At 63.1% G+C, this 56,049-nt stretch carries 57 protein-coding genes and 1 tRNA gene (1 of these 58 only partly in view); 25 read left to right on the forward strand and 33 right to left on the reverse strand.

Annotated elements, in window-relative coordinates; translation table 11 throughout:
* Nucleotides 1-203 precede the first annotated feature (203 nt).
* From JMJ54_RS16990 to JMJ54_RS17000, 3 genes are read right to left on the reverse strand one after another with little or no spacing between them, the layout of a single operon-like run.
* Nucleotides 204-1,640, reverse strand: coding sequence for an NAD(P)H-hydrate dehydratase (locus tag JMJ54_RS16990; protein ID WP_203539753.1), 1,437 nt, complete (start codon nucleotides 1,638-1,640; stop codon nucleotides 204-206).
* Between the two features lie 3 nt (nucleotides 1,641-1,643).
* Nucleotides 1,644-2,249, reverse strand: a complete 606-nt coding sequence (locus JMJ54_RS16995) for a nucleotidyltransferase family protein (protein WP_203539754.1) — start codon at nucleotides 2,247-2,249, stop codon at nucleotides 1,644-1,646.
* A 10-nt stretch (nucleotides 2,250-2,259) separates the two neighbouring features.
* Nucleotides 2,260-4,572: a penicillin-binding protein 1A gene (locus JMJ54_RS17000; protein WP_203539755.1), complete on the reverse strand. Its 2,313-nt coding sequence runs from the start codon at nucleotides 4,570-4,572 to the stop codon at nucleotides 2,260-2,262.
* Nucleotides 4,573-4,789: 217 nt separating this feature from the next.
* Between JMJ54_RS17000 and JMJ54_RS17005 the strand changes: the two genes are divergently transcribed.
* From JMJ54_RS17005 to aroB, 7 genes are read left to right on the forward strand one after another with little or no spacing between them, the layout of a single operon-like run.
* A complete protein-coding gene (locus tag JMJ54_RS17005) occupies nucleotides 4,790-5,818 on the forward strand; it encodes a pilus assembly protein PilM (RefSeq protein WP_308438027.1) in 1,029 nt (342 codons plus the stop codon).
* Nucleotides 5,815-6,405 (forward strand): PilN domain-containing protein, encoded by a 591-nt coding sequence (locus JMJ54_RS17010; RefSeq protein WP_203539756.1) that lies wholly within the window; start codon nucleotides 5,815-5,817, stop codon nucleotides 6,403-6,405. Before JMJ54_RS17005 ends, JMJ54_RS17010 begins: the two co-directional genes overlap by 4 nt.
* Nucleotides 6,406-6,415: 10 nt before the next feature.
* Complete coding sequence (locus JMJ54_RS17015) at nucleotides 6,416-7,048, forward strand: type IV pilus inner membrane component PilO (RefSeq protein WP_203539757.1); 633 nt, start codon at nucleotides 6,416-6,418, stop codon at nucleotides 7,046-7,048.
* A gap of 14 nt (nucleotides 7,049-7,062) precedes the next feature.
* Entirely contained in the window at nucleotides 7,063-7,587 is a 525-nt protein-coding gene (locus JMJ54_RS17020) for a pilus assembly protein PilP (RefSeq protein WP_203539758.1), read from the forward strand.
* Nucleotides 7,584-9,650, forward strand: coding sequence for a type IV pilus secretin PilQ (locus JMJ54_RS17025; RefSeq protein ID WP_203539759.1), 2,067 nt, complete (start codon nucleotides 7,584-7,586; stop codon nucleotides 9,648-9,650). Before JMJ54_RS17020 ends, JMJ54_RS17025 begins: the two co-directional genes overlap by 4 nt.
* Before the next feature lie 49 nt (nucleotides 9,651-9,699).
* Nucleotides 9,700-10,236 (forward strand): shikimate kinase, encoded by a 537-nt coding sequence (locus JMJ54_RS17030; RefSeq protein WP_239000169.1) that lies wholly within the window; start codon nucleotides 9,700-9,702, stop codon nucleotides 10,234-10,236.
* Complete coding sequence (gene aroB, locus JMJ54_RS17035; protein ID WP_203539760.1) at nucleotides 10,229-11,311, forward strand: 3-dehydroquinate synthase; 1,083 nt, start codon at nucleotides 10,229-10,231, stop codon at nucleotides 11,309-11,311. Before JMJ54_RS17030 ends, aroB begins: the two co-directional genes overlap by 8 nt.
* Nucleotides 11,312-11,356: 45 nt before the next feature.
* Here aroB and JMJ54_RS17040 read toward each other — a convergent pair whose 3' ends face one another.
* On the reverse strand, nucleotides 11,357-12,553 hold the full coding sequence (locus JMJ54_RS17040) for a YihY family inner membrane protein (RefSeq protein ID WP_203539761.1): 1,197 nt from the start codon (nucleotides 12,551-12,553) through the stop codon (nucleotides 11,357-11,359).
* 59 nt (nucleotides 12,554-12,612) lie between these two features.
* On the opposite strand from JMJ54_RS17040, the gene wrbA reads away from it, so the two are divergent.
* Nucleotides 12,613-13,221: an NAD(P)H:quinone oxidoreductase gene (gene wrbA, locus JMJ54_RS17045; RefSeq protein WP_203539762.1), complete on the forward strand. Its 609-nt coding sequence runs from the start codon at nucleotides 12,613-12,615 to the stop codon at nucleotides 13,219-13,221.
* Entirely contained in the window at nucleotides 13,218-13,592 is a 375-nt protein-coding gene (locus JMJ54_RS17050) for a DUF2069 domain-containing protein (protein WP_203539763.1), read from the forward strand. The genes wrbA and JMJ54_RS17050 overlap by 4 nt, the downstream gene beginning before the upstream one ends.
* Before the next feature lie 204 nt (nucleotides 13,593-13,796).
* On the opposite strand, the gene JMJ54_RS17055 is transcribed toward JMJ54_RS17050, so the two are convergent.
* Complete coding sequence (locus JMJ54_RS17055; protein WP_203539764.1) at nucleotides 13,797-15,587, reverse strand: 2-isopropylmalate synthase; 1,791 nt, start codon at nucleotides 15,585-15,587, stop codon at nucleotides 13,797-13,799.
* 131 nt (nucleotides 15,588-15,718) lie between these two features.
* Nucleotides 15,719-16,483 carry a CDP-diacylglycerol--serine O-phosphatidyltransferase gene (gene pssA, locus JMJ54_RS17060; RefSeq protein WP_203539765.1) on the reverse strand — a complete coding sequence of 255 codons (765 nt, stop codon included), beginning with the start codon at nucleotides 16,481-16,483 and terminating at the stop codon, nucleotides 15,719-15,721.
* A gap of 157 nt (nucleotides 16,484-16,640) precedes the next feature.
* On the opposite strand from pssA, the gene asd reads away from it, so the two are divergent.
* The 7 genes from asd to JMJ54_RS17095 all read left to right on the forward strand — a co-directional run bounded on the left by asd (nucleotide 16,641) and on the right by JMJ54_RS17095 (nucleotide 23,321).
* A complete protein-coding gene (gene asd, locus JMJ54_RS17065; RefSeq protein WP_203539766.1) occupies nucleotides 16,641-17,489 on the forward strand; it encodes an archaetidylserine decarboxylase in 849 nt (282 codons plus the stop codon).
* Between the two features lie 330 nt (nucleotides 17,490-17,819).
* Nucleotides 17,820-18,272, forward strand: coding sequence for a FapA family amyloid fibril periplasmic chaperone (locus JMJ54_RS17070; protein WP_203539767.1), 453 nt, complete (start codon nucleotides 17,820-17,822; stop codon nucleotides 18,270-18,272).
* Nucleotides 18,273-18,299: 27 nt separating this feature from the next.
* On the forward strand, nucleotides 18,300-18,914 hold the full coding sequence (locus tag JMJ54_RS17075) for a FapB/FapC family functional amyloid domain-containing protein (protein WP_203539768.1): 615 nt from the start codon (nucleotides 18,300-18,302) through the stop codon (nucleotides 18,912-18,914).
* Nucleotides 18,915-18,986: 72 nt separating this feature from the next.
* The gene (locus JMJ54_RS17080) at nucleotides 18,987-19,868 is read left to right on the forward strand and encodes a FapB/FapC family functional amyloid domain-containing protein (RefSeq protein WP_203539769.1); all 882 of its coding nucleotides are present in this window, start codon (nucleotides 18,987-18,989) and stop codon (nucleotides 19,866-19,868) included.
* Between the two features lie 1,119 nt (nucleotides 19,869-20,987).
* Nucleotides 20,988-21,869, forward strand: a complete 882-nt coding sequence (locus JMJ54_RS17085; RefSeq protein WP_203539770.1) for a FapB/FapC family functional amyloid domain-containing protein — start codon at nucleotides 20,988-20,990, stop codon at nucleotides 21,867-21,869.
* A gap of 54 nt (nucleotides 21,870-21,923) precedes the next feature.
* On the forward strand, nucleotides 21,924-22,604 hold the full coding sequence (locus tag JMJ54_RS17090) for a C39 family peptidase (protein WP_203539771.1): 681 nt from the start codon (nucleotides 21,924-21,926) through the stop codon (nucleotides 22,602-22,604).
* A gap of 24 nt (nucleotides 22,605-22,628) precedes the next feature.
* Entirely contained in the window at nucleotides 22,629-23,321 is a 693-nt protein-coding gene (locus JMJ54_RS17095) for a hypothetical protein (RefSeq protein WP_203539772.1), read from the forward strand.
* Between the two features lie 12 nt (nucleotides 23,322-23,333).
* Here JMJ54_RS17095 and JMJ54_RS17100 read toward each other — a convergent pair whose 3' ends face one another.
* The 7 genes from JMJ54_RS17100 to ilvB all read right to left on the reverse strand — a co-directional run bounded on the left by JMJ54_RS17100 (nucleotide 23,334) and on the right by ilvB (nucleotide 31,968).
* A complete protein-coding gene (locus tag JMJ54_RS17100) occupies nucleotides 23,334-24,734 on the reverse strand; it encodes a sigma-54 dependent transcriptional regulator (RefSeq protein WP_203539773.1) in 1,401 nt (466 codons plus the stop codon).
* Between the two features lie 43 nt (nucleotides 24,735-24,777).
* A complete protein-coding gene (locus tag JMJ54_RS17105) occupies nucleotides 24,778-26,118 on the reverse strand; it encodes a transporter (RefSeq protein WP_203539774.1) in 1,341 nt (446 codons plus the stop codon).
* A gap of 230 nt (nucleotides 26,119-26,348) precedes the next feature.
* On the reverse strand, nucleotides 26,349-27,746 hold the full coding sequence (bcaP, locus tag JMJ54_RS17110; RefSeq protein WP_203539775.1) for a branched-chain amino acid transporter BcaP: 1,398 nt from the start codon (nucleotides 27,744-27,746) through the stop codon (nucleotides 26,349-26,351).
* Nucleotides 27,747-27,963: 217 nt separating this feature from the next.
* On the reverse strand, nucleotides 27,964-28,530 hold the full coding sequence (locus tag JMJ54_RS17115; RefSeq protein ID WP_203539776.1) for a GNAT family N-acetyltransferase: 567 nt from the start codon (nucleotides 28,528-28,530) through the stop codon (nucleotides 27,964-27,966).
* Nucleotides 28,531-28,599: 69 nt separating this feature from the next.
* The gene (gene ilvC / locus JMJ54_RS17120) at nucleotides 28,600-29,616 is read right to left on the reverse strand and encodes a ketol-acid reductoisomerase (RefSeq protein WP_189461796.1); all 1,017 of its coding nucleotides are present in this window, start codon (nucleotides 29,614-29,616) and stop codon (nucleotides 28,600-28,602) included.
* 81 nt (nucleotides 29,617-29,697) lie between these two features.
* Nucleotides 29,698-30,189, reverse strand: coding sequence for an acetolactate synthase small subunit (ilvN, locus tag JMJ54_RS17125; protein WP_203539777.1), 492 nt, complete (start codon nucleotides 30,187-30,189; stop codon nucleotides 29,698-29,700).
* Between the two features lie 12 nt (nucleotides 30,190-30,201).
* Nucleotides 30,202-31,968 carry a biosynthetic-type acetolactate synthase large subunit gene (ilvB, locus tag JMJ54_RS17130; protein WP_203539778.1) on the reverse strand — a complete coding sequence of 589 codons (1,767 nt, stop codon included), beginning with the start codon at nucleotides 31,966-31,968 and terminating at the stop codon, nucleotides 30,202-30,204.
* A 423-nt stretch (nucleotides 31,969-32,391) separates the two neighbouring features.
* Between ilvB and JMJ54_RS17135 the strand changes: the two genes are divergently transcribed.
* The 9 genes from JMJ54_RS17135 (at nucleotide 32,392) to JMJ54_RS17175 (ending at nucleotide 37,956) form a co-directional block, all read left to right on the forward strand.
* A complete protein-coding gene (locus JMJ54_RS17135; RefSeq protein ID WP_203539832.1) occupies nucleotides 32,392-32,961 on the forward strand; it encodes an RNA polymerase sigma factor in 570 nt (189 codons plus the stop codon).
* 12 nt (nucleotides 32,962-32,973) lie between these two features.
* Nucleotides 32,974-33,345: a DUF3619 family protein gene (locus JMJ54_RS17140; RefSeq protein ID WP_203539779.1), complete on the forward strand. Its 372-nt coding sequence runs from the start codon at nucleotides 32,974-32,976 to the stop codon at nucleotides 33,343-33,345.
* Complete coding sequence (locus JMJ54_RS17145) at nucleotides 33,324-33,710, forward strand: DUF3106 domain-containing protein (RefSeq protein WP_203539780.1); 387 nt, start codon at nucleotides 33,324-33,326, stop codon at nucleotides 33,708-33,710. Before JMJ54_RS17140 ends, JMJ54_RS17145 begins: the two co-directional genes overlap by 22 nt.
* Before the next feature lie 2 nt (nucleotides 33,711-33,712).
* Nucleotides 33,713-34,270: an RDD family protein gene (locus JMJ54_RS17150; protein ID WP_203539781.1), complete on the forward strand. Its 558-nt coding sequence runs from the start codon at nucleotides 33,713-33,715 to the stop codon at nucleotides 34,268-34,270.
* 365 nt (nucleotides 34,271-34,635) lie between these two features.
* Nucleotides 34,636-35,472 (forward strand): hypothetical protein, encoded by an 837-nt coding sequence (locus JMJ54_RS17155; protein WP_203539782.1) that lies wholly within the window; start codon nucleotides 34,636-34,638, stop codon nucleotides 35,470-35,472.
* A gap of 106 nt (nucleotides 35,473-35,578) precedes the next feature.
* Entirely contained in the window at nucleotides 35,579-35,896 is a 318-nt protein-coding gene (locus tag JMJ54_RS17160; protein WP_203539783.1) for a hypothetical protein, read from the forward strand.
* 88 nt (nucleotides 35,897-35,984) lie between these two features.
* On the forward strand, nucleotides 35,985-36,371 hold the full coding sequence (locus tag JMJ54_RS17165) for a hypothetical protein (protein ID WP_203539784.1): 387 nt from the start codon (nucleotides 35,985-35,987) through the stop codon (nucleotides 36,369-36,371).
* Nucleotides 36,372-36,396: 25 nt separating this feature from the next.
* The gene (locus JMJ54_RS17170; protein WP_203539785.1) at nucleotides 36,397-37,098 is read left to right on the forward strand and encodes a C39 family peptidase; all 702 of its coding nucleotides are present in this window, start codon (nucleotides 36,397-36,399) and stop codon (nucleotides 37,096-37,098) included.
* 201 nt (nucleotides 37,099-37,299) lie between these two features.
* Nucleotides 37,300-37,956, forward strand: a complete 657-nt coding sequence (locus JMJ54_RS17175) for a hypothetical protein (RefSeq protein WP_203539786.1) — start codon at nucleotides 37,300-37,302, stop codon at nucleotides 37,954-37,956.
* Nucleotides 37,957-38,039: 83 nt separating this feature from the next.
* Here JMJ54_RS17175 and JMJ54_RS17180 read toward each other — a convergent pair whose 3' ends face one another.
* From JMJ54_RS17180 to JMJ54_RS17275, 20 genes are all read right to left on the reverse strand, one after another.
* Nucleotides 38,040-39,500, reverse strand: coding sequence for a hypothetical protein (locus tag JMJ54_RS17180; protein ID WP_203539787.1), 1,461 nt, complete (start codon nucleotides 39,498-39,500; stop codon nucleotides 38,040-38,042).
* Nucleotides 39,501-39,570: 70 nt separating this feature from the next.
* Nucleotides 39,571-40,908 carry a sigma-54 dependent transcriptional regulator gene (locus JMJ54_RS17185; protein ID WP_203539788.1) on the reverse strand — a complete coding sequence of 446 codons (1,338 nt, stop codon included), beginning with the start codon at nucleotides 40,906-40,908 and terminating at the stop codon, nucleotides 39,571-39,573.
* Between the two features lie 360 nt (nucleotides 40,909-41,268).
* A complete protein-coding gene (lnt, locus tag JMJ54_RS17190) occupies nucleotides 41,269-42,759 on the reverse strand; it encodes an apolipoprotein N-acyltransferase (RefSeq protein WP_203539789.1) in 1,491 nt (496 codons plus the stop codon).
* Nucleotides 42,759-43,616 carry a CorC family transporter gene (locus JMJ54_RS17195; RefSeq protein ID WP_203539790.1) on the reverse strand — a complete coding sequence of 286 codons (858 nt, stop codon included), beginning with the start codon at nucleotides 43,614-43,616 and terminating at the stop codon, nucleotides 42,759-42,761. Before JMJ54_RS17195 ends, lnt begins: the two co-directional genes overlap by 1 nt.
* An 8-nt stretch (nucleotides 43,617-43,624) precedes the next feature.
* On the reverse strand, nucleotides 43,625-44,098 hold the full coding sequence (gene ybeY, locus JMJ54_RS17200; RefSeq protein WP_203539791.1) for an rRNA maturation RNase YbeY: 474 nt from the start codon (nucleotides 44,096-44,098) through the stop codon (nucleotides 43,625-43,627).
* A complete protein-coding gene (locus tag JMJ54_RS17205) occupies nucleotides 44,095-45,120 on the reverse strand; it encodes a PhoH family protein (RefSeq protein WP_203539792.1) in 1,026 nt (341 codons plus the stop codon). The genes ybeY and JMJ54_RS17205 overlap by 4 nt, the downstream gene beginning before the upstream one ends.
* 39 nt (nucleotides 45,121-45,159) lie before the next feature.
* On the reverse strand, nucleotides 45,160-45,582 hold the full coding sequence (locus tag JMJ54_RS17210; RefSeq protein ID WP_203539793.1) for an EamA family transporter: 423 nt from the start codon (nucleotides 45,580-45,582) through the stop codon (nucleotides 45,160-45,162).
* A 1-nt stretch (nucleotide 45,583) separates the two neighbouring features.
* Nucleotides 45,584-46,204, reverse strand: coding sequence for a UPF0149 family protein (locus JMJ54_RS17215; RefSeq protein WP_203539794.1), 621 nt, complete (start codon nucleotides 46,202-46,204; stop codon nucleotides 45,584-45,586).
* Between the two features lie 16 nt (nucleotides 46,205-46,220).
* A complete protein-coding gene (locus JMJ54_RS17220) occupies nucleotides 46,221-46,520 on the reverse strand; it encodes a hypothetical protein (protein ID WP_203539795.1) in 300 nt (99 codons plus the stop codon).
* A 70-nt stretch (nucleotides 46,521-46,590) separates the two neighbouring features.
* Nucleotides 46,591-47,943, reverse strand: a complete 1,353-nt coding sequence (gene miaB / locus JMJ54_RS17225; RefSeq protein ID WP_203539796.1) for a tRNA (N6-isopentenyl adenosine(37)-C2)-methylthiotransferase MiaB — start codon at nucleotides 47,941-47,943, stop codon at nucleotides 46,591-46,593.
* Nucleotides 47,940-48,308, reverse strand: a complete 369-nt coding sequence (locus tag JMJ54_RS17230; RefSeq protein ID WP_203539797.1) for a hypothetical protein — start codon at nucleotides 48,306-48,308, stop codon at nucleotides 47,940-47,942. The genes miaB and JMJ54_RS17230 overlap by 4 nt, the downstream gene beginning before the upstream one ends.
* A gap of 111 nt (nucleotides 48,309-48,419) precedes the next feature.
* Complete coding sequence (locus JMJ54_RS17235) at nucleotides 48,420-48,632, reverse strand: hypothetical protein (protein ID WP_203539798.1); 213 nt, start codon at nucleotides 48,630-48,632, stop codon at nucleotides 48,420-48,422.
* 30 nt (nucleotides 48,633-48,662) lie between these two features.
* Complete coding sequence (locus tag JMJ54_RS17240; protein ID WP_203539799.1) at nucleotides 48,663-48,929, reverse strand: GlsB/YeaQ/YmgE family stress response membrane protein; 267 nt, start codon at nucleotides 48,927-48,929, stop codon at nucleotides 48,663-48,665.
* A gap of 73 nt (nucleotides 48,930-49,002) precedes the next feature.
* Entirely contained in the window at nucleotides 49,003-49,539 is a 537-nt protein-coding gene (locus tag JMJ54_RS17245; protein ID WP_203539800.1) for a YfaZ family outer membrane protein, read from the reverse strand.
* Nucleotides 49,540-49,735: 196 nt separating this feature from the next.
* Nucleotides 49,736-51,718: a Fe(3+)-hydroxamate ABC transporter permease FhuB gene (gene fhuB / locus JMJ54_RS17250; protein WP_203539801.1), complete on the reverse strand. Its 1,983-nt coding sequence runs from the start codon at nucleotides 51,716-51,718 to the stop codon at nucleotides 49,736-49,738.
* 3 nt (nucleotides 51,719-51,721) lie between these two features.
* Complete coding sequence (locus tag JMJ54_RS17255) at nucleotides 51,722-52,567, reverse strand: ABC transporter substrate-binding protein (RefSeq protein ID WP_203539802.1); 846 nt, start codon at nucleotides 52,565-52,567, stop codon at nucleotides 51,722-51,724.
* Between the two features lie 11 nt (nucleotides 52,568-52,578).
* Complete coding sequence (locus tag JMJ54_RS17260; RefSeq protein ID WP_203539803.1) at nucleotides 52,579-53,343, reverse strand: ATP-binding cassette domain-containing protein; 765 nt, start codon at nucleotides 53,341-53,343, stop codon at nucleotides 52,579-52,581.
* Entirely contained in the window at nucleotides 53,336-54,988 is a 1,653-nt protein-coding gene (locus JMJ54_RS17265) for a multidrug ABC transporter permease/ATP-binding protein (protein ID WP_203539804.1), read from the reverse strand. The genes JMJ54_RS17260 and JMJ54_RS17265 overlap by 8 nt, the downstream gene beginning before the upstream one ends.
* A 370-nt stretch (nucleotides 54,989-55,358) precedes the next feature.
* A tRNA-Met gene (locus JMJ54_RS17270) sits at nucleotides 55,359-55,435 on the reverse strand.
* A gap of 44 nt (nucleotides 55,436-55,479) precedes the next feature.
* Nucleotides 55,480-56,049: the 3' portion of a class I SAM-dependent methyltransferase gene (locus JMJ54_RS17275; RefSeq protein ID WP_203539805.1), read on the reverse strand. Its footprint extends 609 nt past the window's final position; 570 of the gene's 1,179 nt are visible here — the last part of the coding sequence; its start codon lies beyond the right edge, outside the window; its stop codon occupies nucleotides 55,480-55,482.

The following is a 56,049-nucleotide window of genomic DNA, read 5'->3' on the forward strand; positions in this document are numbered from 1 at the left end:
CCATCCCGAACAGGACCGTGAAACGACTCAGCGCCGATGATAGTGCGGGTTCCCGTGTGAAAGTAGGTCATCGCCAGACTCCCAATGCAAACCCCCTGCAGCTACGCTGCAGGGGGTTTTTGCTTTGGATTTTGAGATTCAGCCCCGAAGCGACAAGCCACCGAATACCTTCGTGGCGGGGAGGCATGTGGTGCCGAACGAGTTTACCGATTGAGCAGGGTGCGGATTGGCTCGATCAGCTCGCTGGCGCAGAGTCCGAGTCCGTTCCGGTGCTGCATGCGCCAGTCGTCAGCGGCATGACCATGGACAAAGGCGCTCAAGCGGGCTGCATCGATCGGCGAAAGGCCTTGGAGCCAGAGCGAGGCAATCAGACCGCTCAGAATATCGCCTTGTCCTGCAGTCGCCAACGCACCGTTTCCACTACCGTTGATGCTGATTCCGGCGCAATCCGCGCAGATTGTTCCTGATCCTTTCAGCAAGACCGCGGTATTCAATCGTGCTTGCAGCTCGCGTGCGGCGGCTAGTCTGTCTTCTTGGACCTTGTTTGTCGGCAGGCCAAGCAGGCGCGCCGCTTCGGCGGGGTGGGGAGTAATGATTGAAGGTGCTGTCCGGGTGCGAAGCTGCTGTTGCAGCTCGGCTGCGCTGGAGAGCAGATTGAGCGCATCGGCATCGAGCAGGAGTGGCAAATCACTTGCCAGAAGTTGTTGCAGTAGTGCCTGCGCGGCCTGACTGCGCCCCAGGCCGGGACCGATGGCCGCAAGATCGAGATCGGAGCGCTTGACCAGGTCCGTCGCTGCCTGAAGCATCAGCTCGGGCTGAAGTACGTCAACACCGAGTACCGGATCCAGCAGTCCGAGATAAACCTTGCCGGCTCCGGATTTGGCCGCCATGCGCCCGGCCAGCAGGGCGGCACCCGTCATGCCAGCACTGCCGCCGAAGATGGCGAGTGTCCCGTACGTTCCTTTGTGGCTGACATGCTGCCGATGCAGCTGCGGCGCATTCGGTTGGGTGTCGATCAGTTGCGCATCCGCAGCGGGTCGGGCTGCGGTCGGGGGCAAGAGCTCGATCAGGTGGACTTCGCCGCAGTAATCCCGTCCGGCTGCAGTGTAATAACCCGGCTTGGCCCCGAGCATGCTCAGCGTATGGGTTGCGTGCAGTGCTACGGGGCTCGGTACGCCACGGTCGGAGTCGAGCCCGCTGGGGGCATCGATGGCAACGATGGGTTTGCCGAATCCGTCGATGGCTTCGAGCAGGCCGGTGATGCTGGTATCGAGCCTGCGGTTGAGGCCCAGACCGAACAAACCGTCGACGATGACGTCACACTCACTGAGTCCGGCGCTATCCACGACTTGCAGGCCGGATAGGGCCAGCAGCGCAGCATCGGGCGACGAAAGCGCCTTGCGCGCCAGGGGGACGAGGCAGTGCAGTGCTTGTCCGGCCTCACGAAGACGTCGGGCGCAGGCCAATGCGTCAGCGCCATTGTTGCCTGGGCCGACCAATACCCCGAAACGGCTGCCCCGATAACGAGCCAGCAACCACTGGGCGATGGACTTGCCAGCCAGCTCGATCAGCGGTGGTTCGTGCTGAGCGTAATCGGCCTCAAGGCGTCGTAACGTGGCCGACAGATACAACGGCGTCATTGTCTAGAGGTTGACGCTGGCCAGTTGCTCGGCATCGGCAATCAAACGACGTAACTGCTCGAGCCGGACGCGTTCCTCGCCGCGGATTTGTGTGCGTTCTGCATTGCGTGGGCGAACCGAGAGCCTGACCGCGATGCCGTCATGCTCAAGCAGGAGCGTCGGGTGATCGTCGTAACGCAAGTTGGCTGCGGCCGGACGGTAATCGACTTCGTGGTTGAGCAGGTACAGCTCGACACTCTTCGGGTCGTCGACATAGATGATCAGGTTGATGTCCGAAAGCGGCCCGGCCACACCGGATAGCACGGAGCCGGTAAGGTAAGGCGCGAACGCTTCGAGTAGCTGCATCACCTCGACCGCAGCCAGCCGCAGTGCCTGTAGGTGGTTGGCATGCTGGGGCTGGTAAATGGCACGGTAGCTGGCCAGTGCGCTTTCGATTTCCTGATTGGAAGGCAGTAGCGCGTGATCGACCAAGCCGAGCTGGCGTGCCGCCTTTTTCTTGGCCAGCGCGAAATCGTGCAGGTGATCCTCGGCGATCAGCTTGGCGGCGCGGTGGGCGATCTGTGCCCGTTGCGCCGCCGTGTGCCGGTCGGACAAAGCGTTCCTCGGCATGGCTTGCCTCCTAGAACAGCAGGTCCTTGATCTCGTCGATCGGCTGGGCTGCCGCGCCACCGTCTCCACCACCAAGGCCGAGTTCCGGATTGGTGTGCGTATATTCGCTGTAGAAGTACTCGGTTTGCGGGCCGCGGCTGGTATCGATCGTCTGGGTCACGATGCCTTCAGGTACAGGGTAATCGTATACCGGAACGTTGCGCAGCGCCTTGCTCATGAAGTTGATCCAGATCGGCAGGGCCAGCCGGCCACCGTACTCGCCACGTCCCAGCGTTTTCGGCTGATCGAAGCCGACCCAGGTGATGGCGACCAGACTGGGTTGATAGCCGGCAAACCAGGCGTCGCGCATGTCGTTGGTCGTACCGGTTTTGCCGTAGAGATCGGGGCGGCCGAGTGCCTTGTTGGCGCGTGCAGCGGTGCCGTAGCGGATGACGTCATGCAGCATGCTGCTCATGACGAAGGCGTTGCGAGCGTCGAGCGTGCGTTTGGCGTTCTGGCCGGCGACTTCGGGCTGCGTCTGCGCCAGCACCCGTCCACGTCCATCCTCGATGCGGTCGATGAAGTACGAATGCACGCGGTAACCGGTATTGGCAAAGACCGAATAGCCCTCGGCCATCTGCAGTGGCGTGACGCTGCCGGCGCCGAGTGCCATGGTCAGATAGGCAGGGTGGTCTTTCGGGTTGAAGCCGAATCGTGCCAGGTTCTGCTGGGCATACTGCGCGCCGATCGACTGCAGGATCCGGATCGACACCAGGTTCCGCGACAGCGTCAGCGCATTTCGTACCGTCATCATCCCCATGTACTTGCCGTCGTCGTTCTGCGGCTCCCACTTCTGGCCGCCGACTTGTTCGGGATTGATGACCAGCGGCGCGTCGTTGATCAGCGTTGCCGGCGTGACGCCGCGATCAAGTGCCGACGAGTAGATGAAGGGTTTGAAGCTCGAGCCCGGCTGGCGCATGGCCTGGGTGACGTGATTGAAGTGGCTGCGGCTGAAGTCGAAGCCGCCGACCAGCGAGCGGATTGCACCGTTCTGCGGATCCATGGCGACAAAGGCACCTTCAACCTGTGGCAGCTGACTGATCTGCCATCCCTTTGGACCCTGTTTGACGCGAATGATGGCGCCGGGTCGGATCCGGTTGGCTGGCGTGTTTTTCGCCGACAGCGCGGCGCGGGCGAATGCGAGGCCTTCTGCACCGATCTGCAGTTTCTCTCCCCCCTTCAGGTAGACAGATACACCCTGCGGCGATGCCGAAAGCACGACGCCTGCACGCAACTCGTCGTAATCGGGCGTGTCGGCCAGTGCTTCGTCCAGTGCCTCATCGTTGCCGCTGGCCAGTAGCGCTTCGTCGATGAATCCTTCGGGCCCCCGGTAGCCATGGCGTACATCGTAGTCGAGCAGCCCTTCGCGCAAGGCCTGATAGCCGTCGCTCTGCTGCTGGCTGTTCAGCGTGGTGTAGACCGAAAAACCTTGGGTGTAGGCGTCGTCCTTGTAGCGCTCAACCATCATCTGGCGGGCCATTTCGGCGACATATTCGGCATGCACGGCGTATTGCAGGCTGCCGCGCTTGAGCTCGAGCGGTGCTTGCAGTGCTTCCTGATACTGCTGGTCGGTGATGAACCGCAGTTCGTGCATTCTGCGCAACACATATTGCTGGCGCAGCGTCGCCCGCTTGGGATTGACGACCGGGTTGTATGCCGACGGGGCCTTGGGCAGTCCGGCGAGCATGGCGTACTGCGAGACGCTGAGCGCCTTCAAATCTTTACCGAAATAAGTCTGTGCTGCCGTGGCGAAGCCGTAAGCTCTTTGTCCGAGATAAATCTGATTGATGTAAAGCTCGAGGATTTGATCTTTGGAAAGATTGTGCTCGATTTTGAATGAAAGTAAGGCTTCGTTGAATTTGCGAGTGAAAGTTTTCTCGTTGGACAGGTAGAAATTGCGGGCAACCTGCATCGTGATCGTACTGGCGCCTGACTGCGAGTGACCGGAGACGATGTTGCCGAGCATGGCCCGTGCGACACCGATATAGTCGATGCCGCCGTGCTGATAGAAGCGTTCGTCTTCGGCTGCCAGTAATGCCTGTTTCATCAATTGCGGTACTTGATCGATTGGTGTGAAGGCGCGACGCTCCTCACCAAATTCGCCAATCAGCACGCGATCTGAGGTATAAACCCGCAGCGGGATTTTGGGCTGGTAGTCCGTGAGCGCATTGAGCGCCGGCAGGCGTGGGTAGGTGATCACCACCGCAAAAAAAACAAGGCCGGCCGTCACCAGAATCAGACCGATTAACGCACCGGCAACGAGCAGCAGAATTCGTTTTGTCATTGTCTGTTTATTCAAAAATTGACAGGGGTTAATTTACGCTAAAGCGGGATTGTTGCAAAAATAAAGCGCCAGTTCACGGTAACTTTACAGCCGTAAGAATCGACTGCTAGCATCGTAAATTAGAATTACCTGAAATTGCGCTAATTTCCTATTTTACAAGGGAAAACACGTGTTGAATCTCGACTTTCTGAAGCCAAAGTCACCGCCGTTGATCGGGGTGGACATTAGCTCGTCGGCAGTGAAGATGGTCGAACTGAGCCAGGCTGGGCGCAGCTTCAGTCTGGAGCGCTACGTCATCGAGCCCTTGCCCAAGGACGCGGTCAGCGACGGCAACATTGCCAATCCGGATGTGGTCGGTGAAGCCGTACGCAAGGCTTGGCGCCATCTGGACTCCCGTATCAAGAACGTGGCGATCGCGTTGCCGGCCGCCTCGGTGATCAGCAAGAAGATTCTGGTGCCTGCCGGTTTGTCCGAGCGCGACCTGGAAACACAGGTCGAAATGGAGGCGAATCAGTATATTCCGTTCTCGCTGGACGAGGTGAATCTCGATTTCCAGCGGCTTGGCCTCTCCGTTGCTGTGCCCGAGGAGGAGGAAGTGCTGATCGCCGCAGCAAAAAAAGAGAAGGTTGACGAGCGCGTGGCGGCAATCGAGGCTGCGGCGCTGAAGGCGGTGGTGGTCGATGTCGAGTCTTACGCGACGCAGGCTGCGTTCGAGCTGATGCGCCCGCAACTGCCCGGCCACGGTGAAAACCAGATCGTCGCCGTGGTCGACATCGGCTCGACGGCGATGCACATGAACATCTTCAAGGATGGCCAGTCGATCTACAGCCGTGATCAGGCCTATGCCGGCAACCAGCTGACGCAGGAAATCCAGCGCAAGTTCGGCATGTCGTCGGAGGAGGCCGAGCAGGCGAAGAAAACCGGTGGCCTGCCCGACAACTACGAGCCGGAAGTGCTCCAGCCCTTCATTGATACCTTGGCACTGGAAATTTCCCGCTCGTTGCAGTTTTTCTATACGTCGAGCAACTACAACTCGGTCGATCATATTCTGCTCGCTGGCGGTTGCAGCGCGATTCACGGCCTCGACGAAGCGGTGTCGAGCCGTGCGCAGGTCCCCAGCACGATGCGTGCGAATCCTTTCTTTGGCATGGCAACCGGCAAGATTCGTGGCAAGCAGATCCAGCTTGACGCTCCTTCCTTGCTGATTGCATGCGGTTTGGCGATGCGGAGGTTTGACCCGTCATGATCCGGATTAACCTTCTTCCTCATCGCGAGCAGAAGCGTGCCGCCCGGCAACGACGCTATATCGGCATGTTGGGTGTGAGCTTCCTTGCTGCCGTCGGCGTCGTGATTGCAGGGTTTGCTTTCTTCAATGCCCGCATCGAAACGCAGGAAGAGCGCAATCGCTTCATCACCGAAGAGAATGCCAAGCTCGACCGCGAAATTGCTGAAATCGAAAAGCTCAAGTCCGAACGCCAGGCGCTGCTTGACCGCAAGACGGTGGTCGAGCGGCTGCAGTCGAACCGTGCCGAGACCGTGCACGTCATGGACCAGCTGGTCCGGCAGACGCCCGAGGGCGTGTACCTCAAGGACGTGAAGCAGAATGGCGAGACGCTGGTGCTGGTCGGCTATGCGCAGTCGAACGCCCGGGTATCCACGCTGATGCGCAACCTCAACGATTCGGAAACGTTCGAGCAGCCGCTGCTGATTGAAGTGAAATCGGCGCAGGTCGGCAATCAGCGGCTGTCCGAGTTCACGCTGAACATCAAGATCACCCGCAGCGGTGCCGACGAGCAGGCCGCATCGCGACCGGCTGCCGCGCCGAGAGCATAAGGGGACAGGGATGACGCTCGACGAATTACGCAATCTTGATCCGAAGAACATCGGCGACTGGCCTGCTGCGGCACAGTTCGGCCTGCTGGCGATCGTGTTCGCCGCCGTGGTCGGTGTCGGCTACCTCTATGTCTGGAGCGACCAGATGCAGGCGCTCGACGATGGCCGCGCCAAGGAAGAACAACTGAAGACCGAGTTCCTCGACAAGAAGAAGAAGGCCATCAACCTTGAGGCTTACCGGCAGCAGCTGCTGGAAATCCAGCAGTCGTTCGGTGCCTTGCTCAAGCAGTTGCCGAACAAGTCGGAAATGGAAACGCTGCTGACCGAGGTGAACCAGGCCGGGGTCGGCCGTGGTTTGCAGTTCGAACTGTTCAAGCCGGGCACCGAGGTCAAGACGGCCGAGCTGGCCGAATTGCCGATCGACATTCGTATCGTCGGCAGCTTCCATGATCTGGCCGCATTCGTCAGTGACGTGGCGCAATTGTCGCGTATCGTCACGCTCGGCAACATTCAGCTGAGCAACGGCAAGGACGCCGATACGCTGGTGATGCAGGCCGTTGCCAAAACCTACCGCTCGCTCGACGATGCCGAGCTGCAGGCGATTCGCCAGGCGGAAGCCGACGCGAAGAAGAAGAAGCGCTAGGCGCAGGGGCACACATGAAAAGAACGATCATGCTGATGCTGGCGGCCTTGAGCCTGACCGGCTGCTTCGGGGAAGAGAACAGCGATCTCAAAGCGTGGATGAAGGAGCAGTCGGACGGCTTGCGGGGCAAGGTCGAACCGCTGCCCGAGGTCAAGCCTTACACACCATTCACCTACGACGCGTTTTCGCTGGTCGAACCGTTCCGTGCCTCCAAAATGGAAGTCGCCAAGCGTTCGAACAGTTCCGGACTGGCCCCGAACATGAACCGGCCGCGCGAAGTGCTCGAGAACTACGACCTGGAGAAGCTGCGTATGGTGGGTACGCTGCAACAGGGCAAGGTGATTCAGGCACTGATTCGTGCGCCGGACGGTAATCTGTACCGAGTCAAACCCGGTAGCTATATGGGACAGAATTTCGGGATGGTGACGGGGATTTCCGAGGGCGAAGTGAAGCTCAAGGAAATTGTCGAGGATAGCGGGGGAGATTGGGTCGAGCGGGAAACCGCGCTGACCCTGGATGACGCGGAGCAGAAAAAATGAAGAAATACATGATGCTGCAACGGGTGTGGGCGGTGTGCTGCGCGCTGGTGGCTACGGTTGCATTCGCGGCCGACAACAACATCACCAATGTCGAGGTGAGCAACCTCTCCGCTGAGAAGCAGGTGATCAAGCTGACCTTCAGCGGTCCGGCGCCGACGCCGACCAGCTTTTCGGTCAATACTCCGCCGCGGATCGCTCTCGACTTCGCCAATACCGGCAACCAGTTCGAAAAGAGTTCGATCCAGGTCAACGGCAGCGCATTGCGGCTGATCAACCTGGCCGAAGGCAATGGCCGGACCCGCATGGTGCTGAACTTGCAGAAGCAGGCGTCCTATCAGACCGAAGTCAACGGCAACACCTTGCTGGTGACCGTTGACGGCGCACAGGGTGGTGCGGTTGCCAAGCAGAAGGCGACGCAGTTTGCGCCGACCAAGGCCAGTGCGGGCGCCGACAGCGTTACCAACGTCGACTTCCGCCGCGGTACGACTGGCGAAGGCAAAATTGTTGTCGATCTGACAAGCCCGAATGTGGGGATCGATATCCGCCAGCAAGGTCAGACGCTGGTCGTCGAGTTCAACAAGGCCGCGTTGCCGAAAAACCTTGAACGCAGCATGGATGTGGCCGATTTCGGCACCCCGGTGCAGAAGGTCGACACCTACACCCAGGGCAACCAGACCAAGATGGTCATCCAGCCCAAGGGTGTGTGGGAATACTCGGCCTATCAGACCGAAAACCGCTTTACCGTCGAAGTGCGTGATACCAGCAACAGCAACAAGCTGGCCAACCTCAAGCCCAACTACAAGGGCGAGAAGCTGTCGCTGAACTTCCAGAGCGTTGAAATCCGTACGGTATTGCAGGTGATCGCCGAATTCACCGGCCTGAACATCATTACCAGTGACACCGTTAGCGGTAACCTGACACTGCGCTTGAAGGATGTGCCATGGGATCAGGCGCTCGACATCATCCTGCAGGCCAAGGGGCTTGATCAGCGACGCAACGGCAACGTGCTGTGGATCGCACCGCGTGATGAGCTGGCGGCCAAGGAAAAGCAGGAGCTTGAATCGAAGAAGCAGATCTCCGAACTCGAACCGACGCGGACCGAATACTTCAACCTCAAGTACCACAAGGCCGATGCGTTCGAGAAGATACTCAAGGACGAGAAGCAGAAGATCCTGTCGCCGCGCGGCAGCGCAGTGATCGATCCGCGGACCAACACGCTGATCATTCAGGATATCCCTTCCAAACTCGACCAGATTCGTGAACTGATCGGCAAGATCGATATCGCCGTACGGCAGGTGATGATCGAGGCGCGGATTGTCGAGGCGGAAGACGGCTTCAGTCGGAACCTCGGTGTGAAGTTCCATGGTATCGGCTGGAAGGGCGATGTAACTGGCGGTGGCGCGTTGACGACGAAGGACACGACTAATTCCGACGGAAGCAAGTCGTCACAGCCAGCAATTGCCGGCAACATCCCGTCGGTCAACCTGCCTGCGGCTGGCCTCAACGGCTTTGGCGCCGGCTCGATCGCGATGCTGATTGCTGGTAATGACGGGCTGCTGGGGCTGGAATTGTCCGCTCTGGAAGCCGACGGCAAGGGCAAGATTGTGTCCAGCCCGCGTCTGGTGACCGCCGACCAGGTCGAGGCGATTATCGAGGATGGTCAGGAGATTCCGTATACGGAAACGGCGCCCAACGGTGCAACCTCGGTCTCGTTCAAGAAGGCCACGCTGTCGCTGAAGGTGACACCGCAGATCACGCCGGATGGCAACGTGATCATGGACGTGAAGGTCAACAAGGACAGCCGTGGTCAGGACACGATTGCCGGTCCGGCGATCAATACCAAGCAGATCCAGACCAAGGTGCTGGTTGAAAATGGCGGTACGGTCGTGGTCGGGGGGATCTATATCCAGGACACCGGCAAGGATGTGACCAAGGTGCCGTTCTTGGGCGATATTCCGGTAGTGGGCTACCTGTTCAAGAACACGGCAACCCGTGACGCCAAGCGCGAATTGCTGATCTTCATCACCCCCAAGATCGTCGACTCGAATCTGACGTTGCGCTAAGGCGCATCCCCCGCCGTGGCCATGGGCTTGCGGCGGGGGTTTCGGTACAATGCCCGGCATGAAACTGCCAGGCAATTTTTTTCTGGTCGGCCTGATGGGCGCCGGCAAAACGACGGTTGGCCGCACTTTGGCGCGGGCAACCGATAAAACGTTTTACGACTCCGACCACGAGATCACCGCCCGTAGCGGCGCGCGGATTCCCACCATTTTCGAGCTCGAGGGCGAAGAGGGCTTTCGCAAGCGGGAAGCGGCGACGATCGCCGAGCTGACCGCCCTGCAGGGCATCGTGCTCGCGACCGGCGGTGGTGCCGTGCTCAATCCGGACAACCGGGATTGCCTGCGTCGCAACGGTTTCGTGATCTATCTCCGTGCCAGCGTCGACGATCTGTATGCGCGCACCTCGCATGACAAGAACCGGCCGCTGCTGCAAACCGAAAACCCCAAGCAGAAGCTGCAGGAACTGTTCGAGATCCGCGACCCGATCTACCGGGAGCTCGCCGATTTCGTCATCGACACCAGCAGCCAGACCGTCCAATCGCTGACGCAGCGCCTGCTGCGCGAACTGGAAAAAAAGCTCAATGCGTAACGTCCAAGTCGAACTTGCTCACGCGCCGTACGATATCCGCATCGGCCGCAATCTGCTGGATGACGTTGCAGCCATCGTCGCGCAGCTGCCGCAAAAGCGCGTGGCGATCGTCAGCAACGAGACGGTGGCGCCGCTGTACCTGCCGCAACTGCAGGCCGCGCTCGAGGCTGCGGACGTGCAGGTGCACACGGTGGTGCTGCCCGATGGCGAGCGCTTCAAGAACTGGGAAACGCTGAACCTGATTTTCGACGGCCTGCTGACCGCGCGCTGCGAGCGCAAGACGACGCTGATCGCGCTCGGTGGCGGCGTGATCGGTGACATGACCGGTTTTGCCGCTGCGGTTTACCAGCGTGGCGTGCCCTTCATCCAGATTCCCACGACGCTGCTGGCGCAGGTCGACTCGTCGGTCGGTGGCAAGACCGCGATCAACCACCCGCTGGGCAAGAACATGATCGGTGCCTTCTACCAGCCCCGGCTGGTGCTGGCCGATCTGGCGACGCTGGATACGCTGCCGGCGCGCGAGTTTTCGGCCGGCATGGCCGAAGTCATCAAGTACGGCCTCATCGACGATCTGGCGTTTTTCGAATGGCTCGAGGCCAATATCGACGCGGTGATGGCACGTGATGTCGACGCGCTCGAATACCTGATCGAACGCTGCTGCCAGAACAAGGCGCGTGTTGTCGCTGCCGACGAGCACGAGCATGGCCAGCGGGCGCTGTTGAATCTGGGCCACACCTTCGGTCACGCGATTGAGGCCGGCCTCGGGTATGGCGTTTGGCTGCACGGCGAGGCCGTTGCGGCCGGCATGGTGCTGGCAGCGCTGGCTTCGCACGCTCTGGGGCAGATCAGCGATGATGATCTGGCCCGGATCAGGGCGCTGCTCGAAAAGGCCGGCTTGCCGGTTGTTTCGCCGGCACTGGGCGAGGAGCGCTACCTGGAGCTGATGTCGCAGGACAAGAAGGTCGACGCAGGCAAGATCAAGTTCATCCTGCTCGAAAAGCTTGGCCAGTCCTATATTGGCGAGCTGAAAACCGAGACGATCAAGCAGGCGCTGGCGGCTGGCTGCGCCGCCTGATTCGTCCGTTGCCTGATCGAACAAGCCCCGCTGCGCGGGGCTTGTTCATTTCTGGCTGTCCAGCGTGTCGATGTAATCGGCCAGCGTGGCCGTCAGCGGCTGATGCATGGCGGCGATCGTGGGGACGAGCCCCGCCTCGACATTGGCGGTCAGTGGCGTGACGACCTGTTCGTAGATGTCGAGCAGGGTGATCCGGGCGATGGCGACGGCGATCAGCCATTCGCCATCGCGGCTGGCTTCGACCCAGCCGCGCAGCGACATGCGCTCGAGCAGGGCCTGCGTGGCATCGAGCCCGAGCCCGACGCGCCGGCGCAGGGTGTCGATATGCAGCACTTCACCATTGCTGTGCGCCTGTGCCAGCGTCATCAGGATGCGGACCGCCTGCTCGAAGCGCGTGCCGTGATGCCGGCCCCAGCGCCAGCCATCGCCATGCCAGTACGACAGCGATGCCGACAGCACCGCGCCGCCAAGGACGATCACCCAGCACAGGTACAGCCAGAGCAGGAAGATCGGAAAAGCGGCAAAGGCGCCGTAGAGCAGTTTGTACGCGCCGATCTGCTGGATGTAGAGGGCGAACAGTTTCTTCATCAGCTCGAGCAGCACCGTCGTCACCGCAGCAGCCGTCAGCGCATGGGCGCGCGGCACGTAGCAATTGGGTACCGCCAGATAAAGCAGCGCCAGCGATGCAAAACTCAGGGCGACCGGCGCGATGACGAACAGCCAGGTCGTCCCCAGTCCGTGTGATATCCACGACGTCAGCGACAGGCTGACGCCGAGGACCAGTGGTCCCAGCGTCAGTGCAGCCCAGTAAATCAGCGTGCGCGACAGCAGGCGGCGGGGCTTCTGCACGCCCCAGATTTCGTTCAGCGTTTTTTCGATCGTGAAGACCAGCAGCAGGGCGGTGATCGCCAGTGCCACCATGCCCAGCGCGGTGAGTTTTTCCGCGTTGTCGGAAAACTGCCGCATATAGGTCCCGACAACGCGGCCGGCGGTGTCGGGGATCAGGTTGGAAAGGATGAAGGCGCGGAAACGGCCGCTGTAGCTGCTGAACATCGGGAACGCCGAGAACAGCGTCAGCGCGATGGTGAACAGCGGCACGATCGCCAGCATCGTCGTGTACGCCAGGCTGCCGGCGGTTTGCATGCAGCGGTCGGCTACGAGGCGCTGGCCGACGAAACGGGCGAAGCCCGAAAGCCGGCGCCAGTCGGTAAGTTCATTCAGACGCGGAAAAGGTCGGCGCATCGATCGGAGTCAAGGTTTCAATCGTTTTATAATACCGCACCCCTCAATCCGGAGCCGCCATGCGCGACGTTCTTGTCCTGTATTACTCGACCCATGGCGCAACGCGCCAGCTGGCGCAGCTGATCGCGCGCGGCATCGAATCGGTGCCCGGCGTGCGTGCACGTGTCCGCACGGTTCCGAAAGTGTCGACCGTGTGCGAAGCGGTCGAGGCAACGATCCCGGACAGCGGTGCGCCCTATGTCGAACTCGCCGATCTGCAGGAGTGCATCGGCGTCGCCTTGGGTAGCCCGACGCGTTTCGGCAATATGGCTGCGCCACTGAAATACTTCCTCGACGGCACCGTCAACGACTGGCTCGCCGGCACGCTGATCGGCAAGCCGGCCTGCGTGTTCACCAGTACCGGATCAATGCACGGCGGCAACGAGACCACGCTGCTGTCGATGATGCTGCCACTGCTGCACCACGGCATGGTCATCGTCGGCACGCCGTACAGCGAGACCGCGCTGTCGACGACGACGACGGGCGGTACGCCCTATGGCGCCAGCCATATCGCCGGCCCCGAGAGCCGTGCGCCGATTTCCGACGCAGAGAAACAGCTGGCCATTGCCCAGGGCAAGCGGCTGGCCGGGATCGCGCTGCAACTGGCGTCGCCGGTGTTGCCGCAATGAGCCTGCAAAAACAACGTGATCTGGCCCGGATCGCCGCAGTCGGCAGCGTGGTCGCGCTGATCGCCCTGTGTCTGGCGTGGGAACTGGTACTGGCGCCGCTGCGTACCGGCGGTTCGACACTGGCGCTGAAGGCGTTGCCCCTGCTGTTGCCGCTGCGCGGCCTGATTCACGGTCGGCGCTATACCTACCAATGGACGTCGATGTTCATCCTGCTGTGGTGGGCCGAGGGGCTGATGCGGGTATGGAGTGATGCCGGACTGTCGCGCTGGCTGGCGGGAGGAGAGGTGGTGCTGGCGACGATCTGCTTTGTTGCCGTGTCGTACTATGCCAAGTGGACGCGGCCGAGCGTGCTGGCGGCGGAGGCGAAGTAGGCGGGACGAAAAAGAAGCGACCGGGCGCCTTGTCAAACGGCAAGCTTGTGGCTTGGGTTTGCAGGCGGATCGGGCTTCGTGGTGGGAAGCCCGCCGGACTCGCCTTGTGGGCAAGCCGGTTCCGGCGCAGTGTTTGGCCTGTATTTTTATTGCATGTACACCCGATGCCACTGCCGTCCCGGCATGGCATCGGTCGACGATGGTTTACACCGGTTGCGGGTGCGTGCGTTCGATCTTGCTGGCGAGCTTGTTGACCGCCGAGATGTAGGCCTTGGCGCTGGCGACCAGAATGTCGGTATCGGCGCCCTGGCCGTTGACGATGCGGCCGTCACGGCTCAGGCGTACGGTCACTTCGCCCTGGCTGTCGGTGCCTTGGGTGATCGCGTTGACCGAATACAGCTGCAGTTCGGCGCCGGTGGTCACCAGCGATTCGATGGCCTTGAACACGGCATCGACCGGGCCGTCGCCTTCGGCATCGGCGCGGCGTTCCTGGCCGGCTTCGGTCATCACCAGATTGGCCACCGGGGTCTCGCCGGTTTCCGACACGACCTTCAGCGACGTGAGGCGGTAGGTCTCCTGCTCGATGGCGATCAGTTCGTCCGACACCAGCGCGTGCAGGTCTTCGTCGAAAATCTCGCGCTTCTTATCGGCCAGCTCCTTGAAGCGGGCAAATGCCGCGTTCAGTGCTTCCTCGCTGTCGAGCACGATGCCGAGCTCGGCCAGCTTGGTCTTGAACGCATTGCGGCCCGAGAGCTTGCCCAGCGTCAGCCGGTTGGTCGCCCAGCCGACCGATTCGGCACTCATGATTTCGTAGGTTTCGCGGTGCTTGAGCACGCCGTCCTGGTGGATGCCCGACTCGTGCGAGAACGCGTTGGCGCCGACGATGGCCTTGTTCGGCTGCACCGGATAGCCGGTGACGGTCGACACGAGCTTGGAGGTCGGGACGATTTGCGTCGCATCGACGCGGGTTTCGATGCCGAAGATGTCGTGACGGGTTTTCACCGCCATGACGATTTCCTCGAGGCTGGCGTTGCCGGCGCGCTCGCCGAGGCCGTTGATCGTGCATTCGACCTGGCGTGCGCCGCCCATCACCGCGGCGAGCGAGTTGGCGACGGCCATGCCGAGATCGTCGTGGCAGTGGGCCGACCAGATCACGCTGTCGCCGCCCGGAGTCTTGGCAATCAGCTCGCGGAAGAAGCGTTCGGTCAGTTGCGGTACGGCGTAGCCGACGGTGTCGGGGACGTTGATGGTCCTGGCACCGGCCTTGATGACTTCGCCGAAAATGCGTGCGAGGAAGTCGATGTCCGAGCGCAAGGCGTCTTCGGCCGAGAATTCGATGTCGGCGGTGTATTCGCCGGCGATCTTCACCGCCTTCACGGCCGCGGCGACGACTTCGTCCGGGCTCATCCGCAGCTTCTTCTCCATGTGGATCGGGCTGGTCGCGATGAAGGTGTGGATGCGGCCCTTGGCGGCAGGGCGGATGGCTTCGCCGGCGGCGCGCACGTCACGTTCGTTCGCACGCGCCAGTGAACAGACGGTCGATTCCTTCACGGCTTCGGCAATCGCGCGGATCGATTCGGCATCGCCCGGACTGGCGGCGGCAAAGCCGGCTTCGATGATGTCGACACCGAGTTTTTCCAGCTGGCGGGCCACGCGGATCTTTTCTTCCCGCGTCATCGACGCGCCAGGCGACTGTTCGCCGTCGCGCAAGGTCGTGTCGAAAATGTACAAGCGCTCGCCCATGGCCGGTTCTCCCCAAGTGATCGACGCCGGCGTCGAGCCGGCCAGATAAGACTGGATGTTGAATTGATGCCCGCGGCTGGCAGCGAGCTGCGCGAGCTTGTTGAGCTGGGAGAGCGGCAGCGTGCCGCGTTCGCGCCACTTGTAGATCGCCGCACGCGAGACCGGGTCATCCGGAAAGGCGGTATTGAGCGCTTCGGCCAGCGGGCCGGGGCCGCCGAATTCGGCGATCAGGCGATCGATGTCCAATTGCACGCTGTTCTCCTCAGGTTTGAGTACACAGCGTATAAATTATCAGACTAAGTGTCAAACATTTCTCGACAAAAGCCCAAAAGAAAAGCGCCCCGGAGGGCGCCTTGTAGTGATGTGTTCTACTTTTTGTAGAATCAGTTCGGTGCTTGCAGCTTGTTCCGTCGCAGCAGTTGCCACAGCCAGTACACGTAGCCGGAGACGCCGTAGCCGACGAAGAACAGGAACAGCGCCAGCGCCGGTTTGGCGGCGAGCACGATCAGCACCAGAACCATGATCAGCATTGCGTAGAACGGCACGGTCTTGCGAACGTTGAATTCCTTGAAGCTCCAGAAGCGGACGTTCACGACCATCGACACGCCGGCGAGTAGCGTGATGGCCATGGCGACGAACGGCAGCAGGTGGGTCAGCGGTTCGATTTCCTCGGCGAATTCATGCACGTTCCACACCAGCCCGGCAACGATGCCTGCGGCGGCCGGGCTGGCGAGCCCCTGGAACCAGCGCTTGTCGACCACGCCGATGTTGACGTTGAAACGCGCCAGCCGCAGTGCCGCGCAGGCGCAGTAGACGAAGGCGATGATCCAGCCGGTCTTGCCGTAATCCTTGAGCATCCACTCGTAGGCGACCAGTGCCGGCGCAACGCCGAAGCTGACCATGTCCGAGAGGCTGTCGAGCTGGGCACCGAATTCGGATTGCGTATGCGTCAGCCGGGCAACGCGGCCGTCGAGGCCGTCGAGGATCATGGCGACGAAGATGGCGACGGCGGCGTGTTCGAAGCGGTTGTTCATCGCCTGAACGATGGCGTAGAAACCGGCGAACAGCGCACCCAGCGTGAACAGGTTGGGCAGCAGGTAAATGCTCTGGCGGCGCAGGTTCATCGGGCTCTTGGTGTTCAAGGTCATGGGGTTCTCTTGTGGTGGCGGCAGGCCGCCGGGATGTTGCAACACACAGAGTTTAATACGGTACGCCCCGATCGGGGAGGACGCCGGTACGGCGCGCGGTGATGGTGCTTCGGCTCTTGCGTTACAATCGCTGGTTTGATGAAACGCGGAGCGCTTCGTGTCCGAACGCTTGAAAGTCCTGTTGCAGTACGCCGTGCCCAAGCTGGCGCTCACCGTTTTCGCCGGCTGGGTGGCCACACCTGCGCGCGGCAGGGTGACAACCTGGATCATCCGCCGTTTCGTGGCCAAGTACGGTGTGGACATGGCCGAGGCCGCCGAATCGGACATCAGCCGCTACGCGAGTTTCAACGATTTCTTCACCCGTGCGCTGAAGCCGGGTGCCCGCCCGCTGGCACCGGCTGCGCTGGTCTGCCCGGTCGACGGCGCCATCAGCCAGTGCGGCGCGATCGAACACGATCAGGTCTTCCAGGCCAAAGGCCACCGCTACTCGACCACAACGCTGGTCGGCGGCGATGCCACGCTGGCTCACCATTACGACAACGGCAGTTTCGCGACGATCTATCTGAGCCCGAAGGATTACCACCGCATCCACATGCCGTGTGACGGGCGGTTGCTGCAGATGGTTTACGTTCCGGGCGAGCTGTTCTCGGTCAATCCGGCCACGGCCCGCAATGTGCCGGGGCTGTTTGCCCGCAACGAACGCGTGGTGTGCGAGTTCGAGGGCGAGCAGGGCCGGTTCGTCATGGTGCTGGTGGGGGCGACCATCGTCGGCAGCATGGCGACCGTCTGGCACGGCCTCGTCAATCCGCCGCGCGAGCAGGCCGTTCGCCGCTGGGACTACCGTGATCAGCAGATCTCGCTGAAGAAAGGCGAGGAAATGGGGCGCTTCCTGCTCGGTTCGACCGTGGTGCTGCTGTTCCCGCAGCCGCGTCTGGCGTTTGCTGGCGGCTGGGATCCGGCCGCGCCGGTCCGTCTCGGCCAGGCCATGGCCGAATACGGCGGCTGACCTTCTTCTTGGCGCGCTGGCCTCGCGACGGGGCCGGCGTCGATCGCGTGCTCAGTTCTGAGACGCTTTTCGCGATCACGCCACGTCGCATCCGCAGCGACAGACCGCATTCCTGCTGCAAATCCTTCCGGCAAGCCGGTGCCGCCATCGGCGGCATCGCGATTCGGTCCCGTTTTGGCTGCCCGGGCCGGAAATATGTCTCAGCACTGAGTCATTCCTGATTTTCGGTGCACAAGAAAAACTCTCCAATTCCTTTTAAATCAACGGGTTGATTTATTTTGGCACGGCGCGTGCATTCGAACCCGGCATATGAAAGTACCGGAGGCCACCATGCCACGAGTCCAAACCAGTGCCCTGCTGGGGCTGTCTGCGCTGCTACTGATCTTGCTGGGCGGTACCACGCGGACCGCCATGGCCGAAGAGGGATCGATTCTGGTCCAGCGGCACGTTGCGCCGCGCACGGCATTCCGCCCTGACAGCCCGAAGTCGCCGAAAGTCATCGAAGTCCAGGTTTCGCCCGCCGCGACGGTGACGTCGCAGACGCAGGGCATTGTCGGCCTGGGCAGTGCCGACGATGCCTTGATGGGCGACATGCGTGCGGGCCAGGTGCCAAGCCCGGGCGTGAGCGGGTCGTCCCTCGCCGCCGGTCAGAACGCGGTGGCGCTCGGCAATGCCGCCGGCGCTGCGCCGGGCGGGACGGGGCGCACCCCCGGCGGTGGCGGCTTTGCCCAGGGCATCGGCAGCACCGTGGTCAACGCCATGTCGCCGATCCTTCCGCGCTGACGCCTTTGCCGTGCAAGGAGAAACCTGATGAATCAATTGCCGAAACTCTTGCTGGCGCTGCCGGTACTTGCTTGGGGTATAGGCGCCTGCGCCGCAGATACCGCCCTGATCAGCGATAGCGGCGTCGGATCGCAAGGCGTGCTGTCGGTCAATGTGGGCGCCGGCGAATCCAACACCGCAGCCAACTTGCGGGCGATTGCCGTCAACCCGACCGGGACGGCCATCGCCGTGGTCAAAGGCGCGGCAGAACAGGGGGCGGTATCGCTGCCTGGTGTCGGTACCGTGCAGCAGGCGCTGATCACCGGAACCGCATTCTCGGGTTTCTCCGGGGTGCTGGGGGTCAACCAGCAGGCCGGCAAGGGCAATGTCAGCGCCAACCTGCTCGGCGTGGCGCAGGGGGCGAACACCGGCGTGGTGACCGCCTTTACGGTCAAGCATGCCGATGACGCGCTGCTGGCCGACAGCTCGGCCAATCCGCTGCAGCAACTCGTGGGCGACGTGACGTCGGTACAGCAAGTGGGAATCGATCCCGGCGCGTTCAAGGGAACGAGCGGGGTAGTGCAGATCAACCAGGTGGCGGGCAACGGCAACATCACGGGCAACTCGCTCGCGGTGCAGTTCACGCGACCACCCGGTTTATAAAGGCCTGCAAACAGGCCACGTAGTTGTGCTTTTGTCCATGAAGTACTTGTTCAAGTCTTGAGGAGAAGCAAAATGAAAGCCCTGAAACTCACAGCAGTCGCCTTGGCCTTTGCCGGTATGTCGAGCGCCGCATTTGCCGAAGCCGATCTGGACTTCGATGTTGCGCTGGCCGCCGCTCTGGGCCTCGACGTGACGGCCACCGTCGATCTGATGGCCAACACCTTCGTCAACAGCGATACCTCGGTCAGCCTGCATGCAGTTGGTGTCGGCGTGGCGGGCGGTGCCCTTGTGGCTGGTACGACTGCGGCTGACGCCAAGGTCAACTCGGTGCAGAAGAGCATCGACAACAACAGCCTGGTGATCGGCAGCGCGGTGTCCGGCATCACTGCGTCGGGTCTCGCCGTGCTCGGCAACATGGGTCTGAACGATGCCGCCGGCAACGGCAACCAGCAGGCCAACTCGCTGGCGATTGCCACGACCAACAGCGGCGGTACGATCGGTGGCCTGCAACTGCCGTTCCCGCTTCCGCCGCTCTTTGGCACCCCGGCGATCGGTGTTGCCAGTGCCGACGTCAACTACGAGCAAAACAGCGAGCTCAACGACACCTTCGTGTTCGGCCTGATTCCTGTGCTGCCCAATGCCACTTCCGCAATCACCGCCAGCGTCATCGGCTTCGCCGGCAACGGCGGGGTGAACTCGGCAGCCGGCGTCGGCAACCAGCAAGGCAACTACACCGCGATCGCATCGGTCAACCACGGTGCGCTGGCGGTGGCCAACACCGGTGGCCTGCAATTGAGCGATCACAACGACTCGGTACAAGGTGTGTTCCTCGACAACGTGTCGGCGATCACCGCTTCGGTCATCGGCGTGGCCGGCAACATCGGGATGAACTCGGCGGCCGGTATCGGCAACCAACAGGTCAACACCCTGTCGATTGCATCGGCTTACCAGTAATCGTCTATCTGTCTGTAGTCATGCGGGGGAGGAGACTCCCCCGCATTTTCTATTGTGCGAACCGCATCCGCATCCATCCCTGTGCCCACGTCACTCTCTGTTCGGATATCCGCTCGCAGATTCGTACACAGATCCTTTGCCGTTCGCCTTGGTGCATGCCCACTGCGCGATGCACCCGGCATGCCGCCTGCACGGTCGCAAGGCAGGCCCGTAGCTGTGGTGCATTGCGTTGACCGGATGTGGCTGCCTGCATGGTCGCTACGCCGCCTAGCGTAGCCGCTTTCCCCCTCTATGCCAGTTCACGGCGGCCTAGGAGGCTGCTGGAATTCACGCCGCGGCCTGCATCTCGCCTGCACGACTCCGAGTGGGTAGGCAGGCGCCCATCGAGGCCGCTGACCGGCTGCGCGGCGCTCGGCGTTAGGGCCATTCGGCCGGCGCGCCGGCGTTGATTTTCATCACCTGACCACCCGACTGGCTGGAATCCTGTGATTTGTTTTTCCGCGTAATCAGCCCGGGGCCAGCACTGCGGTTCAGCTTTGAGACTGTTTTCACGCTCCCGTTGCGCTTGGCCTGGCTGCCAAGCCGCATTCCCGCTGGGTCTTAAGCTAATGAAGGTCGGCCAAACCACCCGAATTCATTGCACTCTGCCATTCGCTTGAACAAAGCCCGAAAACTGTCTCAATACTGATTCATTTGGGTATTTCATGGGTGGTTGTGAATTTATTTAATTAAATAAAATCAATGAGTTGTTGTGGTCTGGCACGGTGCCTGCATTGAAGTGCACAAGCGAAAGGAAAGGAAGCCGATCAAGTTACCAGTCCAGGCCGCTGTTGAACTCACCAGCCCGGTTCTCCGGGCCTCCAGCAGGAGAGGGTGCAGTCACAAGCCAGGATGGCGAACTCGGTACCGAACCTGCCTTCGGGCATCGCCAGCCGTCACCGTCAGGTCTTAGTGCCCGGCAGTGCACCGATCAACCAGATGGCGAAGTGTTTCAAACCAACCACCGCTGTGCCAACCACGTTGTGCCAGCCGCCATCAGGTTTATAGCGGCCATCAATCAGACCAGGCCGCAGTGCTTTTATCGATGAAGTTCTTGTTGCAGTCTTGAGGAGAAGCAAAATGAAAACCCTGAAACTCACCGCAGTCGCCCTCGCCTTTGCCGGTATGTCGGGCTTTGCATTCGCCGAAGCTGATCTGGACCTCGACGCAGCGTTCAAGCTTTCGCTGATCGGCGATGTCACCGGTACCGTTGACCTGATGGCCAACACCTTCGTCAACAGCGATACCTCGGTCAGCGTCCATGCGGTCGGTGTCGGCGTACTCGGCGGCGCCCTCGTCGCCGGCACGACCGCGGCCGATGCCACGGTCAACTCGGTGCAGAAGAGCATCGACAACAACAGCCTGGTGATCGGCAGCTCGGTGTCCGGCATCACGGCGTCGGGTATCGGCGTGCTCGGCAACATGGGCCTGAACGATGCCGCCGGCAACGGCAACCAGCAGGCCAACTCGCTGGCGATTGCCACGACCAACAGCGGCGGTACGATCGGTGGCCTGCAACTGCCGTTCCCGCTTCCGCCGCTCTTCGGCACCCCGGCGATCGGTGTTGCCAGTGCCGACGTCAACTACGAGCAAAACAGCGAGCTGAACGACACCCTGGTGTTCGGCCTGATCCCGGTCCTGCCGAATGCGACTTCCCTGATCACTGGCAGCGTCGCCGCCTTCGCCGGTAACGGTGGGGTGAACTCGGCAGCCGGTGTCGGCAACCAGCAAGGCAACTACACCGCGATCGCATCGGTCAACCACGGTGCGCTGGCAGTGGCCAACACCGGTGGCCTGCAGCTGAGCGACCACAACGATACGCTGCAAGGCGTGTTCCTCGACAACGTGTCGGCGATCACGGCTTCGGTCATCGGCGTGGCCGGCAACATCGGGGTGAACTCGGCAGCCGGCGTCGGCAACCAACAGGTCAACACCCTGTCGATTGCCTCGGCTTACCAATAAGCGCGCAGGGAGGACTGAGTGCGGGGGCGGCAACGCCTCCGCATTCTTATCACCATGAAAACACCGCTGATCTCGATCCTGCTTTTCGCCAGTCTGAGCGCCGGCGCTGCGGACATGCCGGTGCCGGGTTTCACCGGCGACATCCGGCCCCAGCTTCGCGCCAAGAGCCTGCGCGAAATCCGCTTTACCAACGTCGTCGAACAGAAAACCGATTTCAGTTGCGGTGCGGCCACGCTGGCCACGCTGCTGCGTTACGCCTACGGGCTGGATGCGCCGGAGGAGGTCGTGCTCAAGGGCATGATCAGCGAAACCAACGAAGAAACGGTACGCAAGCTCGGTTTCTCGATGCTCGACATGAAGCGCTATGTCGAAGCGATCGGATTCCGCAGCAAGGGTTACAAGCTGCAGCCCGAAGCGCTGCAGGCGTTGAAGATCCCGGCGATCACGCTGCTGGACACCAACGGTTACAAGCATTTCGTCGTGATCCGCAAGGCAACGGCGGACAAGGTCTATCTGGCTGACCCTTCAGTGGGAAACCGTGAGGTCAGCATGGAAGAGTTCGTGCCGCAATGGAGCGGTGTACTGCTGGCGGTGGTCGGACATGGTTACAGGGTGGACAACCCGCTGGTCCGGATCACGCCGCGGTTGTCGGCACGGGCCGGCGTCAACGCCGCGCAGCCGGTCCCGACGGCCGATCTGATCGAGTACGGTTTCATGCACAGTGACTTCTTCTGATTGCGATCGGAAAGCGAGGGCATTATGGACAAGCGTTACTGGTTGGGCATCGTCGCCGCGTCGGCCATGGCCCCTCTGTTTGCAGCGCCACCGGCAGCCAGCCCGCTGGGGTTTTCGGCGCTGGATGACCAGGCTCTGGCCGAGCTGCGGGGGCGTTACATCAGCGCTGGCGAAGTCCTGCACTTCGGGGTGCAGCTCGCATCGGTCTGGACCCGGCCGGATGGCTCGCGCATTGGCGGTGCCGTGGCGCTGGATGTCGGTCCGGACCGGTCGCTCACGGTGAGCCGCTATCAGCTGAACGATGCGTCAAAGGGTGCCGTCAGTGGCGTTGCCAGCGTGGCGCAGCCGGTCGACGTCAAGGGTGTTGCGCAGGTCAATCAGGTTGCGGGCTCGGGCAACATCGCCAACAACCTTGCGCAGATCCATCTGACCGAAGGCGAGATCAAGGCGGCGCCCTCGGCGTCCGAAGGCTGGCAGATCGTGCCGACGCTGGTGCCGGAGATCGGCGATGCGCTCACGCTCTCGGTCAGTGGTGGCTTGGCCGGCGTCGCATCGCAATCGATTGGCGGTGGCAAGCTGTCGCAGGTATCGATGATCAAGGGAAACGGGATGACCGTGAACAATGCGATGCAGATCGTCATCGGGCTGAAGCCCGGGGCCATCGGCCGGGGCGCCGGCGACAACTGGATTCCGTCGTTGACCCAAGGGTTACGCTGAAGCGCGAGGGGGCTAAGGTCCGGCCCCCTCCCCGGTTTCGCCGCCTTCATGGGGCACATCAAGCGCGTCTCCCGCTTCGGCCGGCAGGGGGACGCCCAAGTGCCGCTGCATCAGCCGGTAAAACGTTGCCCGCGACACCCCCAGCTCCTGCGCTGCCTTGACGTTGCTGCCATTGTGAAGCGCCAGCGCCATACGCACGGCATCACGCTCAGCCTCCTTGCGTACCTTTTCCAGTGTCCTGCCCTCGAAGGGGGCGCTCGGGTTCAGCCCCATGTCCTGGGGCTTGATGTTCCTGGTGCTGGCCATCACCAGCCCCTGACAGATCCGGTTAGTCAATTCGCGTACGTTCCCCGGCCATGAATAGCTGACCATGGCGCGGCCTGCTTCGGTCGAGAGCCGCTTTCGCGGCACACCGAGCCGGCCTGCATGGAAGTCGAGCAGGTAGTGGGCAATCGGCAGGATGTCGCTATGCCGTTCGCGCAGCGGCGGCAAATGCAGGCGGCAGACGTTGAGACGGTAGAACAAGTCCTCGCGAAAACGCCCCAGCGCGATCGCTTTCGGCAAGTCGACATGTGTTGCCGAAATGACTCTGGCGTTGACCGCGATCGGCGTATTGCCGCCGACGCGATCGATGATGCCTTCCTGCAGGAAGCGCAGCAGATTGACCTGGGTGTCGAAGGTCATGTCGCCGATTTCATCGAGGAAAAGCGTACCCTTGTTGGCGGCCTCGATCCGGCCGATGCGTTTTTCCGAGGCACCGGTGAAGGCGCCACGTTCGTGCCCGAAAAGCTCGGACTGCACCAGATTCGCGGGCAGGCTGCCACAGTTGACTGCGATGAACGACGCATCGGCACGTGGCGATTGCTGGTGCAGTGCCCGGGCGATCAGTTCCTTGCCGGTGCCGGATTCGCCGCTGATCAGGACGTTGACGTCGGTTGGCGCGATCTTGCGGATATCCCGGCGGATGCGCTGGATGCTCGGGTGCTCACCGATGATTTCGCTCTGGACTTCGTCCTCGCTGGCCTGCTGACTGCGGTGCAGCGTCACCATGCCGTGGGCGCGGCCGAGCGTGACGATCAGTACGCCGGGATTCACCGGCAGGCTGTGATAGTCATAGCAGAACTCGTCGATGAATCGTGCCACGGCAGGGCTGCCGACCAGTCGTTGTTCGACCAGCAGAATCCACGCCAGGTCATGCTTGGCAAAATGCGGGGCAAGCTTGGTGAGCCTGGGCAGCAACTGTTCGTCGACATAAATCAGCCCGGCTGTCGCGTTCCCGACATGGCGTACCCCGGCCAGTCGCTGGACGTCCGGAATGTGCATCACCTGCCAGCCCGATGCGCTCAGCACCGAATGCCAGGGTTCCTTGACGCTTCCGCCGACCTGGAACAGGAATTTGTCTGCGATGCTCACGCTGTCTCTCCTTGGTGCGGCGTACCGCGGGCCGGGCTGGCGGCTAGAAGTTGTACGGCATCTTCACCGAGACGGCGTAGTTGGCCGCTTCCGGCGTCAGGCCGATGGCCAGGTTGGGAATGACGGACAGATTCTTGTTGATGGCGTAGGTCATGCCGACGTTGAAGTTGGCCACGTTGGCGTCGCTGCCGGTGACATCGTTCCACGGACCACCTTCGGAACGGACGCGACTCTTGTTGACCAGCTGCTGCGAGTAGGACAAACCGAGGCTGAGTTTTTCGTTGAGCGCAAACGCCGTGCCGGCACCGAACTGGATGCTGCTGCCCTGCTGCACTTCGCCAGGTTGCGTGGTATCGATGTTCGAGCTGATGTCGTCGTAGCTGTTCTTGAAGTAGTAGGTGTAACCGATGTTGGCGAAGATCACCGCCGGATCGACCGTCTTCACTACCGCGAGGCCCGCGGTAAGCCCCCAGGCGCCGTTGCCGGTCGGCAGTTCGGTCGGAATCATCAGGTTGCCGTTGCTGTTGGCGACTTCCTGGAGCTTGATGCCGTAGGGTGCCTTGCCCGTCGGCGTGCGCAGGTTCAGGCTGGCCGTCGTGTCCGGGATCTCCAGCGTTTCCTGGAAGACCTTGTAGGCGACCCCGACGCTGACGTCGCCGAGGCGGGGTGACCGCGATGTCGAGCCTTCCGACACCGACGTCCCCGCGCCACCGGCTCCGCCCGAAAAATAGTCGGCATTGCGCGCGACGATCGGCGCATTGATTTCGAATTGCCAGCGCGGCGTGGGCGAGTAGCGGCCGGTCAGATCCAGCGTATAGGTGTCCTGCTTGGTCCGGTCGAGGTTGATGTTGCCGAGGAAGATCGAATCCAGCGCCAGAAAGCCGCTGAGTTTCAGCTCGCGGGTATCGAAGTGGCTGTAGGTCAGCCCGGCTTCGAACGAGTAACGGCTGCTCGAGTTGAAGCCGCTGGCGGTCTGGTAAATGTCCTCGACGCTTTTCGGGGCGTCGCCGGACGTTTTGCTCTCCGGTGCTGGCGGGAGTGGTGGCAGCACCGGTCGCGGCGGGGGCACGGCGCCTGCTGCCGTATTCTGGCCCGTACTGGCAACGGCGGCCGGCGCGGTCGGATTGCGTGCGACCTGTGCGGCTGCCGGGGCCGCTGCTGCGGTCGCGAGGCCGAGCTTGCTGTTCAGCTCGCCGACCATCTTCTGCAATGACTGGATCTGGCTGTCCAGCGCGGCGAGCTTGGCGGCCTGTTGCTGGTTGGCTTGCTTGAGCTGTTCGATCTGGGTCTTGGGCTTCGGTTTGGCGGGCGGGGGAGCGGCGAAGGCGAGCTGGCACGAGAAAGCCATGGCCGTGAGCGGCACGGCGCAGATGCGTTGGTCCATATGCGTTCCTGAGCGAGGGTCGACAACGGGACACATTGCATCCGGCGGAAATTGACGATGTGCTTTGTCATTGCCAATGGCCGTGCCATGCTTTTGTTTGCATGAAAACTTCTTGTCCCTTTCGTATCTCTATAGCAGTACTTTCCCCATAGAAAAATAAAAGCCGCTTTCGCTGGACGTAAAAAAAGCCGCCGGGTGTTCTCGGGCGGCTTCGGCGTTGCATGAGGTGATCAGCGCGGGTGCAACAGCGAGCGCCGACGGGCGTAGGCGAAGTAGACGATGAAGCCGATGCTCAGCCAGATGCCGAACGCCATCCAGGTGATGGACTGCAGATTGAGCATCAGGAACACGCAGAAACCGACGGCCAGCAGTGGCACGAAGGGAACGCCGGGGCAGCGGAAGGCACGGTGCAGATCCGGCTTGGTCTTGCGCAGCACCAGCACGGCGATCGAAATCAGCGTGAACGCGGCCAGCGTGCCGATGTTGATCAGCTCGGCCAGAACGTTCAGCGGCACCAGTGCGGCAAACAGCGAGAAGACGATGCCGATGAGCCAGGTGGTGACGAACGGCGTCGAGAAGCGCGGGTGGACCTTCGACAGCACCGGCGGCAGCAGGCCGTCGCGGCTCATCGCGAAGATCACCCGGCTCTGGCCGTAAGCCATCACCAGAATCACCGTGGTCATGCCGAGGATGGCGCCGAGGTCGATGAAGCCGGCGACCCAGTTCTGCCCGGCGTACTGCAGCGCCAGCGAGACCGGATGGTCGACGCCGGCGAACTTCGGATACGGCACGATGCCGGTCATGATCGCCGAGACGATGACGTAGAGAATGGTGCAGACCGCCAGCGAGCCGATGATGCCGATCGGCAGGTCGCGCTTCGGGTTCTTCACTTCCTCGGCCGCCGAGGTGACCGCGTCGAAACCGATGAAGGCGAAGAACACCAGCGCCGCGGCGCTGAAGACGCCGGAGAAGCCGAACGGCATGAACGGCGCCCAGTTCGACGGTTTGACATAGCCGATGCCGACGACGATGAACAGCAGCACGATGCCGACCTTGATCGCTACCATCAGGTTGTTCAGCTTGGCAAAGCCCTGCACGCCGATCGACAGCAAGGCGGTGATCGCCAGCATGATGACGAAGGCCGGCAGGTTGAACAGCGTGGTTTCGCCGGGAACGGCGCCCGGAGCGGCGGTCAGCAGCGTCGGCAGATGAATGCCGAAGCCGCCGATCAGCGACTGGAAGTAACCGGACCAGCCGACCGAGACCGCCGACGCGGCCAGGCCGTATTCGAGCATCAGGTCCCAGCCGATCATCCAGGCGACGATTTCGCCGAGCGTGGCGTAGGAATAGGTGTAGACCGAGCCGGAAACCGGGATCGCCGAGGCGAATTCGGCATAGCACAGCGCGGCAAAGCCGCAGGCCATGGCCGCGACGACGAAGGACAGTGTCAGTGCCGGGCCGGCGGTCAGTGCGCCGGTACCGGTCAGCACGAAAATGCCGGTGCCGATGATGGCGCCGATGCCCATGAGGACAAGGTCGACGGGGCCGAGCACGCGCTTGAGGCCGCCGGCGTTGCCGGCGGTGGATGCGATCAGCGCATCGATGTTTTTGGTGCGGAAAAGACTCATGACGGGGCAACTTCTGCAAGGGCGACGGCCGCGGGCCGTGGCCCGGTGGACGGGATCACTTGGCAGAAACCCGATAGGGTCAGCTGGACCGCTGGGCGATGCTCCGCCGGGTAGGTGGGCGCAGCGGGGCGGTCCGGGGAGGGATCGGCGGACTCTAGGCCCGTCCCGACAGTCCCGACATTGGTGATTTCCCGAGGGTGTTACGCCCGTTTCATGGTCAAACTGTTATGGTCGGCTTGTCGTCAGTTTGGCGAAGTCTTTGCCATGCCGTGCGCTCGATCCGGTAATGGACGACGGCTTCATGATGCCGACCGCGAACGACAGCTTGCGATTCGCCGGCATCTTGCATGCCCAGCTTTTGCATGACCCGGCCGGACGCGGGATTGCGCGCCAGATGGCGACCGACGAGCAGGTTGACCGGCAGACTGGCAAAGGTGAAATCGCACAGGGCCGCTGCGGCCTCGGTCGCATAGCCCCGGCCCCAGAACGGCAGGCCCAGCCAGTAGCCGAGCTCGGGGACGCTGTCGAGGCTCTGTAAGCCGATGGCGCCGAGCAGTAGCCCGTCGTCGCGGCGGCGGATGGCCAGCGACAACGATAATCCCGCAGCCCAGAACGCCGGATGCTGGGCGATCCATGCCGCGGCAACGCCATCCGGATAGGGATGCGGGATCGAAGCGGTGGTATCGGCGACCTCGAACACGCCGGCGAGCGCCTGTACCCGGGATGCATCCTCCGGATTGAACACGCCGAGCGACAGGCGCGGGGTGTCTAGCTGCGGATACATGCGGGGCCTCCGGACAAAAAAAAACGGCCAGCGAAGGCTGGCCGTTTCGGATGATGCGTCGAATCCGGATCAGTTCTTCGACTGGTCGACGATCTTGTTGGCCTGGATCCACGGCATCATCGCGCGCAGCTTGGCGCCGACGACTTCGATGCCGTGTGCCGCGTTGTTGCGACGGGCTGCGGTCATCGATGCGTAGTTGGTCTGGCCTTCCAGAATGAACTGCTTGGCGTATTCGCCGGTCTGGATGTTCTTCAGCGCCTGGCGCATGGCCTTGCGCGATTCCTCGTTGATCACCTTCGGGCCGGTCACGTATTCACCGTATTCGGCATTGTTGGAGATCGAGTAGTTCATGTTGGCGATGCCGCCTTCGAACATCAGGTCGACGATCAGCTTCAGCTCGTGCAGGCATTCGAAGTAGGCCATTTCCGGCTCGTAGCCCGCTTCGACCAGGGTTTCGTAACCCATCTTCACCAGCTCGACGGCGCCACCGCACAGCACGGCCTGTTCGCCGAACAGGTCGGTTTCGGTTTCGTCCTTGAAGGTGGTTTCGATGATGCCGGTACGGCCACCGCCGACGCCCGAAGCGTACGACAGTGCGGTCTGCTTGGCCTTGCCCGACGCGTCCTGGAAGATCGCGATCAGGTCAGGCACGCCGCCGCCACGGACGAACTCGGAACGCACGGTGTGGCCCGGGGCCTTCGGTGCAACCATGATCACGTCCAGATCCTTGCGCGGCACGACCTGGTTGTAATGGATCGCGAAGCCGTGTGCGAACGCCAGCGTGGCGCCCTGCTTGATGTTCGGCTCGATTTCGTTCTTGTACAGCTGCGACTGGAATTCGTCCGGGGTCAGGATCATGACCACGTCGGCGCCGGCAACGGCGGTCTTCACGTCGGTGACCTTCAGGCCGTGGGCTTCGGCTTTCTTCACGGTCGCCGAACCGGCGCGCAGGCCGACGGTGACGTCGACGCCCGAATCCTTCAGGTTGCAGGCGTGGGCGTGGCCTTGCGAGCCGTAGCCGATGATCGCGACTTTCTTGCCGCGGATGATCGAGATGTCACAATCTTTGTCGTAGAAAACGTTCAGTGCCATGGAATTCACTCCTGTGAGATTGGGGGCAAGGCGCCGGGCGGATCCGTCCGGCCCGCACGCCTCGCGCAAATGGTTTCAGACGCGCAGGATGCGCTCGCCGCGGCCGATGCCCGAGGCACCGGTACGGACGGTTTCAAGGATCACTGCCGGGTCGATCGCTTTGATGAAGGCGTCGAGCTTGTCGCCGGCACCGGTCAGTTCGATCGTGTAGCTCTTTTCGGTCACGTCGATGATGCGGCCGCGGAAGATTTCCGCCATCCGCTTCATCTCGTCGCGGTCCTTGCCGGTGGCGCGCACCTTGATCAGCATCAGTTCGCGCTCGATGTGCTCGGCCTCGTTCAGGTCGATCACCTTGACCACTTCGATCAGCTTGTTGAGCTGCTTGGTGATCTGCTCGATCACGTCGTCCGAACCGTGGGTGACGATCGTCATGCGTGAGAGCGTCGCATCTTCGGTGGTTTGCACCGTCAGCGAGTCGATGTTGTAGCCGCGTGCCGAAAACAGCCCGGTGACGCGCGACAGCGCGCCGGCTTCGTTCTCGATCAGGACGGAAAGAATGTGTCGCATGTTCGTTCCTCCTTAAGCGAGATTGCCGTAATCACGGTTGTTGTCGAACGGCACCTGCTGCATGCCGCGCATGTGGGCCGGCAGGTCCATCTGGTTCAGGCCCTTGCCGTTCTGGATCATCGGGAACACGTTCTCGGTCTGGTCGGTACGGAAGTCGATGAACACCAGTCGTTCCTTCAGCGACGGGCCGAAGGCTTCCTTCAGCACCGGCTCGACGTCGGCCGGGTTCTCGACCTTGAAGCCGACGTGACCGTAGGCCTCGGCGATCTTCACGAAGTCGGGCAGGGCGTCCATGTACGACTCGGAGTAGCGCGTGCCGTAGAAGAACTCCTGCCACTGCCGGACCATGCCGAGGTAGCGGTTGTTCAGGCTCAGCACCTTCACCGGGGTGTGGTACTGCTTGCAGGTCGACAGTTCCTGGATGTTCATCTGGATCGAGCCTTCACCGGTCACGCAGGCCACCTGCGCATCCGGGTTGGCGAGCTGCGCGCCCATCGCGGCCGGCAGGCCGAAGCCCATGGTGCCGAGGCCGCCCGAGTTGATCCACTGCTTGGGACGACGGAACTTGTAGTACTGCGCCGCCCACATCTGGTGCTGGCCGACGTCGGACGTGACGATGGCTTCGCCATTGGTCACTTTCCACAGCGTTTCGATCACGTGCTGCGGTTTGATGACCTCGGTCGACGGCGTGTACAGCAGGCAGTTCGGTTTGCGCCATTCGTCGATCTGCTGCCACCACTGGCCGAGCGCGTCGGGGTTCGGCTTGAGGCCGGTTTCCTTCAGCACCGCGATTAGGTCGGTCAGCACGTGCTTGACGTCGCCGACGATGGGCACGTCGACCTTGACGCGCTTGGCAATCGAACTCGGATCGACGTCGATGTGGACGATCTTCTTCGGGTTCGACAGGAACTGGCTCGGCACCGAGATGACGCGGTCGTCGAAGCGCGCGCCGATCGCGATCAGCACGTCGCAGTACTGCATCGCCAGGTTGGCTTCGTAGGTGCCGTGCATGCCGAGCATGCCGACGAAGTTCGGGTCGGTACCGTCAAGGGCACCGAGGCCCATCAGGGTATTGGTACACGGCACATTCAGGTGCTTGACGAGCTCGGTGACGAGGTCACCGGCGCCGCCCTGAACCGCACCACCGCCGACGTAGATGAACGGGCGCTTGGCCTCGCTCAGGAGCTGCGCGGCTTTCTTGATCTGGCCCGGATGGCCCTTGGTCGGCGGGTTGTAGCTGCGGATCGATACCGATTTCGGGTATTCGAACACGCACTTGGTCATCGTCACATCCTTGGGGATGTCGATGACCACCGGACCGGGGCGGCCGGTGGCGGCAATGTAGAACGCCTTCTTGAAGGTGGCGGCGAGGTCGCGCACGTCCTTCACGAGGAAGTTGTGTTTCACGATCGGACGCGAGCAGCCAACCATGTCGACTTCCTGGAACGCGTCCGAACCGATCACCGGCGTGCCGACCTGGCCCGACAGGACGACCATCGGGATCGAGTCCATGTAGGCGGTGGCGATGCCGGTAATGGCATTGGTGGCACCGGGGCCGGAGGTGACGAGCGCCACACCGACCTTGTTGCTCGAACGCGAGTAGGCGTCGGCGGCGTGCACCGCGGCCTGCTCGTGCCGGACGAGCACGTGCTTGAACTGGTCTTGCTTGAAGATTGCGTCGTAGATTTCCAGAACCGCGCCGCCTGGGTAGCCGAAGACGAATTCAACGCCTTCTTCCTGCAGACAGCGGGTGACGATCTCAGCGCCTGAGATTTCCATGGGATCACCCTCACAACGAAGTGAAATGTTTTAGATAGCTCCTGCCATCCAGGGTTGAACTTGCTGACACGCTTAGTCTTCGGGTCCGTTGAATCGTCCGCGGGCGTGCGGGCGGTTCGGAACGATGCGTGGTAATGCATCATTCGAGATCCTCGACGATCGGCCATGCCGCAAATCCGAGTTCTTTTACCGGGCGGGCCGCCTTGGATCGGGCTTGTGGCCCGAGTTGGGGACGACTGCGGTGTGTTGCGCGGGCGGTGCCATTCGGTGTGTCGATTGCCACTTCGGCGACCGACACTGATCTGGATTGGGTGAGCTGATGAAGTTAGCCGAACAGGGCTGGCTTGGCAAGTTTTTCTGGCCTCGTCAACGGTGCTTTGCTAGCATCCCCGCACGTTTTCAAACCCGGCCAAGGAGAGGGCTCTGGCGACGCAAGCTGAACTCGCCACCTTCCTGGCCGAGGTCGAAAAACGCGCGTTCAGGCAGGCGATGTTCGCCACCCAGAACGAGGACGTTGCGCTCGACCTGGTGCAGGACGCGATGCTGCGACTGGCCGAACGCTATGCCGGCAAGCCGGCGGCCGAACTGCCGCTGCTGTTCCAGCGCATCCTGCAGAACGCGATCCGCGACCATTACCGGCGCCAGAAGACCCGCAGCTGGTGGACGGTGCTGCTGTCGAGCTTCCAGTCCGACGACGCGGATGCCGATGCGAACGATCCGCTCGACTGGCTGCCGAACCAGCCGACCTCGCCAAGCCCGGAAACGATCCACGATCAGGCGCGGGTGATGGCGCTGATCGAGGAAGGGATCGCCAAGCTGCCGCCGCGTCAACGCGAAGCGTTTCTGCTGCGTTACTGGGAGGAGTTCGACGTTGCCGAGACCGCCGCCGTGATGGGGTGTTCGGACGGCAGCGTCAAGACGCATTGCTCGCGCGCCACGCATGCGCTCGCCGCCTGGCTGGGCCAGCACGGCGTGCAGTGGCAGGCCGATTGAAAGGAGGCCCAGATGACTTCAGAGATTCCTTCCGCAAGCCGGGGCAAGGTGCAATCGCCGCTGCGCCAGCTTGCGGACGCGCCGGTATCGCCGCACGTGGCAAAACGCTTGGCCGACGCACGGCGTCACGCGGTTGCACATGCCCGGCACGGCTCGGTGCGCGGTCGTTTGACCGAAGCGGGGGTGTGGCTGCTGGAGCGTGCGCATGCGCGCAGCTGGACTGCGGCGGCGTTGATCGGTCTGGTGCTGATGGTCGGTACCGGCTGGTACTGGCACCAGCGCGAGGCCGAGTACGCGTTCGACCAACAAATGCTGACCGACGAGATTCCGCTGGAGATGCTCGTCAACGGAAACTTCGATACATGGCACGCCGAATCGCGCTAAGCCTGCTGCTGCTCTTCATTGCACTCCCTGCCTGGGCTGCGCCGAGCTGGCAAAACCTGCCAACCCAGTCGCAGGAACTGCTGGCGCCGTTTGCACAGGAATGGGCCAGCATGCCGGCGCACCGGCGCGACCGACTGGCCAAGCTGGCCGAGCAGTACCCGACGCTGACCCCTGCGCAGCAAGCCCGCTTGCGTGCCCGTCTGGGCGAATGGGCGACCCTGACGCCGGAGCAGCGCGCCAAAGCGCGTGACAATTATCGCAAATGGCAGAGCCTGACGCCGGCCCAGCGGGAAAAGCTGGTGCAGACGCGCCGCGCCGCAAGTGCCGTGGCCTCGGCGCCAACCCCTCATCGACGCGGACACTGAACTTGAACGACGTAGCTCCTTTGCAGACTGAAGTGCCGCCGCTGGCGGGCTGGTGGCGACGCTGTTTCGCCTGGTGGTACGAGTTGTTGTTGTTGATTCCGGTCATCCTGCTGGTGCAAGTGGTGTACCAGCTGGCGTTTCAGCTCCTGACCGGTGCCGCGGTGACGGCCGTGTCGGCCAATGCCGGCTTGCGGGCGTTGAACTTCGCCGTGCTGGTTGCCGCCGTTTTCGGCTATTTCATGTTGTGCTGGCGCCGTGGTGGTCAGACGCTGGCAATGAAAACCTGGCGCTTGCGCCTGGACGGCGCCGGAGGCAGCCGTGCATCCTGGCCTGCGCTGATCGTGCGTTTCCTGGCGTCGGCACTGTGCTATCTACCTTGCGCACCGCTCTGGGTGCTGGCCTGGCATGACCGTGCCTGGCTGCCGTGGGCCTGGCTGAGCAGTGCATGGCTCACCGCGCCGTTTGTCTGGGCGTGGCTGGACCGGGAAGGTCTGCTGCTGCAGGACCGCATCGCCGGCACGCGTATCGTTTCCGTTTCCAAGCGCACCCGCAGCGCGTAACACGCCGACATCCCGTTTCGTACGGGGCCGGTCACCGCATTCTGCTGACGGTGACCGTTGTCCGCGAACGTCTCAACTATGAAACACCTTCCAGCGTGACGAGCCAAGGCACCGCAAAGCATTGCTGCGCCTTTGTTCCACCGGTTCCGCACGATTGCTGGCCCGGATGAATGTTTCAGATTTGAAACATGTCCTCGACGTGCTGCCCAAGTGCCTCGTCTGCGGTTTTCTGTAAAATATCCTTGTTTTTCAATGTATTGTGTTGTTTTTGTCGTGCTGGCACGGCTGTTGCAATGTCAAGACTGTGCCCGAAGGATCGGGCGCACTCTTCCCGTAAGGGATCACGTGTCTGAGGAGATAATGTGATGAAAAAGCTTGCAATCATCGCTGGACTGACAATGGCCTTTGGTGCTGCTGGTGCATGGGCTTTCGTGGATGACAATTCGAACAATACGGCGCAAGTGCCGGTGTTCGGTAGCGCAGCTGCAGATGATGGCAGTCTGGCCATTTCGAACGACTCGCACGACAAGACCAAGACCACCACGGTGACCAAGACCAACAGTGACAACGACACCAAGACCACAACCAAGACCTACACGAAGACCACCAACAAGACCGATATCGACGTGAAGACCAAAGTCGATAGCCACGACGAGTCCAACAGCTCGGCCAAGAACGGTAGCGTTTCGGCCAACAATGGTGCGACGGCTGCTTCGTGGAAGGACGTCGGCAATACGTCGAACAAGACGATCGACTCGTTCAATACCTCGTACAAGGCGATCGACTCGTTCAACACCACGACGGTGAACACCACCATCACCACCAACAAGAACAAGATCGACGCCGATCAGTATGGCGCTGCGCTTGCCTTCCCGGTGATGGGGTCGTCCAACAAGAGCGGTGGCGGCGATGCAGGTAGCGGCGCTGGCGGCGGTAGCGGCGGTGCTGGTGTCGGCCTTGGTCTCGGCGCGCTGCTGGGTCTGGGTCTTGGCAACGGTGAAGGCGGTAACGGTGGTGGTGCTGGCAGCAATGCATCCGGTGGTGCCGGTGCTGGCTTGTCGGTCGTGTCGCTGACCTCGGGTGCAGCCAACCTGCAGGGCGTTTCGGTGAACGGTGTTGGCGCGCTGCAAAACAACGCCGGTCTCGGTTCGCTGCAACAGCAACAAAACAACGTGCAAATCAACGCCAGCATCCTGCCGTAACGGCAATGGCTTGAGTTGACATGCGTACGGCCGGGGCCGTTGGCCCCGGCCGGTTGACCTCAAAGGCAATCGCCGCAGCGCGACTGTCGACCGGCAGGAGGATTCAATGCGCAGCTTTGCACTCTGCTTGGCACTGGTGTCTGCCATGGCAATGGCCGAAACGCCGGTGGCCAAAGTGGAAAACAACCGGATCGATATCGATACGAATTCGATCAACGTCAATCAGCTGGGTACGGTCAGTGCGTCCAATAGCGCACTTGGGCCGCAACTGGCGGTTCCTCTCATGACCTCGGGCAACACCGACATCAGCGGCATCAATATCAATGGTCTGGGCGTGGTGTCGGCCAATACCGGCAACAACGCGCTGATTCAGCAACAGATCAGTGTCGGGGCCAATCTCCAGATTCAGTTGCAGGCGCGCTAGTGGCGCTGCGACCGGATGAATGGGTAGCGGTTGTAAGCGGGATAACGGGATCGACCACTCCGGGTGGTAGTCCTCGCAGCATGGGGGTGTGATGAAGGCAACGACAACTATCGCGGTACTGTGGGTGCTGGTCGCTGCAAGCGGCGCCTGGGCCGCTGTGCCAGAAGACGGTCTTCAAGCGGGCACGCAGGACAGACTGGTGTTGCCGGCGACCTTCGCGGTCGTTGACGATCTGGCCGCGCAACAAGGGACCGCCGGCACTGCCGGGGTGCAGCTGAAAGACACGATGACGTCCGCCAATATCGCGGCACAGACCGGCAGCGTGGTCAGCGCACTGGAAAACGTCGCATCGGGGGCCAATACCTTGGGTGCGGGTGCACTGGCGGGCATGAACGGGATCGGCACGGTGATTCAGAACACGGGCAATTCGGTGATGATCCAGAACTCGACCATCCTGAACGTTGCCGTGCAATAGCGACGGTGTAGAGACGGAGGCACTCATGCGGCGGATGACGAAGCTGGGCGTGATTGGACTGGTGTTGGCGAGCACCGGGCAAGCGGTTCGGGCTGCACCGATGGAGGTGGTGGCCGGGCCCTTCGACAGCTTCCGGGTCAATGTGACGACGTTCAAGGAAAAGGCGTTTCTCAATACGGTGCGGCAGAAGTACGACTTCAGCTGTGGTTCGGCGGCGCTGGCGACGCTCCTGCATCACCACTACGGGTTTCCCACGGACGAGACCCAGGTGTTCAAAGGCATGTATTCGCACGGCAATCAGGAGATGATCCAGAAGTATGGTTTCTCGATGGCGGACATGAAGGCTTATCTGGAAAGCCAGGGGTTCGAGGCAAACGGCTTCAAAATGTCTCTGGACAATCTCGCCGCCGTCGGTGTCCCCGCGATCGTGGTGCTGGACTTGGGCGGCTACAAGCACTTCGTGGTGATCAAGGGCATCACCGACGAATGGGTGCTCGTCGGTGATCCGGCCGTGGGCGTGAGGTCGTACTCCCGCCCGGCATTTGAAAAAATGTGGGGGCAGATCGCGTTTCTGATCCTCAACAACAAGAGCGTTGGACAGAGCGGGTTCAACACTGTGGCCGATTGGGGCGCCGTGACCAAAGGGCCGGCGTCGACCGGCCTCTTTGCCCCCAATCTGGCGAACTTCAGTCTGAATTTGCCAAGGCCCAACGACTTCCGTTTCTAGCGCGCGAAGTCGGGTGGAAACCGCGGCACAGCACATCGCAATGGGGCTCTCCATATGAGACATGTTCCAACCCGAATCCGCGCCGCGATCCTTTGCGTGCTGACTGTCGCAGCGCAATGCGGCTGGGCGGACGGATTCGCGCCAGTAACCGAGCAAATGATGACTGCGGTACCGCTTGCCGCCCCGCCGAATGTTGCGCCGGTGCAGCTGGCCGAGGTCGATGCTGCCTCGCCGGCTGTGGTCAACCGGGCGGCGCCGGAGCTGGTGGTGGATACGCAAGTACTGCAATTGGCGAGCCATACCGATACGCCGGCCGCACCCGCGATCGCGCCCAATGCCGATCGCATCGTCCTGGCCGATGCGGCTCGGATCGATCCAGCTCAGTTGACCGAAATCCGGGCAGGGGCCGACGTCGGCGGTGGTCTGTCGGTGGCTTTCGCCATCGAGCGCACCCTTTCCATCGACGGCCAAGTGCTTGCGGCAACGACGTTCAAATGGAGCAACATGCCTTCGGCGGATGGCATTTCCGCCTCGGTGACCACGGCGCTTGCAGGCGGGCTGCCGGCAGCATCGCCTGCGGGTGGTGTGGCGCAAGTGGTGGTTCCGTTGCCGACCGGTGCTGCGATCAGCGTGGGCGCCAACGCGGCGACGACACCCGGCGGAGCCGCACCGACAGCCGTAACGCTGATCAGCGTGCCCAACAACCTGATGCCGGTGCAGGTGATCCAGAACTCGGCGGATCACCGTTTGATCCAGTCGACGACGGTGGTGAGCGTATCGACCAGCTCGTTCAGCCAAGCCTTGGGCAACCGGGTGCTCGATTCGTTGAATTCCGGTCTGGTTCGTGGCATTCGTTGACGTTTCCGACCGGCGTAGCAGGTAAGACAACAGGGGCTGGCAGATTGCCAGCCCCTGTTTTTGGGCCGGTGCCCGAAGGCGATTTAGAACGTGATGGGCAGGCGGAAACTGAGCTGGACATCCGGCGAGTAGTCGGTGGTACCAACCCCCAAAGTCAGGTTGGCCGTGGTGCTGGCACTGATCCGGTAGGACCAGCCCAGTTGCAGGATGCCGACCTGGACATTGGTCGAACCGGTGGGAATCTCGCCATTGATCTTGGTCTTGGTAATGAAGCTGTGATCGTAGGCCAGGCTGAACGAGCTGCGTTCATTGATCCCGAACCCCATCCCGAAGGCGATTTCGTACACATCGCCGGGGTCGACTTCACCGATGTGTTCTTCCTTGATGGTGAACTGGTTGGGCAAGATGGCGCCGGTGCCGTCGGTTTCCGGTACGCGATAGGCGATGATCTTGTTGACGTCGCTCTTGATGTTCCACATGTAACTGAAGCTGCCGAAAAACACGGCCGGGTCCGACGGCACGATCGCCGACAGCGTGCCCTGCAAGCCCCAGAAGCCCGAGCCGGTCGGCAGCTCGGTCGGCAGGCCGGTCTTGATGTCGTACGGGACATCGAAGGTGCCTTTGCCGGTATCCGATTTGGCGCGTACCGCTGCGACATAGTAGGGGCTGCCTGCCGGCGGCTGGTTGAGCTGGTAGCGCATCGCCAGTTCAACGTCACTGATGCCGCTGCCTTTGGTGTTGAACACCGAAGGATCGATCGAGCCGCTGAGGAAAGGGCGATCCAGTGACTCGTCGGACGAATAAACGTAGGGAACACGCATTTCGATTTCCGCCCGGCTGGTCAGGCCGTATCGGCCGGTCAGCGCCGCAGTCCAGCTGGAGCGGTTTTCCTGGCGGATGTCGATCAGGCCGACCGTGACGGCCGGGATGACGGTGTAGCCGACAAGGGCAACGCGGCTGCCGGTCGTATACGAGTACTGGATCGACGGATCCAGCACAAAGGTCCCCTTGGGGGTCAGCACGCCGGGCGCCAGGATTTCGGCGGCCTCCTGCAGCGTCATGGTCGGTTGTTGCGACGGTTTGGTCACCGGTGGCTCGCTGGAGGCGGCGGACTGCGGGGCTGGCGGCGGTACGTCCGCTGCGGGTGCGGCTGTCGCTGGTGCTTCGGCGACCGTCTGTACCGGCGGCACGGGTTCAACCACCGGAGCCGGTTCGGGGACGATGGCTGCGGCCGTCGCGGGCTCGGTCGCCGGTGGCGTCGGATCGCCGGCAGGTGGCGCCTCGGTCGCTGTCTCGGCCTGGACCTGCTGCGGGACTGCGGCCTCGGCGACCTGCGGTGGTGGCGGTGCCTCCGTATCCACCGCCGGGACTGCGTCTACGACCGGCGCGCTGGGCAGCGCTTCGGCAGCCGCGGGGGCTTCGCTCAGGGAGGCCGTTGCATCCGGTGCTGCTGCCTCGGTGATTTCCGCGGCATAGCCGCTCCCGGCCAGCGTGAGGCCGACCGTCAGGCCGGCCAGCGCGATGGGTTTGAGTCGATGACGCATCGTGTTCTCCTCTCCAAAAGGATCGAAGCGGCTAGACCCAGCCCCCGCACCGGGAGCATTGCCGGCCGGCTTACTGTTTGAGTTCTAGTTTGTTGATCAAACGGTAAAGCGTTGAGCGCGATAGCCCGAGTTGTCGGGCGGTCTCGGTGATGTTCTGTTTGTTGATCTGCAAGGCGTGCTCGATCAGGTCCCGCTCGGCCTGATCGCGTGCCTGACCAAGCGATGCGCCGCAGGACGCTTCCAGAGCCGGCCCGTCGAGCAGCAGGTCTTCGGCGGTGATCAGCCGGCTTTCGCTCATGACCATGGCCCTGCGTACGCGATTGATCAGTTCACGGACGTTGCCGGGCCAGCCGTAGCGCGACATCGCCTGTTTGGCGCGCAGGCTGAAGCCCTGAACGTGCGCATTCTTCTCGCTCGAGAAGACTTCGAAGCACCAGTCGGCCAGCAGATCGACGTCGTCGAGCCGTTCGCGCAGCGGCGGCACGGTCACGCGCAATACATTGAGGCGATAGAACAGGTCTTCGCGGAAGCTGCGTGCCGCAACGGCCAGTTCGAGGTTGACGTGGGTTGCCGCAACGACACGGACGTCGACGCTGATCGGCGTGTGCCCGCCGACGCGTTCGATGCAGTGTTCCTGCAGAAAGCGCAGCAGCATGACTTGCGATTCGAACGGCAGGTCGCCGATCTCGTCGAGAAAGACGGTGCCGCCATTGGCCGATTCGATCAGGCCGATCTTGCGCTGGTTGGCGCCGGTGAACGCACCTTTCTCGTAGCCGAACAGCTCGGACTGGATCAGGTTGACCGGAATGGCTCCGCAATTGACGGCAATGTAGGGTTGCTGGGCGCGCCCTGAATGACGGTGGATGGCCCGGGCGACCAGCTCCTTGCCGGTGCCGCTTTCGCCCTGCACCAGTACCGGCGCATCGCTATTGCTGATTTTTTCCAGGTTGGCGTACAGCCGCTGCATCGGCAACGATTCACCGACCATGCCGAACTGTCCGGGGCGGGCGGTATCCCGGCAGCGTGCGCGCATTTGCGCGCGGCCCCAGGCGTGCCCCAGGGTCAGGGCGAGCCGGTCCGGGTCGGCGGGCAGCGTGTGGTAGTCGAAGCAGGTGTGGGCGATGAATCGGCCAACGTCGATGGCGGTCAGCACATCCGCAGCCGCAGCGACGACCCATTCGATCTGCGGATAGCTGGCGGTCAGGGTTTCGAGCTGCTCGAACGGGACCGGGGTATCGGACGCCAGATGGATGACGCCGACCTGAACATTGTGGTGATGAATCTGCTGGTGGGCGCTGGCCGGCGTGGTGGCAATGGTCCATTGCCAGCCCTGGATGACGTCGGGCAGCGGTGCCGGATGCGAGCGGTCCGGCTCGCTGCTGTAAAGCAGCAGGGCGCGCGAGTTCACCGTGATCTCCCTTGTCCTGGAGTCCGTACGCAGTTCGTAAGCCTGACGCCTCCTGCTTGGTGCGGGGCGTGTTGCAGAACCGGGACGGCGGCGTGGCGAGACGGCGTCAACCTCGGTCTGGACTGCGGTACGACTTCAGGTGCTTATTGCTGACTGGATGTCCCAAAGAATGGGCGAGCAACCCTGCTAAATCAAGGAAATAGGCGCTACCCGCCGCGCATTCCGGTGCTGGAACGACGAGCGGCAAGGGCAGGGAGAGCCGGCCTGCCGCACGTCAGACGGTTTGTGAAAAACCTCTTTTGGACCGAGGACGAATGGCTACAAAGGACGCCCTGAGAAGTAAGTCATTTGCTTTCTATATTAGAAAGCATTTGTGTTGGTTTTGCGCCGGAGGCCTCCGACGACCAATGTGAGCAAGCTCAGCAGCCAGATCAGCAAAACCGGCGAGTTTTGCCAGCGGCCGTAAGGTGTCAAGCCGGTTTGGTTGACAGCCTTGCCTTCCAGTACGGTGCGTTCGCGTTGCGGCAGGCGCGCCAGCACGCGACCGCGTTCATCGATGATGGCGGTTGCGCCGGTGTTGGTGGAGCGCAGCATGTAGCGGCCGGTCTCGAGTGCGCGTGCTTGCGACATCTGCAGCTGCTGTTCGGCCGCCCACGAGCCGTCAAACCATGCCAGATTGCTGAAGTTCACCAGCATCGTTGCTTCGGGCAGCGCCTGGGCGATCTCGCTGCCGAAGACGTCCTCGTAGCAGATGTTCGCGGCCAGCCGGGTCGGCCCGATGACGAACGGCGCTTGTTTGACCGCGCCGCGTGAAAAGCCCGACAGCGGCATGTCGAGAAAGCGGTACATCCAGCCGAACAGCCACGGCGCCGGAACGAACTCGCCGAACGGAACCAGATGCTGCTTCTTGTACACCGGCTGGCTCGGGTCGGTCAGCACCATCGCACCGTTGTAGTACTCGCTGGCGCCTTTGCCTTGCAGCGGCACGCCGAGCACCAGTGCCCGCTTGCCGGCTGCATCGCGCAGCGTATCCAGATACCAGGGCGGGACGTCGGCGAGGAAGGACGGAATGGCCGTTTCCGGCAGCACGATGATGTCCCCGCGGGCTTGCTGGACCTGCTGAAGATTGACCCGCAGATTGTTGACGTAATGGGCGGTCTCCCATTTCATGTCCTGGGCGATATTGCTCTGCGCCAGGCTCACCTTGACCGGCTGGCCAACCGGCGTCGTCCAGCTGACGTTCAGCAGCCCCCAGCCTGCGAGCCACAGCGTTGCAACGGCGATCCAGCGCGTTGGCCTGCGCCATTGCGCGACCAGCAAGCCGGTACCGACGAGCAAGAGCCAGCCGACGCCATACGTGCCCAGGATCGGCGCGTAGCCGGCCAGTGGCCACGATGGAATCTGCGATGTGCCGATTTCGGCCCACGGAAAACCGGTGAACAGCGTGCCGCGCAGCCATTCGCTGGCGCAGAACAGCGTAGGCAGCAGCAAGGGCAGGCGCAGCGATCCGGGGCTGGGCAGTTTGCGGCCGAGCCAAGCGGCCAGTGCCGGAAAAAGGGCCATATAGGCCGAGAGCAGCAGGGTGCAGCCGGCAGCCATCCAGCCGGGCATGCCGCCAAAGGTATGCAGGCTGATGTAGATCCAGTGGATGTTGGCCACGAAATAGCCAAGCCCCCACACATAGCCGGCAAGGGCTGCGGCACGGGCATTGGGCGCCGTTGCGGTTGCCCAGAGCCAGGCAACCAACGAGACCGGCATCAGCGGGCCGAGGTAAAGCGGGGCGAACGAAAACACGCTGGCCGCCCCGAGGGCGGCCAGCGATGCCAGACCGGCAAGTCTGCGAATGAACATCAGCGGGATTCTTCCTCGGTCTCGACCGTGCGCTTTTCGATCAGCACCGAATGGACGCGACGGCTGTCGGCGCGGACGATCTGGAAACGGAACCCGTCGAACTCGACGGCTTCGCCGCGTTTGGGAACATGGCCGAAATGCTGGGTGACGAGGCCGGCGACGGTATCGAACTCGGCGTCCGAGAAACGGCTACCGATTTCCTCGTTGAGGTCGGCGATCTCGGTCAGGCCCTTGACGCGCCAATAGCCGCGGCGGTCGACAACGATGTTGTCCTCGGTTTCGTCGTAATCGTATTCGTCCTCGATATCACCGACGATCTGCTCCATCACGTCCTCGATCGTTACGAGGCCGGCGACGCCGCCGTATTCATCGACCACGATGGCCATGTGGTTGCGGTTGTTGCGGAAATCCTTGAGCAGCACGTTCAGCCGCTTGGCCTCGGGAATGAACACCGCAGGGCGCAGCATGTCGCGGACGTCGAAGTCCTCGTCATTGGCGTAGTAGCGCAGCAGATCCTTGGCGAGCAGGATGCCGAGGACGTGGTCCTTGTTGCCGTCGATGACCGGAAAGCGCGAGTGCGCGGTCTCGATGACGAAGGGGATGAAGGCCGACGGCGGCTGGCTGATGTCGATGACATCCATCTGGCTGCGCGGCACCATCACGTCGCGCACCTGCATGTCGCCGACGTTGAGCACGCCTTCGATCATGCCGAGCGCATCGGCGTCGAGCAGATGTCGCTCGAAGGCCGAGTGGAGAATTTCTACGAGTTCGCCGCGGTTTTCGGGTTCCCGCAGCAGGAAATGGGTCAGTCGTTCCAGCCAGGAGGGTTTATGACTGGGGGACGAGGGGTCGTCCATATGTGCTACTACTCCGTGTCGGTACGATACGGGTCATCATACCCGAGCGTTGTGACGATTTGCGTCTCGAGGGCCTCCATTTCGTCGGCTTCGTCGTCCTCGATGTGATCGTAACCCTGCAGGTGCAAGGTGCCGTGGACGATCATATGGCAATAGTGCGCAAGCAGCGTTTTGCCCTGTTCCTGCGCCTCGCGCTCGACCACCGGTGCGCACAGCACCAGATCGCCGAACAGCGGCAGGCCCTCGACCGCCGGCATGTCGTCGTCGAAGGTGAAGGTCAGTACATTGGTTGCGTAGTCCTTGCCGCGATAGTCGCGGTTCAGTTGCTGCCCCTCTTCGGCATCGACGATGCGCACGGTGATCTCGGCCGTTTTCACGCCGGGGCGCAGTGCGGCGTCCATCCATGTTTTCAGCTGTGCCTTGCCGGGCAGTCCGGCGGCGTCGGTGGCGACTTGCAGCGCAAGTTTCAGGCGGCGGCTCATGGCTGCCCCTCGCCGCGGTTGTCGGCTGCACGGGCGGCATCGCGTTCGGCCTTTTTCTGTGCGGCCTCCTGCTCGCGCTGCTTGCCGGCGCGCTCGTAGGCATCGACGATTTTCTGTACCAGCGGATGGCGGACGACGTCGGCGCTGGTGAAGTGATGGATGCCGATGCCGCGTACGCCCTTGAGCACGTCCTGCGCGTCGACGAGGCCGGACTTCTGGTTCTTCGGCAGGTCGGTCTGCGTCGGGTCGCCGGTGATCACGGCCTTGGAGCCGAAGCCGATCCGGGTCAGGAACATCTTCATCTGTTCGGGCGAGCTGTTCTGCGCCTCGTCGAGAATCACGAACGAATGGTTGAGCGTGCGACCGCGCATGAAGGCCAGCGGGGCGATCTCGATCACGCCCTTTTCGAACATCCGCGTGACCTTGTCGAAGCCCATCAGATCGTACAGCGCGTCGTACAGCGGTCGAAGGTACGGGTCGACCTTCTGCACCAGATCGCCGGGCAGGAAGCCGAGTTTCTCGCCGGCCTCGACCGCCGGCCGCACCAGCACCAGCCGCTTGACCGCGTCGCGCTCGAGCGCGTCGACGGCGCTGGCAACCGCCAGATAGGTCTTGCCGGTGCCGGCCGGGCCGATGCCGAAGGTGATGTCGTGTTCCTGGATCGCCTTCAGGTACAGGTTCTGGCCCGGGGTGCGGCCCTTGAGGTCTGCGCGGCGGGTTTTCAGCTGCGGCGCGTCCGGGTCGACCGGAAAATCGGCCGGCGTGCGGCTCATCTCGATCAGGCCGAGCTGGACCGTGTCGATGTCGAGCGCTTCGGTGGCCTGAAAGTAGAAGTATTCGAGCGCGTCGAGCGCGGTCCGTACTTGCGGCGCTTCGCCCGAAACGCGGAAGTGCGCGTCGCGGCGGACGATGTTGACGTCGAGCGCGGTCTCGATCTGCTTGAGGTTCTCGTCGAGCACGCCGCACAGGTTGGCGAGGCGGGCGTTGTCGACGGGCTGGAAGGAAATCTTGTCGGTATGCAAAGCGGATTCCTGCTTGAGGGGGCCTGATTCGGTACGGCGCTACTTGAGCGTCAGGACGAGAAAACCGGCGATCATCAGCGTGGCGCCCAGCGCGATGCGCCAGTTCAACGGTTCGCCGAGCAGCGTGAAGGCCAGCAGCAGCGTGATCAGCACGCTGGATTTGTCGATCAGCGCGACGCCGGACACCGGGCCGAGCTTGACCGCACGGTAGTAACACAGCCACGACGCCATGGTCGCGGCACCGGAAAACAGCAGCAGTGCCCAGTCGCGCCCGGTCAGCCGTTCGGCCTCGCGCCAGTAGCCGAAGGCGGCGGCATGGACGGCCACCAGACCGAAGATCACCGCGGTCCGGACTGCCAGTGCCAGATCACCGCTGACGCGCGCCAGTCCGGCCTTGGCCGACACGGCAACCACGCCGGCGAACAGGGCCGAACCGAGCGCGTAGCCGATCCAGCCCGGCATGTCAGTGGCGACGACGGCCGGTACGCGGCGCCGCGGCTTCGAGTCTGGCCAGCCAGAATGCACGCAGGACCGGAACGATGTCCGGTAAGGCGGCGGCCAGTTCGTGCTCGAATTCGGCGAGGTTTTCGCCGTCGGCGACCATGGCTTCGCGCGCCTCGTCGTCGGCGCAGTCGAAGATCGGTGCCAGCAGCTGGGCGATTTCGTCGTCGTCCATCGCCGGCTGCCACGCTTCGGGCTGCATTGCCGTGCCGAGCATGAAGCCGTAGCACCATTGCTGGACGATATCGGTACCGGTCGTTTCGTCGACGTAAACCAGCGGCGTGTACCCGGGCGTGTCGCCGACCAGATCGTCACCCAGCTGGTTGTAGTAACGCAGGATCAGGTCCTCGATCCGGGTCTGCTGCGCAGCGGATGCGAACTTCGGTGCCCGGCCGTCTTCACCCCAGACCTGCGCCAGCCAGGCCGCCGGTTCGGGCTCGCGCGGGCCGACGCGGATCGCGGTCAGGAAACCGTGCAGCATCGACAGGTCCATGCACTCGTCGCCGGTGGCATCCGATTCGAGAAAGTCGGCGAGTTCGTCGAGTTCGGTTTCGGTCAGCGGGGGTTCGGGTTTGAATTTCATGCGGATGCAATGCTCGCTAGGGATGGGGGTCCGAGGTGTTGCTGAGACGTTCGACCAGCAGTTTCTCGCACAGTTTGAAAACAAGGTAGAGCAGCAGTGCCAGCACGCCGTGGAGCAACAGTTCGATCAGCTGTTCGATCGCGCCGTTCATCGCCGCCAGCCAGCCGTGCTGCCACAACAGCCGGATATTGGCCGACAGCAGCATGAGCAGGTTGACCGACACCGCACCGAAACCGATGAAACTGAACGCCATCAGTGCCAGCGTGGCCAGCGGATGGCGCTTGAGAAAGCGCACCGTGCAGAGCCGGATGTGCATGACGATACTCCACTCTGGAGACTGCCTGCAGCATAGCCTGCACCGGTGCTGACTTCGATCAGCGTATCGATCAGATGGCGACCGACTCGTGCGTGACGATCTCGCCCTTGAGGCTGTGCGAGAACGACTTGGTCACGTAGACCTCGGCAAACTGGCCGATCAGCCGCGGATGTCCGACGAAATTGACGATGCGGTTGTTGTCGGTGCGGCCGGCCAGCTCGTTCGGGTCCTTCTTCGAAATCCCCTCGATCAGTACACGCTGCACGGTGCCGACCATGGCCTGGTTCACTTCCTGCGCCAGTTCTTCGATGCGGGCCTGCAGGCGCATCAGCCGTTTGGTTTTCACGTCCTGCGGCACGTCATCGGGCAGGTCGGCGGCCGGGGTGCCCGGGCGCATGCTGTAGATGAAGCTGAAGCTGGCGTCGAAACGCACGTCCTCGATCAGTTTCATCGTGCGTTCGAAATCGTCGTCGGTCTCGCCGGGGAAGCCGACGATGAAGTCGCTCGACAGGCAGATGTCCGGACGCGCTTCGCGCAGCTTGCGCACCAGGCTCTTGTATTCGAGCGTGGTGTAGCCGCGCTTCATGTTCACCAGCGTGCGGTCCGAGCCGGCCTGCACCGGCAGGTGCAGGTGCGATACCAGCTTGGGCAGCGTGCGGTAGCAGTCGACGATGCGCTGGGTCATCTCGCGCGGGTGGCTCGTCGTGTAGCGGATGCGCTCGATGCCCGGGATTTCGTGCACGTATTCGAGCAGGGTGGCGAAGTCGGCAATCTCGTCGTCCTCGCCATCCAGCACCTTGCCGCGATAGGCGTTGACGTTCTGCCCCAGCAGGGTCACTTCCTTCACGCCCTGCTGCGCCAGCCCGGCGACTTCGGCCAACACGTCCTCGAACGGGCGGCTGACTTCCTGGCCGCGCGTGTACGGCACGATGCAGAACGAACAGAACTTCGAACAGCCTTCCATGATCGACACAAAGGCCGTGGCGCCGTCGACCTGTGCGGGCGGCAGGTGGTCGAACTTCTCGATCTCGGGGAAGCTGATGTCGACCTGGCTGGTGCCGGTTGCGCGCTTCTGTGCGATCAGCTCGGGCAGCCGGTGCAGTGTCTGCGGGCCGAAGACGACATCGACATAGGGCGCGCGCTTGACGATTTCCTCGCCTTCCTGCGACGCGACACAGCCGCCGACGCCGATGACGAGGTTCGGGTTCTTGAGCTTGAGCTCCTTGATCCGGCCAAGGTCCGAGAACACCTTTTCCTGCGCCTTTTCGCGCACGCTACAGGTGTTGAACAGGATGACGTCGGCGTCTTCCGGCGTGTCGGTCTTGGTCAGGCCGTCGGTGGCGTTCAGCAGGTCCACCATCTTGTCCGAGTCGTACTCGTTCATCTGGCAGCCGAAGGTCTTGATGAATACTTTCTTGCTCATTCTTGCGTTCTTAACTGGGGTTCGGTGGCGGTGAAGAAGCTCGGCTTTTCATAGCGTTGCTTGAGGTTGGCGTATTCCTCGTCGCCCAGGAACCAGATGCGCCAGGCAAAGCCGGTGCTGCGTTCGATCTGGTACCAGATCTTTGCATCCTTGGGCATCTGCACGATCTGCTGCGGAGTCAGCAATGCGCCGGTGGCGTTGTAGATGCGCAGGCCCGGCGCAGTGCGGTAGACCTCGCCGTCGATCCTGACGCTCTGCATCGGCGAATAGGCTTCGAGCTCGCCGAGCTGGCCGCTCGGGGGCAGGATGCGCTGGGCAAAGGCTGAACTGGCGACGGCGACGAGCAGCAAGGCAGCGAGGCGCATGGGGCAACCGGCGGGATGTAAACCGGGTATGGTATCAAGCAAGTGCTTGATCTGAAAGCAGGTCGGCCGCGAGAGCGGCCTTAAAACCGCCTCCGGCCGACAGCCGTTGCACTAGCCGTGTTCGACGACGCGCACCTTGCAGGTAAACACCGATTCGTCATCGGTGTAATGGGCGTCGACAAAGGCCAGCGTGTAGTCCAGATCGGTCAGTTCGTCCTCGAGTCCCGCAGCATCCTGTGCCGCGGTGAGCTCGAGTTCGATGGTGATCTGGACCTTGAGCCGGTGGCGCGGCTCGTGCCCGGGGAAGGGCAGTACGTCGCTCATGGCTGGCTTCGTTGGCAGGGTGGCAGGGGCTTACTTGAAGAAGCCCACCAGCTTGAGCAGCCAGATCAGTACCACTGCACCGAGAATGCCGAAGGCCAGACCGGCCAGCGAGAAGCCGCCGGCAGCCTGCGCCGCGCCGATGCCGAGCAGGTCACCGAACACCCAGCGGCCCAGCGAGGAGCCGACGATGCCGACGATGATGTTGGCGATCGATCCCTGCTGGGAGTCGGTGCCCATGACCTTGCTGGCGAGCCAGCCGATCAGGGCGCCAACGATGATTGCGATAATCCAGCCCATGATGGTCATCTCCAGATAATTGTGTGTGTATTCAGCGTAGACCGTTGCAGGCCCACAACCAAACCGGAACGTTTCAGAAGCTGAAGTTCACGCCGGCGTAGACGCCATCTGCGAGGTCGCGGGACGGTCGGCCGTCCTTCAGGTCGACATTGAGGTACTTGTAGCCGAGGTCGGCACCGATCGCTGGCGTGATCTTGAAGCGCACACCGGCCTTGGCTTCGGTGTACGAGCGGATGCCGCTGGACAGCGAGTCGGGCGAGTAATACCCCTCGCCGTACAACACCACCCGGCTGCCGAGCGGGATGCTGAGGCCGGCGCCCAGTGCGCCGGCGACGCCGGTATCGGCCGATTTGACGTCGATGTACACCAGCTTGCCGCCGAAGGTGAGCAGTGCATTGCCGAGCGGCACGCCGAGGCCGAGGCCAACGCCGCCGACATCGCCTTCGTCGTCGTTGTGGGTCCAGTCCGCGGTGAAGCCGAGGCCGCCGCTGTTGACGCTTGCCGATGCGGCGACGTAGTCCTCGCCCGCGACCATCGAGACATCCGAAGCGGATGCACCGGCGCTGATGACAAGGGCGCCAAGGGTGGCGGCAAAAAGGATGTTTTTCATGCGGGGGCTCGCGGCTGCTCGGAAAAAAGGGCGGCCAGTGTAGCGAGCGCGGGAAGGGCTTCGGTGGCAGGATTTACGCTTGGCAAAAAGCCACACTAGTTGTGATGTACAACTTGGCGGCGAGTGCGGTGGAACGTGCTGCCGTATCGTCGCCGCGCCGAGGCAGATTGCGCCGGAAGACGCTTTCAACCAGCGTTTACAACCGGCGCAGATTCCACATGAAGTAGGCGCCGCCGAGCAGCGTCGCGACCAGCCCGGCGGGCAGCTCCTGCGGGAACAGCAGTTGCTGGCCGACCCAGTCGGCCACCAGCATCAGCAGTGCGCCGCACAGGCCGGCGCCGATCAGCTGTGCGCGGGCGCGGACCAGTCCCAGCAGCCTTGCCAGATGCGGCGCGAGCAGGCCGACGAAGGACACCGGGCCGATCACCAGCGTCGCCGCCGCGCTCAGCAGCGCCACCAGCAACAGCAGCCAGCGCTGCGCGCGACGGGTATCGACGCCGAGCGCGCCGGCGGCAGCCTGGCCGAGCGGCAGCAGGTCGAGCCAGCGCCCCAGCAGCACCGAGACGCCGAGCGCAACGACGGCCAGCAGCAACAGCGCGACGGTCACGGTTGGCGTGACGTGGTAGGTCGACCCCGACAGCCAGGTCAGCAGCTGCTGCACCCGCGGGTCGCCGTTGGCCAGCGCCAGGCTTTGCAGCGGTTCGAGCAGCGCGGTGATCGCAACGCCGGACAGCAGCACACGTTCGGGCTGGAAGCCGCTGCGGCGATTGATGCCGAGCAGCAACGCCAGCGTCAGCACCGCGCCAAGCACGCCGGCGGTCAGCAGCAGCGGCAACGGCGCCGCAGGCAGCAACAGCCCGGCCAGCAGCAGGCCGACGACGGTACCGCCGCTGACGCCGAGCAGCTCGGGGCTGGCCATCGGATTTTGGCCGATGCGCTGCAGCACCGTGCCGGCGAGCCCCAGCAAGAGTCCGACCGCCGCGGCTGCGCCGAGTCGTGGCAGGCGCCAGCTCAGCTGGATCGTCCACAATTCGCCGCCGGCCCAGCGCCAGCCGTCGCTGCCCTGACCGACGAACAGCGCCAGCGGCAGTGCGATCAGCAGCACGAGCACCAGGGTCGTCAGCAGCCGACGCGGTCGCGGATGCCGCCGCATCGTCAGGCCGCTGCCGGATGCGCCCGGCATCGACTTCTTCGGTGCCAGACGCGGAATCAGCCACAGCAGCAGCGGCGCACCGAGCAGTGCGGTCATCGCGCCGGTCGGCAGCAGCATCCCGCCGCCGTCGGCCACGAATTGCAGCAGCGCGTCGGTCGCGCTCAGCAGCAGACCGCCGAGCGCGGCCGCCCAGAACAGCCGTCGCCCCAGCGTACGGACCCCGAGCAGCCGAACCAGACTGGGCGCCGCCAGACCGATGAAGCCGATCACGCCGGCGACGCTGACGACGCAGGCGGTGACGAACACGGCCAGCGTCAGCGTCAGCAGTCGCAAATGGCGCAGCGGCAGGCCGAGGCTGCGCGCGCTGGCTTCGTCGAGGTCGAGTACAGCCAGAGGGCGCGTCAGCAGCGGCAGCAGCAGCGTTGCCGGCACGAGATGGATCAGCAGTCGCTGCACACCGTCCCAGCCGTCCTGCGCCAGCGCGCCGCCGCCCCAGACCAGCATGCCCTTGAGCGCTTCCGGGTTGGACAGCAGCAAGGCGCTGCCGATGGCGCCGAGATAGAGGTTGACCACCAGCCCGGCGAAGATGGTTGCCAGCGGCGACAGCGGGCGACGCCAGGTGAGTGCGTAGACCAGCCCCAGCGCTGCGCCGGCGCCGAACAGCGCCACCCATTCGCGGCCGGCGAGCAGCGACGGGGCGAACAGCGTGGCGAGCAGCAGCGCCAGCTGGGCGCCCGAGGTGGCGCCGAGCGTCGTCGGCGAAGCCAGCGGGTTGCGCAGCACCTGTTGCAGCAGCATGCCGGCCAGACCCAGCGCCGCGCCGGCCAGCAGGCAGAGCGCCAAGCGCGGCAGCCACGCATAGTGGACGACCAACTGGCGCGGATCGGCGAGGTCCGGGTCGAACAGGCCGGACAGCCACAGGGTGTCCGGCAACTGGCGGTCGAGCCAGCCGATCGACAGCCCCAGCGTGAGGACGAACAGCAAGCCGCACAGCGGTAGGGCGGGAGAGCGGGGCAGCATCTTCATCGGTTACGGGCGTCCGCGCAGAGCCAGGCTCAGCTGGTCGGCGAAGCGTTCGCCGGCCAGCACGCCGCCGAAGCTCCATACGGCTGGCAGGTGCAGCGGTGGATGGCGGCGCACCATCGGCAGGTTCTGCCACAGCGCCGACCTGGCCAGTCGCGCGTCGACGCCGACCGGCAGCGGTTCGATCACGATGGTCTGGACGTTGTCGAGCGTGGCGAGGCGATCGATGCTGACCGTGGCAAAGCCCCAGCTGCCGGTATCCGCCTGCCAAGCGTTGCGCAGCCCGAGTCGCGCGAGCACCGCGTCGAACAGGCTGTGGCGGCCGTAGACGCGGACGTGGCGCTCGTCGATGAACTGCAGCAGCAGCAAGGGTGGGGTTGTGGGCAGTGTTGCGGCTTGCGCGGCCAGCCGGGATTCGACCCGGTCGAGCAGTGCCTTGCCGGCGGCCTGCCGGTCGAGCAGCGTCGCGAGTTCCAGTGTTGACTGGCGCAGCTGTGCCCAGTAGTCGCCGCCGCCGGCGTCGAAGCGGAGCGTGCGCACCGGCGCGATGCGCGCCAGCGTCGGCACGATGCCGGCCGACAGCGGCGAGACGAGGATCAGGTCGGGTTTCAGTTCGGCCAGCAGCTCGCGATTGGGCTGGGTGCGCAGGCCGATGTCGACGGTTGTTGCCGGCAGCGCCGGCTGGCCAACCCAGCTTCGGTAGGCGGCGGTTTCGCCAACGGCCAGCGGCGCAACGCCCAGCCCGAGCATGGTCTCGGCGATGGTCCAGTCGACCGTCGCGACGCGCGGGGCGGCGTGCAGCGAGAGTGGCAGCAGCACGAAGAGGACCAGCAGCCAGCGGCGCATGTTCATTGGCGGCTCCTTCAGACGATCGCGATCGCGTGGTCGGCGACCGGGTGCGGCATCACGCGCATCGGCAGGCCGTAAATGGCCTCGAGCGTTGCGGCGTTCATCAGCTCGGCCGGTGTGCCCTGGGTCAGCACGGCGCCGCTGTGCAGCGCGATCAGCCGGTCGCAGTAGCGCGCGGCCAGATTGATGTCGTGGATCACCACGATGACACCGAGGCCGAGTTCGCGGCTCAGTCGCTGGATCAAACTCATCACCTCGACCTGATGCGCCAGATCGAGCGCGGCCAGCGGCTCGTCGAGCAGGATGAAACGGCTTTCCTGCGCCAGCAGCATCGCCAGCCAGACCCGCTGCCGCTCGCCACCGGACAGCGTGTCGACCAGCCGGTCGGCAAAGGCGTCGGTGTGGGTCAGTTCGATCGCGCGCGCTACCCGTTCGCGGTCATCGGTGCGCGTGCGCCCGAGCAGGCCGCGCCACGGGTAGCGGCCGAATTCGACCAGCTCGCGGCCGAGCAGGTTTTCGGCGCTCGGCAGGTGTTGCGGCAGGTAGGCGACCCGGCGCGCGAAGGCCTGGCTCTGCCACTCTCCGACCGGTTTGCCGTCGAGGCTCAGTGTGCCGGCCGTCGGCGCCTGCTGGCGGGCCAGTAGTTTCAGCAGCGTCGATTTGCCCGAGCCGTTGTGGCCGATCAGCCCGCAGACCTGTCCTTCATCGAAGCGCAGGCTGGTCGGGCGCAACAGCGCCCGGCGCTCGACCGTGAAGGCAACGTCGTGCAGCTCAAACATCGGCAACTCCCGGCACGGTATCGAGGCGGGCGACGACGTCGGCACTGACGTGCTGGCGCTCGGCGCCGGTCAGTTCGCGCAGCCTGCCGGCACGCATCTCGAGCAGGCGGTCGGCAAGCGGGAAGTAATGGTCGTCGTGGCTGATCGCCAGCACCGTCTTGCCCATCTCGCGCAGTCGCGGCAGCAGCACCCGGTAGAAAATCCGCCGGAATTGCGGATCCTGATCGGCGGCCCATTCGTCGAACAGCACGAAATCGCGCCGCTCGGCGATCGCCAGCAGCAAGGCCACGCGCTTGCGCTGCCCTTGCGACAGGTCGAGATCGGTCAGCCGGTCGCCGTCGCGCTGCAATTTGTGGCCGATGTCGAGCCGGTCGACCCACTCGCTCAGTTCGGCTTCGTCGACGCCACCGGGGCCGAGCAGCCGGTCGAACAGGTGGAAGTCGGTGAAGATCGCCGAGAACAGCCGGCGCCATTCGTGCGGATCGTCCAGCGGCTCGCCGTCGAGCAGCAACCGTCCGCCGTCGGGCTGGTAAAGGCCGGTCAGCAGCATCGCCAGCGTCGACTTGCCCGAGCCGTTGCCGCCGATCAGGAACAGTTGTTCCCCGCGATGGATCGTCAGGTCGAGCGGGCCGACGCCGAAATTCCCGCCCGGATAGGTGAAGCTGACGCCTTCGAGCGTCAGCGTCTGCCATGGCCGGGGCGCCGGCTGGACGAATGCCGGTTCGTGCGGTTCGAGGTCGAGCGCGCGCAGCTTGTCGAACGCGACCTGCGCGGCCAGCAGCGTCGGCAGCGCGCCGATGCCCTGCAGCAGCGGCGTGCGCAGGAACAGCAGCGTCAGTGCGTAGGTCGCGGCGACATTGGTGTCGGCCCAGCCGAGGCCGTTGGCGAGGAAGAACACCAGCCCGATCGCGCCGAGCATCATGATGTTGGTCCAGTTCAGCGCGCTCAGGTGGAAGGTGTCGGCGCGGATGATGTGGTGGCGGTAATCGTTCGCGTTGGGCTGGTACTGCTCGTCGAACAGCGCCAGCGCGCGCTGGCGGTTGAGCATCAGCTCGCGGCTGCCCGAGATCATCGACTGGTAGTCGTGGTAGAGGCGGTCTTCGGCCTGGCGCATCAGTCCCAGATGGCGGTAGACGTGCCGCACCAGCAGCCAGCCGACCAGCATCGTCGCACCGACCCACACCGTGGTGGCGCCCAGCAGCGACGGTGACAGCCAGGCCAGGTAGGCGCAGGCGCCCAGCGTCAGGACCACGCCCTGCACCAGCTCGGGCAGGCGCACGAAGGCGTAGGTGATGTGGCCGATGTCGCTCGACAAGGACGCGAGCAGCGGCCCCTGACCGATCTGGTGCAGCCGCAGCGGCGGCGTATCGAGTAACTGTTTGAGCAGCCGGCCGCGCAAGGCATGAACGAAGTGATGGCCCAGCGTCGTCAGCGCCAGCTGCGCGCCGAGCGTGACCACCAGCAGCAGGACGATCAGCCCGAGCAACTGGCCGAGCACAGGCAGCGGCGCACCGGTCATGGTGATCAGGTGGTCGTTGATGAAGGCGATGACGCCGATGCCGAGCAGGGCGCTGAGTACGCTCAGCAGCGTGACGGCGAGGAAGGGCCAGCGGTAGTGGCGGTAGACGAGAAGAAGCAGTTCCATTGGCACATCGTCGGGTCGGGCGGAAGGGACAAAAGCGGGCAAGTGGCGCGCTGAACGGCAAGGTCTGGCAGCGGGGCGCTTGCAGCGGCGACAGGCGGGATGGCCTGATCGGGTTCGATATTATAAATGAGAATTATTTCTGATTTCTTTGGTGAAATGACCAAAAACAGCGCTGTCTGTCCCGCGTCAAGCATGCCCGTCATGACGTTCCGCCCTGGATTCGCCGACGGGATTCGTGGTGCGCGGCGCTGGGCGCCGGCGTGGCGCGCCCGTCACACCGGCGCTTGACGCGCAGAACGCAAAAAAGCCGCTGATTCTTGAACTTTCGTTCCGGAATCAACGGCTTTTCTGCTGCGCTTTCGCGCGGATCTGGTGGCTATGGCGGGACTCGAACCTGCGACCCCAGCATTATGAGTGCTGTGCTCTAACCGACTGAGCTACATAGCCAAGAGGACGGCATATTGTCTGGATTCGCCCCCGGTGTCAAGCGTTTATAGCTTGTGCGAATCGTCCCGGCCGCCAAAGCCCGGCAGCAGTGCGTCGAGTTCGAGCGCCTTGCTGAAGGCGATGGCCTTGAACAGGTCGCCCATTTCGGCCGGGCTGGTGAGTTTCTGGACTGCGGCAACTTGCGCCAGATAGGCCGGGTGATCGGTGCCGAGTTCGGCGAGCTTGTCCAGCAGGCCGGCGTCGAGCAGGTATTGCGCCTGCGGGGCGTAGCCTTCGAGCGACAGGCCGGCGGCGTCGGCTTCGCGGTAGACGGCGGAAAAATCGACATGGCAGGTCAGGTCGGTTAGGCCGGGGTGGAAGAACGGGTCATGCACGGTGTGGTGGCGGTAGTGGCCGATCAGCGTGCCCATGTGCCGTTCCGGGTGGTAGTACTCTGCATGGGCGAAGCCGTAGTCGAGCCACAGCACGGCGCCGGTGGCGAGCATGCCGGCGACGCTGGCGACGAAGGCGTGCATCTCCGGCTGGATCTCGGTGGTGTAGCCGGCAGGCAGGTTCAGCGCCGTGGCGAGCGCGTGCTGCGGGCCGGCGTTGAGCGGACGATCCTGCCAGTCCAG

Source organism: Jeongeupia naejangsanensis (genome assembly GCF_016865585.1).
In the GTDB taxonomy this organism is placed as follows: domain Bacteria; phylum Pseudomonadota; class Gammaproteobacteria; order Burkholderiales; family Chitinibacteraceae; genus Jeongeupia; species Jeongeupia naejangsanensis.

Coding starts and splice junctions, on each gene's coding strand:
- JMJ54_RS16990 (WP_203539753.1), bottom strand. CDS start 1,640: ATGACGCCGTTGTATCTGTCGGCCACGTTACGACGCCTTGAGGCCGAT.
- JMJ54_RS16995 (WP_203539754.1), bottom strand. CDS start 2,249: ATGCCGAGGAACGCTTTGTCCGACCGGCACACGGCGGCGCAACGGGCA.
- JMJ54_RS17000 (WP_203539755.1), bottom strand. CDS start 4,572: ATGACAAAACGAATTCTGCTGCTCGTTGCCGGTGCGTTAATCGGTCTG.
- JMJ54_RS17010 (WP_203539756.1), top strand. CDS start 5,815: ATGATCCGGATTAACCTTCTTCCTCATCGCGAGCAGAAGCGTGCCGCC.
- JMJ54_RS17015 (WP_203539757.1), top strand. CDS start 6,416: ATGACGCTCGACGAATTACGCAATCTTGATCCGAAGAACATCGGCGAC.
- JMJ54_RS17020 (WP_203539758.1), top strand. CDS start 7,063: ATGAAAAGAACGATCATGCTGATGCTGGCGGCCTTGAGCCTGACCGGC.
- JMJ54_RS17025 (WP_203539759.1), top strand. CDS start 7,584: ATGAAGAAATACATGATGCTGCAACGGGTGTGGGCGGTGTGCTGCGCG.
- JMJ54_RS17030 (WP_239000169.1), top strand. CDS start 9,700: ATGCCCGGCATGAAACTGCCAGGCAATTTTTTTCTGGTCGGCCTGATG.
- aroB (WP_203539760.1), top strand. CDS start 10,229: ATGCGTAACGTCCAAGTCGAACTTGCTCACGCGCCGTACGATATCCGC.
- JMJ54_RS17040 (WP_203539761.1), bottom strand. CDS start 12,553: ATGCGCCGACCTTTTCCGCGTCTGAATGAACTTACCGACTGGCGCCGG.
- wrbA (WP_203539762.1), top strand. CDS start 12,613: ATGCGCGACGTTCTTGTCCTGTATTACTCGACCCATGGCGCAACGCGC.
- JMJ54_RS17050 (WP_203539763.1), top strand. CDS start 13,218: ATGAGCCTGCAAAAACAACGTGATCTGGCCCGGATCGCCGCAGTCGGC.
- pssA (WP_203539765.1), bottom strand. CDS start 16,483: ATGACCTTGAACACCAAGAGCCCGATGAACCTGCGCCGCCAGAGCATT.
- JMJ54_RS17070 (WP_203539767.1), top strand. CDS start 17,820: ATGCCACGAGTCCAAACCAGTGCCCTGCTGGGGCTGTCTGCGCTGCTA.
- JMJ54_RS17075 (WP_203539768.1), top strand. CDS start 18,300: ATGAATCAATTGCCGAAACTCTTGCTGGCGCTGCCGGTACTTGCTTGG.
- JMJ54_RS17080 (WP_203539769.1), top strand. CDS start 18,987: ATGAAAGCCCTGAAACTCACAGCAGTCGCCTTGGCCTTTGCCGGTATG.
- JMJ54_RS17085 (WP_203539770.1), top strand. CDS start 20,988: ATGAAAACCCTGAAACTCACCGCAGTCGCCCTCGCCTTTGCCGGTATG.
- JMJ54_RS17090 (WP_203539771.1), top strand. CDS start 21,924: ATGAAAACACCGCTGATCTCGATCCTGCTTTTCGCCAGTCTGAGCGCC.
- JMJ54_RS17095 (WP_203539772.1), top strand. CDS start 22,629: ATGGACAAGCGTTACTGGTTGGGCATCGTCGCCGCGTCGGCCATGGCC.
- JMJ54_RS17105 (WP_203539774.1), bottom strand. CDS start 26,118: ATGGACCAACGCATCTGCGCCGTGCCGCTCACGGCCATGGCTTTCTCG.
- bcaP (WP_203539775.1), bottom strand. CDS start 27,746: ATGAGTCTTTTCCGCACCAAAAACATCGATGCGCTGATCGCATCCACC.
- JMJ54_RS17115 (WP_203539776.1), bottom strand. CDS start 28,530: ATGTATCCGCAGCTAGACACCCCGCGCCTGTCGCTCGGCGTGTTCAAT.
- ilvN (WP_203539777.1), bottom strand. CDS start 30,189: ATGCGACACATTCTTTCCGTCCTGATCGAGAACGAAGCCGGCGCGCTG.
- ilvB (WP_203539778.1), bottom strand. CDS start 31,968: ATGGAAATCTCAGGCGCTGAGATCGTCACCCGCTGTCTGCAGGAAGAA.
- JMJ54_RS17140 (WP_203539779.1), top strand. CDS start 32,974: ATGACTTCAGAGATTCCTTCCGCAAGCCGGGGCAAGGTGCAATCGCCG.
- JMJ54_RS17145 (WP_203539780.1), top strand. CDS start 33,324: ATGGCACGCCGAATCGCGCTAAGCCTGCTGCTGCTCTTCATTGCACTC.
- JMJ54_RS17155 (WP_203539782.1), top strand. CDS start 34,636: ATGAAAAAGCTTGCAATCATCGCTGGACTGACAATGGCCTTTGGTGCT.
- JMJ54_RS17160 (WP_203539783.1), top strand. CDS start 35,579: ATGCGCAGCTTTGCACTCTGCTTGGCACTGGTGTCTGCCATGGCAATG.
- JMJ54_RS17170 (WP_203539785.1), top strand. CDS start 36,397: ATGCGGCGGATGACGAAGCTGGGCGTGATTGGACTGGTGTTGGCGAGC.
- JMJ54_RS17180 (WP_203539787.1), bottom strand. CDS start 39,500: ATGCGTCATCGACTCAAACCCATCGCGCTGGCCGGCCTGACGGTCGGC.
- lnt (WP_203539789.1), bottom strand. CDS start 42,759: ATGTTCATTCGCAGACTTGCCGGTCTGGCATCGCTGGCCGCCCTCGGG.
- JMJ54_RS17195 (WP_203539790.1), bottom strand. CDS start 43,616: ATGGACGACCCCTCGTCCCCCAGTCATAAACCCTCCTGGCTGGAACGA.
- ybeY (WP_203539791.1), bottom strand. CDS start 44,098: ATGAGCCGCCGCCTGAAACTTGCGCTGCAAGTCGCCACCGACGCCGCC.
- JMJ54_RS17210 (WP_203539793.1), bottom strand. CDS start 45,582: ATGCCGGGCTGGATCGGCTACGCGCTCGGTTCGGCCCTGTTCGCCGGC.
- JMJ54_RS17215 (WP_203539794.1), bottom strand. CDS start 46,204: ATGAAATTCAAACCCGAACCCCCGCTGACCGAAACCGAACTCGACGAA.
- JMJ54_RS17220 (WP_203539795.1), bottom strand. CDS start 46,520: ATGCACATCCGGCTCTGCACGGTGCGCTTTCTCAAGCGCCATCCGCTG.
- miaB (WP_203539796.1), bottom strand. CDS start 47,943: ATGAGCAAGAAAGTATTCATCAAGACCTTCGGCTGCCAGATGAACGAG.
- JMJ54_RS17230 (WP_203539797.1), bottom strand. CDS start 48,308: ATGCGCCTCGCTGCCTTGCTGCTCGTCGCCGTCGCCAGTTCAGCCTTT.
- JMJ54_RS17235 (WP_203539798.1), bottom strand. CDS start 48,632: ATGAGCGACGTACTGCCCTTCCCCGGGCACGAGCCGCGCCACCGGCTC.
- JMJ54_RS17240 (WP_203539799.1), bottom strand. CDS start 48,929: ATGGGCTGGATTATCGCAATCATCGTTGGCGCCCTGATCGGCTGGCTC.
- JMJ54_RS17245 (WP_203539800.1), bottom strand. CDS start 49,539: ATGAAAAACATCCTTTTTGCCGCCACCCTTGGCGCCCTTGTCATCAGC.
- fhuB (WP_203539801.1), bottom strand. CDS start 51,718: ATGAAGATGCTGCCCCGCTCTCCCGCCCTACCGCTGTGCGGCTTGCTG.
- JMJ54_RS17255 (WP_203539802.1), bottom strand. CDS start 52,567: ATGAACATGCGCCGCTGGCTGCTGGTCCTCTTCGTGCTGCTGCCACTC.
- JMJ54_RS17260 (WP_203539803.1), bottom strand. CDS start 53,343: ATGTTTGAGCTGCACGACGTTGCCTTCACGGTCGAGCGCCGGGCGCTG.
- JMJ54_RS17265 (WP_203539804.1), bottom strand. CDS start 54,988: ATGGAACTGCTTCTTCTCGTCTACCGCCACTACCGCTGGCCCTTCCTC.